This window comes from Methylobacterium radiodurans, from assembly GCF_003173735.1.
In the GTDB taxonomy this organism is placed as follows: domain Bacteria; phylum Pseudomonadota; class Alphaproteobacteria; order Rhizobiales; family Beijerinckiaceae; genus Methylobacterium; species Methylobacterium radiodurans.
The window spans coordinates 1640424-1696049 of the sequence record NZ_CP029551.1 but is presented as its reverse complement, the minus strand read 5'-3'; the positions used below and the strand labels follow the sequence as shown (position 1 = coordinate 1696049).

At 71.1% G+C, this 55626-nt stretch carries 56 protein-coding genes (2 of these 56 running past the window's edge); 39 read left to right on the top strand and 17 right to left on the bottom strand.

Going from position 1 to position 55626, the window contains the following annotated elements; all coding sequences use genetic code 11:
- The 5 genes from DK427_RS07665 to DK427_RS07645 all read right to left on the bottom strand — a co-directional run.
- A protein-coding gene (locus DK427_RS07665; protein WP_109950750.1) for a hybrid sensor histidine kinase/response regulator crosses the window boundary here: on the bottom strand, window positions 1–1239 show its 5' portion. Its footprint begins 384 nt before the window's first position; the window shows 1239 of its 1623 coding nt (coding positions 1–1239); the start codon lies at window positions 1237–1239; the stop codon falls past the left edge of the window.
- Between the two features lie 252 nt (window positions 1240–1491).
- The gene (locus tag DK427_RS07660; protein WP_109950749.1) at window positions 1492–3486 is read right to left on the bottom strand and encodes an AI-2E family transporter; all 1995 of its coding nucleotides are present in this window, start codon (window positions 3484–3486) and stop codon (window positions 1492–1494) included.
- Between the two features lie 80 nt (window positions 3487–3566).
- A complete protein-coding gene (locus tag DK427_RS07655) occupies window positions 3567–3947 on the bottom strand; it encodes a response regulator (RefSeq protein ID WP_109950748.1) in 381 nt (126 codons plus the stop codon).
- 125 nt (window positions 3948–4072) lie between these two features.
- Window positions 4073–6340 carry a glycogen debranching protein GlgX gene (gene glgX / locus DK427_RS07650; protein ID WP_109950747.1) on the bottom strand — a complete coding sequence of 756 codons (2268 nt, stop codon included), beginning with the start codon at window positions 6338–6340 and terminating at the stop codon, window positions 4073–4075.
- A gap of 216 nt (window positions 6341–6556) precedes the next feature.
- On the bottom strand, window positions 6557–7153 hold the full coding sequence (locus DK427_RS07645; protein ID WP_109950746.1) for an LOG family protein: 597 nt from the start codon (window positions 7151–7153) through the stop codon (window positions 6557–6559).
- A gap of 207 nt (window positions 7154–7360) precedes the next feature.
- On the opposite strand from DK427_RS07645, the gene DK427_RS07640 reads away from it, so the two are divergent.
- The 6 genes from DK427_RS07640 (at window position 7361) to mscL (ending at window position 13957) form a co-directional block, all read left to right on the top strand.
- Complete coding sequence (locus DK427_RS07640; RefSeq protein ID WP_109950745.1) at window positions 7361–8680, top strand: LysM peptidoglycan-binding domain-containing protein; 1320 nt, start codon at window positions 7361–7363, stop codon at window positions 8678–8680.
- 150 nt (window positions 8681–8830) lie between these two features.
- Window positions 8831–10738, top strand: a complete 1908-nt coding sequence (locus DK427_RS07635) for an ABCB family ABC transporter ATP-binding protein/permease (protein ID WP_109950744.1) — start codon at window positions 8831–8833, stop codon at window positions 10736–10738.
- Window positions 10739–10883: 145 nt separating this feature from the next.
- Window positions 10884–11726, top strand: coding sequence for a transglutaminase-like domain-containing protein (locus DK427_RS07630; RefSeq protein WP_109950743.1), 843 nt, complete (start codon window positions 10884–10886; stop codon window positions 11724–11726).
- Between the two features lie 130 nt (window positions 11727–11856).
- Window positions 11857–12567, top strand: coding sequence for a phosphatidylserine decarboxylase (locus tag DK427_RS07625; protein ID WP_109950742.1), 711 nt, complete (start codon window positions 11857–11859; stop codon window positions 12565–12567).
- A gap of 19 nt (window positions 12568–12586) precedes the next feature.
- Complete coding sequence (locus DK427_RS07620) at window positions 12587–13420, top strand: CDP-alcohol phosphatidyltransferase family protein (RefSeq protein WP_109950741.1); 834 nt, start codon at window positions 12587–12589, stop codon at window positions 13418–13420.
- Window positions 13421–13528: 108 nt separating this feature from the next.
- The gene (gene mscL / locus DK427_RS07615) at window positions 13529–13957 is read left to right on the top strand and encodes a large conductance mechanosensitive channel protein MscL (protein WP_109950740.1); all 429 of its coding nucleotides are present in this window, start codon (window positions 13529–13531) and stop codon (window positions 13955–13957) included.
- Between the two features lie 33 nt (window positions 13958–13990).
- Here the strand turns inward: mscL and DK427_RS07610 are convergent, their stop codons facing one another.
- From DK427_RS07610 to DK427_RS07590, 5 genes are all read right to left on the bottom strand, one after another.
- Window positions 13991–14266, bottom strand: coding sequence for a hypothetical protein (locus tag DK427_RS07610; protein ID WP_109950739.1), 276 nt, complete (start codon window positions 14264–14266; stop codon window positions 13991–13993).
- 181 nt (window positions 14267–14447) lie between these two features.
- Window positions 14448–14861, bottom strand: a complete 414-nt coding sequence (locus DK427_RS07605) for a DUF1236 domain-containing protein (protein WP_109950738.1) — start codon at window positions 14859–14861, stop codon at window positions 14448–14450.
- 140 nt (window positions 14862–15001) lie between these two features.
- Window positions 15002–15745 carry a sigma-70 family RNA polymerase sigma factor gene (locus DK427_RS07600; RefSeq protein WP_109950737.1) on the bottom strand — a complete coding sequence of 248 codons (744 nt, stop codon included), beginning with the start codon at window positions 15743–15745 and terminating at the stop codon, window positions 15002–15004.
- 169 nt (window positions 15746–15914) lie between these two features.
- A complete protein-coding gene (locus DK427_RS07595) occupies window positions 15915–16733 on the bottom strand; it encodes a class II glutamine amidotransferase (protein ID WP_109950736.1) in 819 nt (272 codons plus the stop codon).
- A 102-nt stretch (window positions 16734–16835) separates the two neighbouring features.
- The gene (locus DK427_RS07590; protein ID WP_109950735.1) at window positions 16836–17210 is read right to left on the bottom strand and encodes a PH domain-containing protein; all 375 of its coding nucleotides are present in this window, start codon (window positions 17208–17210) and stop codon (window positions 16836–16838) included.
- A 106-nt stretch (window positions 17211–17316) separates the two neighbouring features.
- Between DK427_RS07590 and DK427_RS07585 the strand changes: the two genes are divergently transcribed.
- From DK427_RS07585 to tsf, 9 genes are all read left to right on the top strand, one after another.
- Window positions 17317–18093 (top strand): pyridoxine 5'-phosphate synthase, encoded by a 777-nt coding sequence (locus tag DK427_RS07585; protein ID WP_109950734.1) that lies wholly within the window; start codon window positions 17317–17319, stop codon window positions 18091–18093.
- Window positions 18090–18497 (top strand): holo-ACP synthase, encoded by a 408-nt coding sequence (gene acpS / locus DK427_RS07580; RefSeq protein WP_109950733.1) that lies wholly within the window; start codon window positions 18090–18092, stop codon window positions 18495–18497. The genes DK427_RS07585 and acpS overlap by 4 nt, the downstream gene beginning before the upstream one ends.
- A 173-nt stretch (window positions 18498–18670) precedes the next feature.
- Entirely contained in the window at window positions 18671–19471 is an 801-nt protein-coding gene (gene lepB / locus DK427_RS07575; protein WP_109950732.1) for a signal peptidase I, read from the top strand.
- 10 nt (window positions 19472–19481) lie between these two features.
- Window positions 19482–20240 (top strand): ribonuclease III, encoded by a 759-nt coding sequence (gene rnc / locus DK427_RS07570; RefSeq protein ID WP_109950731.1) that lies wholly within the window; start codon window positions 19482–19484, stop codon window positions 20238–20240.
- Window positions 20233–21201: a GTPase Era gene (gene era / locus DK427_RS07565; RefSeq protein WP_109950730.1), complete on the top strand. Its 969-nt coding sequence runs from the start codon at window positions 20233–20235 to the stop codon at window positions 21199–21201. Before rnc ends, era begins: the two co-directional genes overlap by 8 nt.
- Before the next feature lie 316 nt (window positions 21202–21517).
- Window positions 21518–22432, top strand: coding sequence for a class I SAM-dependent methyltransferase (locus DK427_RS07555; RefSeq protein WP_109950729.1), 915 nt, complete (start codon window positions 21518–21520; stop codon window positions 22430–22432).
- Window positions 22429–23160, top strand: a complete 732-nt coding sequence (locus DK427_RS07550; protein WP_109950728.1) for a pseudouridine synthase — start codon at window positions 22429–22431, stop codon at window positions 23158–23160. The genes DK427_RS07555 and DK427_RS07550 overlap by 4 nt, the downstream gene beginning before the upstream one ends.
- A gap of 236 nt (window positions 23161–23396) precedes the next feature.
- Window positions 23397–24458 carry a 30S ribosomal protein S2 gene (locus DK427_RS07545; RefSeq protein WP_109950727.1) on the top strand — a complete coding sequence of 354 codons (1062 nt, stop codon included), beginning with the start codon at window positions 23397–23399 and terminating at the stop codon, window positions 24456–24458.
- A gap of 133 nt (window positions 24459–24591) precedes the next feature.
- A complete protein-coding gene (tsf, locus tag DK427_RS07540; RefSeq protein ID WP_109950726.1) occupies window positions 24592–25518 on the top strand; it encodes a translation elongation factor Ts in 927 nt (308 codons plus the stop codon).
- A gap of 279 nt (window positions 25519–25797) precedes the next feature.
- Here tsf and DK427_RS07535 read toward each other — a convergent pair whose 3' ends face one another.
- Entirely contained in the window at window positions 25798–26991 is a 1194-nt protein-coding gene (locus DK427_RS07535; RefSeq protein ID WP_245930833.1) for a glycosyltransferase family 2 protein, read from the bottom strand.
- Between the two features lie 272 nt (window positions 26992–27263).
- Here DK427_RS07535 and pyrH point away from each other — a divergent pair, with 272 nt between their 5' ends.
- From pyrH to DK427_RS07510, 5 genes are all read left to right on the top strand, one after another.
- Window positions 27264–27983, top strand: a complete 720-nt coding sequence (pyrH, locus tag DK427_RS07530) for a UMP kinase (RefSeq protein WP_109950724.1) — start codon at window positions 27264–27266, stop codon at window positions 27981–27983.
- Between the two features lie 126 nt (window positions 27984–28109).
- Complete coding sequence (gene frr / locus DK427_RS07525; protein WP_109950723.1) at window positions 28110–28673, top strand: ribosome recycling factor; 564 nt, start codon at window positions 28110–28112, stop codon at window positions 28671–28673.
- A gap of 26 nt (window positions 28674–28699) precedes the next feature.
- A complete protein-coding gene (locus DK427_RS07520; protein ID WP_109950722.1) occupies window positions 28700–29551 on the top strand; it encodes a phosphatidate cytidylyltransferase in 852 nt (283 codons plus the stop codon).
- A 14-nt stretch (window positions 29552–29565) separates the two neighbouring features.
- Window positions 29566–30744, top strand: a complete 1179-nt coding sequence (dxr, locus tag DK427_RS07515; protein ID WP_109950721.1) for a 1-deoxy-D-xylulose-5-phosphate reductoisomerase — start codon at window positions 29566–29568, stop codon at window positions 30742–30744.
- 103 nt (window positions 30745–30847) lie between these two features.
- A complete protein-coding gene (locus DK427_RS07510) occupies window positions 30848–31492 on the top strand; it encodes a DUF6766 family protein (RefSeq protein WP_109950720.1) in 645 nt (214 codons plus the stop codon).
- 31 nt (window positions 31493–31523) lie between these two features.
- On the opposite strand, the gene DK427_RS07505 is transcribed toward DK427_RS07510, so the two are convergent.
- Window positions 31524–32168, bottom strand: a complete 645-nt coding sequence (locus DK427_RS07505) for a TetR/AcrR family transcriptional regulator (protein WP_109950719.1) — start codon at window positions 32166–32168, stop codon at window positions 31524–31526.
- 134 nt (window positions 32169–32302) lie between these two features.
- Here DK427_RS07505 and DK427_RS07500 point away from each other — a divergent pair, with 134 nt between their 5' ends.
- Both DK427_RS07500 and DK427_RS07495 read left to right on the top strand, forming a co-directional pair.
- On the top strand, window positions 32303–33499 hold the full coding sequence (locus tag DK427_RS07500) for an HlyD family secretion protein (protein WP_109950718.1): 1197 nt from the start codon (window positions 32303–32305) through the stop codon (window positions 33497–33499).
- Window positions 33500–33509: 10 nt separating this feature from the next.
- Window positions 33510–35084 carry a DHA2 family efflux MFS transporter permease subunit gene (locus tag DK427_RS07495; protein ID WP_109950717.1) on the top strand — a complete coding sequence of 525 codons (1575 nt, stop codon included), beginning with the start codon at window positions 33510–33512 and terminating at the stop codon, window positions 35082–35084.
- A gap of 259 nt (window positions 35085–35343) precedes the next feature.
- On the opposite strand, the gene leuC is transcribed toward DK427_RS07495, so the two are convergent.
- A complete protein-coding gene (gene leuC, locus DK427_RS07490; protein WP_109950716.1) occupies window positions 35344–36756 on the bottom strand; it encodes a 3-isopropylmalate dehydratase large subunit in 1413 nt (470 codons plus the stop codon).
- 256 nt (window positions 36757–37012) lie between these two features.
- Between leuC and DK427_RS07485 the strand changes: the two genes are divergently transcribed.
- Window positions 37013–37981 carry a 2-hydroxyacid dehydrogenase gene (locus DK427_RS07485; protein WP_109954055.1) on the top strand — a complete coding sequence of 323 codons (969 nt, stop codon included), beginning with the start codon at window positions 37013–37015 and terminating at the stop codon, window positions 37979–37981.
- Window positions 37978–38859: an AprI/Inh family metalloprotease inhibitor gene (locus tag DK427_RS07480; RefSeq protein WP_109950715.1), complete on the top strand. Its 882-nt coding sequence runs from the start codon at window positions 37978–37980 to the stop codon at window positions 38857–38859. Before DK427_RS07485 ends, DK427_RS07480 begins: the two co-directional genes overlap by 4 nt.
- 91 nt (window positions 38860–38950) lie before the next feature.
- Here the strand turns inward: DK427_RS07480 and DK427_RS07475 are convergent, their stop codons facing one another.
- On the bottom strand, window positions 38951–39517 hold the full coding sequence (locus DK427_RS07475; protein ID WP_109950714.1) for a cytochrome b: 567 nt from the start codon (window positions 39515–39517) through the stop codon (window positions 38951–38953).
- A gap of 141 nt (window positions 39518–39658) precedes the next feature.
- On the opposite strand from DK427_RS07475, the gene DK427_RS07470 reads away from it, so the two are divergent.
- From DK427_RS07470 to DK427_RS07400, 15 genes are all read left to right on the top strand, one after another.
- Window positions 39659–40210 (top strand): glutathione peroxidase, encoded by a 552-nt coding sequence (locus DK427_RS07470; RefSeq protein WP_109950713.1) that lies wholly within the window; start codon window positions 39659–39661, stop codon window positions 40208–40210.
- 498 nt (window positions 40211–40708) lie between these two features.
- The gene (rpsF, locus tag DK427_RS07465) at window positions 40709–41191 is read left to right on the top strand and encodes a 30S ribosomal protein S6 (protein ID WP_109950712.1); all 483 of its coding nucleotides are present in this window, start codon (window positions 40709–40711) and stop codon (window positions 41189–41191) included.
- A 3-nt stretch (window positions 41192–41194) separates the two neighbouring features.
- On the top strand, window positions 41195–41446 hold the full coding sequence (gene rpsR / locus DK427_RS07460) for a 30S ribosomal protein S18 (protein WP_066921788.1): 252 nt from the start codon (window positions 41195–41197) through the stop codon (window positions 41444–41446).
- A 143-nt stretch (window positions 41447–41589) separates the two neighbouring features.
- A complete protein-coding gene (locus tag DK427_RS07455) occupies window positions 41590–42612 on the top strand; it encodes a DUF2232 domain-containing protein (RefSeq protein WP_109950711.1) in 1023 nt (340 codons plus the stop codon).
- Window positions 42613–42648: 36 nt separating this feature from the next.
- A complete protein-coding gene (rplI, locus tag DK427_RS07450) occupies window positions 42649–43221 on the top strand; it encodes a 50S ribosomal protein L9 (RefSeq protein WP_109950710.1) in 573 nt (190 codons plus the stop codon).
- 227 nt (window positions 43222–43448) lie between these two features.
- On the top strand, window positions 43449–44936 hold the full coding sequence (locus DK427_RS07445; RefSeq protein ID WP_109950709.1) for a replicative DNA helicase: 1488 nt from the start codon (window positions 43449–43451) through the stop codon (window positions 44934–44936).
- 50 nt (window positions 44937–44986) lie between these two features.
- Window positions 44987–45442, top strand: coding sequence for a DnaB-like helicase N-terminal domain-containing protein (locus tag DK427_RS27500; RefSeq protein WP_425452569.1), 456 nt, complete (start codon window positions 44987–44989; stop codon window positions 45440–45442).
- The gene (locus DK427_RS07435; protein ID WP_245930832.1) at window positions 45340–45795 is read left to right on the top strand and encodes a DUF29 domain-containing protein; all 456 of its coding nucleotides are present in this window, start codon (window positions 45340–45342) and stop codon (window positions 45793–45795) included. The genes DK427_RS27500 and DK427_RS07435 overlap by 103 nt, the downstream gene beginning before the upstream one ends.
- Before the next feature lie 2 nt (window positions 45796–45797).
- A complete protein-coding gene (gene alr / locus DK427_RS07430; RefSeq protein WP_109950706.1) occupies window positions 45798–46889 on the top strand; it encodes an alanine racemase in 1092 nt (363 codons plus the stop codon).
- A gap of 47 nt (window positions 46890–46936) precedes the next feature.
- Window positions 46937–48367, top strand: coding sequence for a DNA repair protein RadA (radA, locus tag DK427_RS07425; protein WP_109950705.1), 1431 nt, complete (start codon window positions 46937–46939; stop codon window positions 48365–48367).
- Between the two features lie 143 nt (window positions 48368–48510).
- Complete coding sequence (locus tag DK427_RS07420; RefSeq protein WP_109950704.1) at window positions 48511–49119, top strand: CvpA family protein; 609 nt, start codon at window positions 48511–48513, stop codon at window positions 49117–49119.
- A gap of 160 nt (window positions 49120–49279) precedes the next feature.
- A complete protein-coding gene (gene purF, locus DK427_RS07415) occupies window positions 49280–50761 on the top strand; it encodes an amidophosphoribosyltransferase (protein WP_109950703.1) in 1482 nt (493 codons plus the stop codon).
- 5 nt (window positions 50762–50766) lie between these two features.
- Complete coding sequence (locus DK427_RS07410; RefSeq protein WP_109950702.1) at window positions 50767–51510, top strand: SDR family NAD(P)-dependent oxidoreductase; 744 nt, start codon at window positions 50767–50769, stop codon at window positions 51508–51510.
- Window positions 51511–51579: 69 nt separating this feature from the next.
- Window positions 51580–51990: a dihydrofolate reductase gene (locus tag DK427_RS07405; protein WP_109950701.1), complete on the top strand. Its 411-nt coding sequence runs from the start codon at window positions 51580–51582 to the stop codon at window positions 51988–51990.
- Window positions 51991–52044: 54 nt separating this feature from the next.
- Window positions 52045–53184, top strand: a complete 1140-nt coding sequence (locus tag DK427_RS07400) for a carboxylate-amine ligase (RefSeq protein WP_109950700.1) — start codon at window positions 52045–52047, stop codon at window positions 53182–53184.
- Here DK427_RS07400 and der read toward each other — a convergent pair whose 3' ends face one another.
- The 3 genes from der to DK427_RS07385 form a co-directional block, all read right to left on the bottom strand.
- Window positions 53185–54537 carry a ribosome biogenesis GTPase Der gene (der, locus tag DK427_RS07395; protein ID WP_109950699.1) on the bottom strand — a complete coding sequence of 451 codons (1353 nt, stop codon included), beginning with the start codon at window positions 54535–54537 and terminating at the stop codon, window positions 53185–53187.
- A 153-nt stretch (window positions 54538–54690) separates the two neighbouring features.
- Window positions 54691–55398, bottom strand: a complete 708-nt coding sequence (locus DK427_RS07390; RefSeq protein WP_109950698.1) for a tetratricopeptide repeat protein — start codon at window positions 55396–55398, stop codon at window positions 54691–54693.
- A 101-nt stretch (window positions 55399–55499) separates the two neighbouring features.
- A protein-coding gene (locus DK427_RS07385) for an NnrU family protein (protein ID WP_109950697.1) crosses the window boundary here: on the bottom strand, window positions 55500–55626 show its end. 479 nt of this gene lie beyond the right edge of the window; 127 of the gene's 606 nt are visible here — the last part of the coding sequence; its start codon lies beyond the right edge, outside the window — the gene reads right to left on this strand; its stop codon occupies window positions 55500–55502.

Below are 55626 nucleotides of genomic sequence, written 5' to 3'. Positions count from 1 at the left end.
CTGGCGGTCGACCGCCCGGGGGGCGGCCCGTTGCGCCTCGCGCGCCTCGCCGTCGGTGGCGGGGAAGTACAGCCGCACGGTAGTGCCGCGCCCGAGCGCCGACTCGATCTGCGCCGCCCCGCCCGACTGCTTGGCGAAGCCGTAGACCATCGAGAGGCCGAGCCCCGTGCCCTTGCCCTCCTCCTTCGTGGTGAAGAACGGGTCCATCACCCGCGCGAGCACGTTCGGGGCGATGCCGGAGCCCGTGTCGGTGATCGCCACGCCGACGTAGCGCCCCGGCCTCAGGCCCCCGAACTCGGCCTCGTCGCCCGGCTCGATCGCCCGGTTCTCGGTGGCGACGCGCACCGTGCCGCCCGCCGGCATCGCGTCGCGGGCGTTGATCAGGATGTTCAGGAGGGCCACCTCCGCCTGGGTCGGATCGACCCGGCAGTTCCAGAGATCGGGAGCCAGCGCCAGCTCGATCCGCACCGCCTCGCCGAGCGAGCGGGCGACCATCTCGTCCATGCCCTCGATCAGGGTGTTCAGGTTGACCGCGCGTCCCTCCAGCCGCTGCTTCCGGGCGAATGCCAGGAGCTGCTGGGTCAGCGTGGTGGCCCGCTCGGCCGCCGTCCGGATGTTCTCGGTCGCGCGCGTCAGGCGGCCCGGATCGGCGTCGGGCCTGCCCAGCCCGGAAGCCAGGATGTCGACGTAGCCGACGATGACCTGCAGCAGATTGTTGAAGTCGTGCGCGATGCCGCCGGTGAGCTGGCCGAGCGCCTCCATCTTCTGGGCCTGCCCCAGCGCGTCCTCGGCGTCGCGGCGGCGCGAGACGTCGAGCTGCGAGCCGAAATAGTACACCAGCTCGCCGGCGGCGTTGTAGACCGGGCTGACGAACAGCGCGTTCCAGAAGGTCGAGCCGTTCTTGCGGTAGTTCAGGATCTCGGTGGCGAACTCGCGCCGCTCGGCGATGGCCTGGCGCACCTCGGCGACCGTCTCGCGGTCGGTCTCGGGGCCCTGGAGGAAGCGGCAGTTCCGGCCGATCAGCTCCTCGGGCGTGTAGCCCGTCATCGCCAGGAAGGCGCGGTTGGCGAAGATGATCGGGTTGTCGGGCTGCCGCGGATCGCTGACGATCATCGGCATCCGCGTGGTCTCGACCGCCGCGAAGAAGATGTCGCCGTGGGGATCCTGCACGTCGCCCGGGCGGCCTTCGCCGACGCGGGCTCCCGGACCGGCCGGTGGCGTCTCCGGTGTCTCGGACATCCTGGGGGTGCTCTCTGGGAGACAAGGCCGCACGTCCGCCCCGCTCGAGACAATCTTCGTATGGATCCGATCGTTCTGTCGACCCGACCTGCATACAATCTGGGTTAGCCCGGCCGCCACGGCAATCGGGAGCGGCAGGGCGGAGGACCGGCCGGGGCGCTCGCCGCCGATGTGGAGGCCGGTACGGCGCAAGTGAGCGCGGCAAAGCACGAGCTTGCATCCGTGCCCCATCGCGACGGATCGGACACGGATCTAGGCAGAGACGACCGGGCCGAGATCGCGGCGCTCGTCCGCGCGGGCGTCCGGCTCGCCGAGGCTGCCGGACCCTCGCGCGTTTCGGACGAGAACGGCGTCGGGAGCGCGGGAGGCGGACATCACGGCCGCGAGCGCCTCGTTCAGCGAGGTCACGAGGTAGTCGGCCGAGGTGGCGCGGCGCAGGCGCTCCAGGCTCGCCGGGTCGCGCTCACGCCAGAAGCCGACGAGGACGCGCACCCCCGGCAACGCCGCCCGCGCCTGCCGGACGGTGAAGCGGATCTGCGAAAGGCTGACCGGTTCGAGGTAGGAGAAGCAGATCATGGCGATCTCCTCGACCCGCTTCGGTCGCTCGCCCTCGCGCAGCGCGCTCAGGGGCATGACCTGCGTGTTCAGGCCATGGCGGTCGAGCGTCTGGCTCAGCATCCGGGTGGCCGCCTCGTCGAAGGGCCCGCGACTCGACACGCAGAGCACGGGCGTGCGCCCGCGCCAGTTCGGGGCGAGATCCTCGGGCGCCAGGACGACGCCCGCCACCTGCCGGTCGGGCCCGGCGGCGGCGACCGCTGCGGCGGTCTCGCGGCTCGCGCTCCGGGCCGAGGCGCCGCGGCGCACGCGGGCGCGGCCGAGCCGGTCGATCACTGCCAGGATCGCGGCGCCGACCTCGGCCTGCCGCTCGCGGTCGAGGGTCCCGCGCGAGCGGTCCTCCTGGGCGAGCAGGAGGCCCGCCAGGACCACCTCGTCGTAGTAGGTGACGAGCGCGCGCTCCTTCAGGAACTGCCGGCCCTGGTCGATCGCCTCAGCGGGATCGTTGGCGAGCATGCGCTGATAGAAGATCTCGGGGGGCGCCAGCGCCGGCTGATCGCCGAGCAGCACGTCGAGATACCAGAGCCGCTGGACGTGGCGGCCGAGCACGACGAGGCAGACGGTGAGCGGCGTCGCCAGGATGAGCCCTACGGGCCCCCACAGGAAGGTCCAGATCGTCGCCGCCAGGATCACGGCGATCGGCGAGAGCCCGGTCGAGTGGCCGTAGAGCAGCGGCTCGACCACGTGCCCGGCGATCGGCTCGACCACCACGAACAGGATCGCGGTGGCGATCACCATGCTCCAGCCGGGATCGACGGCCGCGGCGAGGATCAGCGGCAGCACCGCCGAGACGACGGCGCCGATATAGGGCACGAAGCGCAGGATGGCGGCGAGCACGCCGAACAGCGTCGGGCTCGGCACGCCGATGATCCAGAGGCCGAGGCCGATCACCACGCCGAAGCTGATATTGAGCGCGAGCTGCGCCAGGAAAAATCGGGAGAGCCGGCTCGCGGCGTCGTCGATCGCCGCCGTGGTGCGGCGCAGGTCCCTGGCCCCGGCGATGCGGATCGCCCGGTTCCGCAGGTCCTCGCGCTGGAGCAGGATGAAGATCGTGAAGAGCAGGATCAGCCCGGTGGTGGCCAGCGGGTGCAGGATCGGGCCGGCGAAGGTCTGGAAGGTCTCCAGCACGCCGGCCTTCGCCGCCTTGATCTCGACGGTGAGCGGGTGCGTGGCAGAGCCCGGCTCGCCCTTCAGCTCGGCCTGGGCCGGGGGCTGGAGGGCGTTGCCGAGGTCCTGGACCATGTCGACGATGCGCGAGAGCGTGCCGGCATCGGCCGTCGCGCCGCGCAGAGCCGCGATCTTGTCGCGCATGGTCAGAGAGTAGCGCGGCAGATCCGCGGCGAGCTGGGCGCCCTCGCTGGCGATGAGGCTGCCGACCCCGAACAGCACCCCGAAGGTGACGGCGACGACGAGCAGAACCGCCAGCGCCCGCGGCACGAGAAGCCGGCGCAGAGCCCGCACCGCCGGCACGAGGACGAAGCTCAGGAGGATCGCCAGCGTGACCGGCATGAGGATCTCGCGCCCGAGATAGAGCGCGGCCATGACGGCGAGCACGAGCAGCACCGAGGCGAGGGCGACGAAGACCGGCATGCCCTGCCGGATCTGCCGCGCGATGACGGGATCGTCGCTCATCGGTCTCTCGGGGCCTCCCGGCCCGGTTCACGCATCACGTCGCTCTGCCTTACCCTCCTCAAGGAGGGAGACGCCGGACCTCAACCCGCGGCCGCGGTCTCGCCGAGCGCGGCGCTGATCTGGCTCAGCAGCTTCGAGAAATCGATCGGCTTCGGGTGGTAGTCGTCGCAGCCCGCCTGGATCGCCTTGTCGCGGTCGCCCGACATGGCGTGAGCGGTGAGCGCGATGATCGGGATCGCCCGCGTGTCGCCGCCCGCCTTGAGGGCGCGCGCGGCCGACCAGCCGTCGAGGACCGGCAGGTTCATGTCGAGCAGGATCACGTCGGGACGGCCGGCGCGCGCCTGTTGCACGCCCGCTTCCCCGTCATGGGCCAGGATCACCTCGTAGCCGCGGCGCTTGAGCCGGCGGGAGAGAAAGTCCCAGATCTCCTCGTGGTCCTCGACCAGCAATATCTTCGGCATCGACGAACAATATCCTTCGGGCGCGCCCGCCGCGCGCCGCAGTGCTCATGCGCCCATGACAACGCGTGACGCTCGACATCGGACCGGTACCGAGCCGGATTTCTCCGGCCCGGCGGGGCTCGTCCTCAGGCCTCGTCCTCGAGGTGGAAGTGCACGCTCTCGATGTTGGCCCGCTCGAAAGCCTGCATCACGTGCTGGTAGGAGCGCTCCATCTCGGTCGGGGCGTCGCCGGGCGTGTCCTCGGGCTTCAGCACGAACATCAGCATCGAGCGCCCCGTGACGTCGTAGCTGTCGCCCGCCCGGAAGTGCTCGACTGCCTGGCTGTCGGGCAGGTTCGTGTCGAGGAGCCGTGTCCATTCCACACCGCCCACCGTGTCCGGCAGGGTGAAGGTCACGAGATCGTGGTAGGCGTTGTAGAGGATCAGGAGCGTGGCATCGCCGCCGCGGCGGTGGACGCCGGTGGCCTGCGCTCGCCCGTCGAGCAGCACGGCGAGTGCCCGGGCGCCGCCGTCGCCCCAGTTGTCACCCTCCATCTCGGCGCCGTCGGGCCGCAGCCAGGCGACGTCCTTGACGCCGAGGTCTTCGTCGAACCGGCCTGAGAGGAAGCGCCCGCGATTGAGGATCGGCAGGGCGTTGCGCAGGATGATCAGGCGCTGGGTGAACTCGGCGAGGTCGCGCTCCTCCGCCCCGATGGCGTTCCAGTCGAGCCAGGAGATCTCGTTGTCCTGGCAGTAGGCGTTGTTGTTGCCCTGCTGGCTGCGGGCGAACTCGTCGCCCGCGAGCAGCATCGGCGTGCCGCGGGAGAGGAAGAGCGTCGCCAGCATGTTGCGCATCTGGCGCAAGCGCACCGCCCGGATCTCCGGATCCTCGGTCGGGCCCTCGACGCCGTAATTGTACGACAGATTGTGCGAGTGGCCGTCGCGGTTGTTCTCGCCGTTCGCCTCGTTGTGCTTGTCGTTGTAGGCCACCGTGTCGTGCAGGGTGAAGCCGTCATGGGCGGTGAGGAAGTTCACCGAGGCCCAGGGCTTGCGCCCGCGCTTGTTGAACTTGTCGGCCGAGCCGGTGATGCGCGAGGCCAGATCCGGCAGCAGGCCGGCATCGCCCTTCCAGTAGGCGCGGACGTCGTCGCGGAACCGGTCGTTCCACTCGGCCCAGCCCGGCGGGAAGCCGCCGACCTGGTAGCCGCCCGGACCGCAATCCCAGGGCTCGGCAATGAGCTTGACGGAGTTGAGCACCGGGTCCTGCCGGCAGGTGTCGAGGAAGCCGCCGCCCTCGTCGAAGCCGTAGGGCTCGCGGCCGAGGATCGTGGCGAGGTCGAAGCGGAAGCCGTCGACCTGCATCTCCTGCGCCCAGTAGCGCAAGCTGTCGGTGACGAGCTGGAGCACGCGCGGGTGCGAGAGGTTGAAGGTGTTCCCCGTGCCGGTGTCGTTGATGTAGTAGCGCTTCTGGTCCGGCAGCAGGCGGTAGTACGAGGCGTTGTCGACACCCTTGAACGAGAGGGTCGGGCCCTTCTCGTTGCCCTCGGCGGTGTGGTTGTAGACCACGTCGAGGATCACCTCGAGGCCGGCGCCGTGCAGGCGCGAGACCATCTCCTTGAACTCCGAGAAGGCGAAGTCCGGCACCGCGGCGTAGCGCCGGGCGGGAGTGAAGAACGAGATGGTGTTATAGCCCCAGTAGTTCGTCAGCCCCTTCTCCTGCAGGTAGTCGTCCTGCACGAAGGCGTGGACCGGCAGCAGCTCGACCGAGGTCACGCCGAGGCTCTTGATGTAGTCGAGCACGTCCGGCGTGCCGAGGCCCGCATAGGTGCCGCGCAGCTTCTCCGGAACCCGCGGGTGCAGCTTGGTCAGGCCCTTGACGTGGGCCTCGTACACGATCGTCTTCTCCCACGGCACGTGCGGCTTCCGGTGCCGCCCCCAGGTGAAGGCCGGGTCGATCACGCGCGAGCGGCGGGTGTAGGGCGCGCTGTCGCGCTCGTCGAAGGTGGTGTCGTCGCCCGTCTCCATCTGGTAGCCGAAGAGGGCCGGGTTCCAGGTGATCGAGCCGACCAGCGCCTTGGCGTAGGGGTCGATGAGCAGCTTGTTCGGGTTGAAGCGGTGGCCGTTCTCCGGCTCGTAGGGGCCGTGGACGCGGTAGCCGTAGATCGTGCCGGGGCGCGCGTCCGGCAGGTAGCCGTGCCAGATCTCGTCGGTGTACTCGGGCAGCTCGATGCGCTCGATCTCGTTCTCGCCCGCATCGTCGAACAGGCAGAGCTCGACCTTGGTGGCGTAGGCCGAGAAGATCGCGAAGTTGACGCCCAGACCGTCCCAGGTGGCGCCCAGCGGATAGGGCAGCCCTTCCTGGATGCGGGCGCGCGCCGCGCGGGACTGAGGCGCGGATCGGGAATTGTCAGGCATGCTCACTCCGGGAACCGCGGCCGTCCCTCGGCGCGCGGCGGCCGGTGGCCGCCGCGGGGCGCGATCCCAGTCTGAACGTACTGGTGTCGGCGAAGCTCCCGTGCGCCGCGGAAAAATCGTGACGGTTCGGCGCGGGGTGTGAAGAACGGGCATGGACCGCGCCCTGAGCCCCGCGAAACCGGTCCTTCCCCCTCTCTGCGGCTGAGCGTCGATCCGTCAGAGGCGCTCCTCGACGAAGCGCTCGGCCTCCGGATCCTCGCCGCGGCCGGTGCGCTGCAGCATCGGCACGACCGCGTCCGCGTCCTGGGCGACGAGGTAGCTGAGATCGAGGCCCTCGCGGATGAAGCCCTGCTGGCGCATGTGCGCGAACAGCGTCAGGAGCGGGCTCCAGAAATCGTCGACCGAGACCAGCACGATCGGCTTGCGGTGCCGCCCGAGCTGAGCCCAGGTCAGCTGCTCGACCAGTTCCTCCAGGGTGCCGATGCCGCCGGGCAGCGCCACGAAGGCGTCGGAGCGCTCGAACATCAGGCGCTTGCGGGTGTGCATGTCGCCCACCACGATCGTCTCCTGGATGTCCTCCAGCATGTGCTCGCGCGCCTGCAGGAAGTCCGGGATGATGCCGGTGACGTGGCCGCCTCCCTGCATCACCGCGCGGGCGACCGTGCCCATCAGCCCGACATCGCCGCCGCCGTAGACGAGCCCGATGCCGGCCCGCGCCAGGGCGGTTCCGAGCTGTTCGGCCGCATCGCGAAAAGCCGGGTTCCCGCCGAAGCCGGAGCCGCAATAGACACAGACCGTCTTCACCGGAGCCATCCGGCCTCCTCCGTCACTCGTCCGCGTAAGCCGCAAGATCGGCGCCAATCGTTCCGAAGAACGGGCCAAAGTGCTGATGGCGCGCGGGAATCCTCCGCGGATGCGGCGGGGCGGCTTGGTGTCCGGACCGTGTAGAGTATTATGGGCGGGGCAGTCGACGGTTTTCGCACGTGCGGCGTGGCTGTCCCCGGGAGGTCCGAGGCCGAGATGTCCAGCACGGTCGCACGCAGCCTCGCGCTCGCCGCGGGCGGGCTCGTCACCGGCCTCGGGCTGGTGCTGGCCCTGTTCGGCTCCGACCTGCGCCAGCACTGGGCCGGCGGCTCGCCGCAGGCGGCCCTGCCGCTGACGGAACCGGAGGGCCTATCCCAGTCAGCCAGGGATCCAGGCCAAGCCCCGGCCCAAACTCAAGGCCAAGCGCCGCGCCAATCCCCTGCGGCCGGGCCGAACGGTGCCGGCTCGGAGAGCGGCGGGCAGGCGCCCGCCGGACAGGCCGGCGCGCCTGCGGATCGCACCGCCCCCGCCCCGCGCTTCGACGTGGTGCGCGTCGAGCCCAACGGCGAATCCGTCGTGGCGGGGCGCGCGGCACCGAACGCCACGGTCGAGCTCCTGGTCGACGGCAAGCCCGTCGCCCGCACCAGCGCCGACGCGGAGGGACAGTTCGCCCTGGTACCGCCGGCCCTGCCGCAGGGCAGCAGCGAGGTCTCGCTGCGCGCCACCGGACCGGACGGGCGCGCGGTGGTCTCGGGGCAGAGCGTGGCGGTAGCGGTGAGCGGGACCGCCAAGCCCCTCGTCGCCCTCACGGCGCCTGACGCGCCGACCGTGGTGCTGTCGCGGCCCGAGGCGCAGGCTGGGGCCAAGCCCGACACCACGTCAGCCGCCGCGACCGCGGCACCGGCCCGCAGCCTCCGCATCGTCAGCGTGGACGCGCAGGCGGGCGGGCGCCTCGACGTGACGGGTGAGGCGCCGCCGGGCACGGCGGTGCGGCTCTACCTCAACGACACCCTGGTGGCGCCGGCCCAGGCCGGGCCGGACGGGCGGGTCGTCCTCACCATCGGCCGCGGCGTACGGCCGGGCGCCTACCGCCTGCGTCTCGACGCGGTCGATCCGAAGACCGGCGCCGTGCAGCAGCGCGCCGAGGCGTCCTTCGGCGTGCCGGAGGCGACCGCGCGCGCGGCAAGCCGGCCGGCTCCCGCGGAGGCGGCTCGTCCCGGTACGCGCGTCGCCGCCGGCACACCCGAGGCCGCGGTCGCGGCCCCGCCGCCGGCCCTGTCCGCGCTTCCCGCACCGGCGGAGGAGACCAAGACGGCCGCGCCCGGCGTGTTCGTGCCCGAGATCAACACCGCGAAGATCACCCGCGGCAACAGCCTCTGGCAGATCAGCCGGCGGGTCTACGGCCAGGGCAACCGCTACACGGTGATCTACGACGCCAACCAGGAGCAGATCCGCGACCCCAACCGGATCTATCCCGGCCAGATCTTCGTGCTGCCCGAGGACAAGGGCGGGGCGGCCAAGCGCGGGCGGGGCTGAGGCGCGGGGCCGCCCCCCGCCGCCCGCGGGTGCGGAACCGGCCCGATCGGCCTATATGCGCCCTGCCCCCCGCGGGCCGAGACCCGTGCGGGCCGAAGCCTGGGCGGGGCTCCCACGCGCAGAAAACCCATCCCGGCAGAACCGCACCGCATGACCACCGAACCCGCGAGCCCGGCGGCCCCGGAGCGCCCCGGCCTCGTCGCCACCTATCGCCGGCTCTGGCCCTATCTCTGGCCGCATGGCCGGGTCGATCTGCAGCGGCGCGTCTTCCTGGCCTTCGGGCTGCTGCTGGTGGCCAAGCTCACCACGATGGTGATGCCCTTCACCTTCAAATGGGCGACGGACGCGCTCGTCGCGGCGGTCGGCGGCCACGCGGACGGCGTGCCGGCCGGACTGATCGCGGCGCCGATGCTCTTGATCGGCGCCTACGGCCTCGCCCGGATCCTTATGGTGGGCCTGACGCAGGTGCGCGACGGGCTCTTCGCCAAGGTGGCGATGCACGCGGTGCGCCGCCTCGCGCTCCAGACCTTCGAGCACATGCACCGGCTCTCCCTGCGCTTCCACCTGGAGCGCAAGACCGGCGGCCTCACCCGCGTGCTGGAGCGCGGGCGGGGCGGCATCGAGGAATTGTCGCGCCTGATGGTGCTGACGCTGGTGCCGACCATCGTCGAGTTCGTGCTGGTGCTGGGCGTGCTCGCCTACGAGTTCGACTGGCTCTACTCGGCCGTGGTGCTGGTGATGGTGGTCGCGTATCTCGGCTTCACCTACAAGGCCACCGAGTGGCGCATCGGCATCCGGCGCCGCATGAACGCCTCCGACACCGACGCCAACACAAAGGCGGTCGACTCGCTCCTGAACTTCGAGACGGTGAAGTACTTCGGCGCGGAGACCCGCGAGACCGCGCGCTACGACGCCTCGATGGCGCAGTACGAGAAGGCCTCGACGCAGACCTACGTCTCGCTCGCCGTGCTCAACGCCGGGCAGGCGGTGATCTTCACACTCGGCATGACCGCGGTGATGTGGCTTGCCGCGCGCGACATCCTGGCCGGGCGCACCACGATCGGCGGCTTCGTGCTGGCCAACACCATGCTGGTCCAGCTCTCGATGCCGCTCAACTTCATGGGCATGATCTACCGCGAGATCAAACAGGCGCTCATCGACATCGACGACATGTTCCGCATCCTCCACCGCAACCCGGAGATCGCGGACCGCGAGGGCGCGGCACCGCTCGCGGTGAGCGCGGCCGAGGTGCGCTTCGAGGACCTGCACTTCGCTTATCATCCGGACCGGCCGATCCTGCGCGGCGTCTCCTTCACGGTGCCCTCGGGCCAGACGGTGGCGATCGTCGGGCCCTCGGGGGCCGGCAAGTCGACGCTCTCGCGCCTGCTCTTCCGCTTCTACGAGCCGCAGGACGGGCGCATCACGATCGACGGGCAGGACATCGCCGCTGTCCGGCAGGACTCGCTCCGCGCCGCCATCGGCATGGTCCCGCAGGACACGGTGCTGTTCAACGACACGATCGGCTACAACATCCGCTACGGCCGCTGGGAGGCCTCCGACGCGGAGGTGCGCGAGGCCGCGCGCCTCGCCCAGATCGACCGCTTCATCGAGGCCCTGCCGGAGGGCTACGACACGCCGGTGGGCGAGCGCGGCCTGAAGCTGTCGGGCGGCGAGAAGCAGCGGGTCGCCATCGCCCGCACCATCCTGAAGGGACCGCCGATCCTCGTCCTCGACGAGGCGACCTCGGCGCTCGATTCCTTCACCGAGCGCGAGATCCAGCACGCGCTGGACCGGGTCAGCCGAGGCCGCACCACGCTCGTCATCGCCCACCGGCTCTCGACGGTGGTCAACGCGGACGAGATCCTGGTGCTCGACCGCGGCACGATCGTGGAACGGGGCACCCACGGGGCGCTGCTGGCACGCGGCGGCACCTACGCCGCCCTGTGGAACCGCCAGCGCGAGGCCGACGCCGCCCGCGAGGCCCTGAAGCGGGCGGAGGACCGTGAGGACGCGGTCGGCCCGGGCGCGGCGGTACGGGAGCCGGCGGCGGCGGAATAGGGGGCCGTGCCGGCAGGGACGAATATTTGAGCACATCCTGAACGTGAGGCGGACGAGATCTGCGGAACCAGGGCGACCGGACAAGGTTTTAGGCTTCCAGTCACGCCTGGCGATGCTCCGCCCCGCGCAAGATCAGATCTCTCCCATGCACATCCGCACCGGCTTCACCATCGCCCTCGACACGTTCGGCCCGACGCCGATGAACCTGCTGCTCAACATCCGGCCCGAGCGGCAGCCCGATCTCGTCACCCCGGAGGTGGTGCGCTTCGATCCACCGGTGCCCGCGCGCCAGCACATCGACGCCTTCGGCAACGTCTGCACGCGCATCGTCGCGCCGGGCGGCCGCATCACCATGAGCGCCGACTTCGTGGTGGCCGACTCGGGTGAGCCGGACGATCAGGCGCCCGGCGCCCGGCAGATCCCGGTCCAGGACCTGCCGGACGAGGTGATGGTCTTCCTCCTCGGCTCGCGCTACTGCGACACCGACAAGCTGTCGCAGACCGCCTGGAACCTGTTCGGCTCGACGCCCGAGGGCTGGGCCCGCGTCCAGGCCATCGTGGACTACGCCCACAACCGTCTGCGCTTCGACTACCAGATGGCCGACGCGACGCGCTCGGCCCATGACGGGAACAGTCAGCAGGTCGGCGTGTGCCGGGACTTCGCGCATCTGGCGATCACACTCTGCCGCTGCATGAACATCCCGGCCCGCTACGCCACCGGGTATCTCGGCGATATCGGCGTGCCGAAGGATCCGGCGCCGATGGACTTCTCCGCTTGGTTCGAGGTGTTCCTGGAGGGGCCCGAGGGCCCGCGCTGGTACACGTTCGACGCGCGCCACAACACGCCCCGCATCGGCCGCATCGTCATGGCGCGCGGGTGCGACGCCACCGACTGCGCCCTGACGACGAGCTTCGGCACGGCGCTGCTCGCCCGCTTCGAGGTGCACACCGACGAGGTGCCCGCGCCGGCGCTCGCGCAGGCTGCCTGAGCCGGGCGAGCGGGCCCGCCTGTCGCTCCGCGACCCGGCGCACGGTTGACGGACGCGCCGCCGGCTGCCATCCGCGGCGGCCTGACCCCAGAGCGGGTCGGCCGCCGCAGGAAGGACGACCGCCAAGCCCATGACCGATCTCCTTGAGACGATCCGCCGGGTGCTGGTGCCCATCCACAAGGAGGGCTACCCCTTTATCCTGATCGGCATCGTGCTGACGGTGCTGGCCGGCTACTTCTCGCAGTTCTTCGGCTGGATCTTCCTGATCCTGACGCTGTGGGTCTGCTACTTCTTCCGCGATCCCGAGCGCGTCACCCCGGTCGGCGACGGCCTCGTGGTCTCGCCCGCGGACGGACGGGTCAACCTCATCGCCAAGGCCCTGCCGCCGCCGGAACTCGACCTGCCCCAGGTCCCGATGACCCGGATCTCGGTCTTCATGAACGTGTTCGATTGCCACGTGAACCGCACGCCGGTGACGGGCACGATCGGGCAGATCCACTACACCCCGGGCCTGTTCCTCAACGCCGAGCTCGACAAGGCGAGCGAGGACAATGAGCGCAACGGCCTCGTGATCGAGACGACGTTCCGCGAGATGCCGGTACGCGTCGGCGTGGTGCAGATCGCCGGCCTCGTGGCGCGCCGCATCGTCGGCTTCGTGGGCGCGGGCGACCGGCTCCAAGTCGGCGAGCGCTTCGGCCTGATCCGCTTCGGCTCGCGCGTCGACGTCTACCTGCCGGAGGGCACGCGGGTGCTGGTCGGGCTCGGCCAGAAGGCGGTGGCCGGCGAGACCGTGCTCGCCGACCTCGCCGGCGGGCCCGAGCGGCAGTTCCGGCGCATCTGAGGACACGAGGGCGAGCCCGATGGACGACCTCTTCCCGCCCTTCGAGCCGGACGCCAACGAGCCGCGGCCGCGCCGGTTCAAACCGGTGCCGTTCCGGATGATCGCCCCCAACATGATCACCCTGATGGCGCTCTGCCTCGGGCTGACGGCGATCCGGCTTGCCTTCGAGGGCAAGTTCGAGCCGGCCGTGATCGCCATCGTGGTGGCGGGGCTCCTCGACGGCATCGACGGCCGGGTGGCGCGCCTGCTCAAGGGCACCTCGCGCTTCGGGGCCGAGCTCGACTCGCTCGCCGACTTCGTCAATTTCGGCTGCGCCCCGGCGCTGATCCTCTACGGATTCAGCCTGCACAACCTGAAATCGATCGGCTGGATCGTGGCGCTGATCTTCGCCATCGCCATGGGGCTGCGCCTCGCCCGCTTCAACGCGATGCTGGACGATCCCAACCGGCCCGAGTGGAAGAAGGACTTCTTCGTCGGCATGCCGGCCCCGGCCGGCGCGCTCACGGCGATGCTGCCGCTCTATCTCAGCTTCCTTGGGCTCGGCTTCGAGAGCTGGGCGGCGCCCGCGATCCTCGTCTACGTGCTCTGCATCGCGCTGCTCGTGGTCTCCACGGTGCCGACCTTCTCGGGCAAGACCATGGGCAAGCGCGTGCCCCGCGGCTGGGTCCTGCCGATCTTCCTGGCGGGCGTGGCCGTCTTCGGGGTGGTGATCAGCTTCCCGTTCGAGGCGCTGGTCGCGATCAGCGTCGCCTATCTGGCGACCGTGCCGGTGGGCGCGGCCCAGTACCGCCGCCGCCAGAAGCTGGAGGACGCCGCGCGGACCGAGCCCGCGCCGCCGCCCGCGACGGCCTGACGACCGGCACCAGGGCTCGATTGGCGGTGGACGGCGGCGTCGCGCCCTGGTGCGCCGCAGGCCGGCAGGTCACCGTGCAGCGGAGAATCATCCGCTGCGGAGGCCGGAATGGTGGAAGAGTTCAAAAAGTTCGCGTTGCGGGGCAACGTGGTCGATCTCGCGGTCGGCGTGATCATCGGTGCCGCCTTCGGGGCGATCGTAACCTCGGCGGTCCAGGACCTGTTCATGCCGGTGATCGGCGCGATCACGGGCGGTCTCGACTTCTCGAACTACTACATCCCGCTCTCCGGGAAGGTGCAGACCGGTCTCTCCTACGCGGAGGCCAAGAAGCAGGGCGCGGTGCTCGGCTACGGGCAGTTCATCACCGTGGCGCTCAACTTCCTGATCGTCGCCTTCGTGCTGTTCCTCGTCATCCGGGCGATGAACCGGCTGCAGCACGCGGAGGAGAAGAAGCCCGAGCCGGTCGCCGAACTGCCCGCCGACGTGAAGCTGCTGGGCGAGATCCGCGACATCCTGGCGGCCAAGCCGAAGGTGTGAGCCGCCACGGATCCGGAGCGTGGCAACCGGCCGTCAGGATTGCGCTGCCCCGTCCTTCTTCTGCGCCTCCGGGTCGATCCCGAAGGCGTCGAGGATGCGGTCGAGCGCGTGCTCGACCGCGACCGTGCCCTCCTCGTGGGTCTTGAGCCGCGTCTCGAGCTTGGCGATCTGGGGGGCGAATTCTTGGGGCACCGGCTCGTCGCCGAGGAATTCGGGCTTGCCGCCATCGACGGGCAGCGCGCCGCGCAGTTGCTGGCCGAGATGGTCGCGCACCGGCTCGGGAAGCTTCGCCTTGTCGCCGCCGTCCATCAGAGATCTCCTGTCGTCGCGCCCGTCAACGCATCCCAGGGACGCGCGTTGCGGCAATCCCGCGCGAGACCGGCGCTCGCCCCGCACGTGCCGCTTCTACCCAAAGAAAAGGCCCCGGAGCGCGGGGCTCCGGGGCCTGAAGGCCAGTTGCGAGACCGGGCCCGCGTCTTGACCAGGCGTCTTAGTCGATGACCTCGACGATGCGGTGGCTACGATCGACCAGCACCGGACGGTCGTTCACGACCGTGTAGCGGTAGCCCGGACGCACGCGGTACTCGTCCGGCACCTCGTAGTAGGTCACGCCCGAGGCCGGCAGGGTGGTGCCGACGCCGACGCGGCCGTCATAGTCATAGGAGCGCACGTTGCGCTCGCGCACGTAGGAGCGGAAGCGGGGGGCCATGTCGACGCCCAGGATGCCGCCGACCGTGCCGGTCGCCGCGCCCACCGCGCCGCCGACGATGCCGCCGATCGGACCGGCCGCATCGGCACCGGCAGCCGCGCCGCGCTCGGCGCCCGGAATGGTGCCCTGAGCCTGGGCGGCCAGCGGCAGCGAGAGGGCGAGCGCCGAGGCGGCGATGAGGGTCTTGATGCGCATGAAAGTCTCCGTCTTTGGGACGTTCGCCGCACCGTGATGCAGCGAAGTTCGAGGCGGTAACGCGCCAAGTCCCGAAACGGATGCGTCAAAAAATCATCTTGGCCGCCGCGCCATCGCGCGGCGGTCCGTTGAGGGCGCGATCAGCCCTCGCCCGGCATCGCCGACTTGATGAAGCGGTCGGAGCCAAGATCCTCCTCGTCGTAGCCGAGAAGCTCGGCGAGCCGCCCGCGGGCGCGGCTGACGCGGCTCTTCACGGTGCCGACCTTGCAGCCCATGATCGCGGCGGCCTCCTCGTAGGAGACGCCCTCGGCGCCGACGAGCACCAGGGCCTCGCGCTGGTCCGGGGGGAGCTTGGCCAGCGCGCTCTGCAGGTCCTCGACGTCGAGCCGGTCGCCCTGGTGCGGCGCGGTGGCGAGCCGAGCGGCGTAGGAGCCGTCCTGGTCCTCGACCTCGCGCACGCGCTTGCGGTGATCCGAGTAGAAGATGTTGCGCAGGATGGTGAAGAGCCACGCGTTGAGGTTCGTGCCCGGCTGGAAGCGGGCGCGGTGCTGCCAGCCCTTGAGCAGCGTGTCCTGCACGAGGTCGTCCGAGCGGGCCGGATTCGAGGTCAGCGAGAGCGCGAAGGCGCGCAAGGACGGCACCGCCGCCAGGAGGCCGTTGCGGAATTCCGGCTCGATCGCCTCGCCGCGGGCGCGCAGCGCCGCCTCCAGCTGGTCGATCAGCTCGGCGAAGCGGGTCGGCATCTCCTCGGCGCCCAGGCGCTCGTAGGTGTCGCGCAGGTGGTCGCCGAGATGGGCGCGGATCGCGTGGGGGAGGTTCGGCCGGCCGGGTATCTCACCGTCCGGGTCGCGGTAGAGGACGTTGTCGGTCTCGTCGCGGGTCATGGCACGTCGCTTCGTGTTCGGCGGCAGGGCGCGCCAGGCGGTCCGGACCCGGCGCGTGGACCGTGTGGCGGCAGGCTGCCGGCCCGATCCTCTCTTGACATGCGTTGTAGCGCATCGGCCCCTGCCATGCACCTTCGCCGGTCCGTTTGCGGCCGGGCGTGCCCCGCGCTCAACAGGCGGCGACCTCGGTCACCTCCGCGGGCCGCCCCCGCGTGCCGGGCCGGATCAGCCGGATCGCGCCGTCGCGCAGCGACAGCACGTCGCCCCGCGCGAGGTCCGTCCAGCACTCGTCGCGGGTCAGCGCCTGGGTGGCCACCACGGTCACGACGTCGCGCTCGGTGGTCTCCTGGGCGAAGTCGACCCGCCAGTCCTCGTCGACCAGGGTCGCGGTGCCGAAGGGCGCCCGGCGGGTGAGGTAGCAGAGCCGCTTGCCGCAATGGGCGTAGAGGGTGCGGCTGTCGGTGAGCAGCATGTTGAACACGCCGAGCGCGTGCAGCTCGGCGCAGAGCCCGGCCACCGCCCGGTCGAGCACGGCGGGTGCCGGCAGGCTGCGGAAGCGGGCCTGGAGCCGGCCCAGCATCCAGCAGAAGGCGTGCTCGCTGTCGGTGGAGCCGACCGGCGTGAAGGCGCCGAGCGGCAGCCGCTTCACGCCCTTCAGCTGCCCGTTATGCGCGAAGGTCCAGGCCCGGCCCCAGAGCTCGCGGGTGAACGGGTGAGTGTTCTCCAGGCTGACGCGCCCGCGATTGGCCTTGCGCACATGGGCGATCACGATGCGGCTCTTGATCGCCGCGCTGCGCAGGAACTTGGCGAGTTCCGAGCGGGCCGAGGGCTCGGGCTCGTGGAAACTCCGCTGGCCGCGCCCCTCGTAGAAGCTGATGCCCCAGCCGTCCGCGTGCGGGCCGGTCTCGCCGCCGCGGCGCGCCAGGGCCGCGAAGGAGAAGCGGATGTCGGTGGGCACGTTCGCGCTCATGCCCAGCAATTCGCACATGGCCCCGAGATTCCGCCCCTTCGCCCCGCCCGACACGCGGCGGAGGGACCGATTTAGGGGTGTTGCGGGCACGGAACAACCGAGTGCCCGCGCCCCGTCCCCTCACTTCAGCGAGGCGGCGATGGCCTGCTGGATGCCGAGCACGTTCGCCCCCCGCCGGAGCGTTCGCTGAATCGGCTCGGGCCGCCCCGAGACCCAGATCTTCAGCTCCGAATCGAGGTCGAAACTGCCGGCGGTCTCGACCGAGAACGAGGTGATCGCCCGGTACGGCACGGTCAGATACTCGACCTTGCGGCCGGTGAGACCCTGGCGATCGACCAGGATCAGGCGCCGGTCGGTGAAGACGAAGAGGTCGCGGATCACCCGGAAGGCGACGCGCACCGGCTCACCCTCGACCAGGATGCCGGAGATCTGCTCGTCGACCTCGCCGGGCTTCAGGTCGCTGCCGTGGCCGAGCAGGCCGTCGAGAAACCCCATTGCCGCCTCCTGATCGCGACGGGAGCGTCGCCGTACCGCGATGTGGGGCTTGCGGCCGGGCGCGGCAATCGACAGGTGTGGCGCGAAGGATCGGAACCACGGACCCATGAGCGCTCACACGCTTCGCCTCGGCGTCAACATCGACCACGTCGCCACGGTGCGGAACGCCCGAGGCGAGGCCTATCCGGACCCGGTGCGGGCCGCGATCCTGGCCGTCGAGGCGGGCGCCGACGGCATCACCGCGCATCTGCGCGAAGACCGGCGCCACATCCGCGACGCCGACATGCGGGCGCTGAAGGCCAAGTTGTCCGTGCCGCTCAACTTCGAGATGGCGGCAACCGACGAGATGGTGGGGCTCGCCGTGGAGCTGCGCCCCCACGCCGCCTGCCTCGTTCCGGAGAAGCGCGAGGAGCGCACCACCGAGGGCGGGCTCGACATCGTGGGCGGGCGGGACCATCTCGCGCCCCGCATCCGGCACTTGGCGGAGGCCGGCATCCGGGTCTCGCTCTTCGTGGAGCCGGAGCCCGCAGTGATGGAGGCAGCCCACGCCCTGGGCGCCCCGGTGGTCGAGCTGCACACCGGCAGCTACTGCGAGGCGGTGGTGGCGGGCGATCGCACGCGGATCGCCCACGAGCTCGCCCGGATCACCCGCGCGGTGGCGCACGGGGCCGGCCTCGGCCTGGAGATCCACGCGGGCCACGGCCTGACGCTCGACAGCGTCGGCCCGGTCGCAGCGGTCCCTGAGATCCGCGAACTCAATATCGGCCATGCGCTGATCGCCGAGGCGATCTTCGTCGGCCTGCCCCAGGCAGTGCGCGACATGCGGGCCGCGATGGACCGGGCTCGCGAGGACTCTGCACGCGAGGGCGTGGTTCGCGCATGATCATCGGCATCGGCTCCGACCTCTGCGACATCCGGCGCATCGAGCGCTCGCTGGAGCGCTTCGGCGAGCGCTTTACCCACCGGGTCTTCACCGAGGGCGAGCGGGCCAAGTGCGACCGGCGCGCCGCCCGCGCACCCTCCTACGCGCGGCGCTTCGCCGCCAAGGAGGCCTGCGCCAAGGCCCTCGGCACCGGCCTCAGCCACGGCGTGTTCTGGCGCGACATGGAGGTGGTAAACCTGGCGACCGGCGCGCCGACGCTGCGCCTCACGGGGGGCGCCGAGGCGCGGCTCCGCGCCATTGTGCCGGCCGGCCACGAGGCCCGGATCCACGTCACGCTCACCGACGACCCCCCGCTGGCGCAAGCCTTCGTGATCGTGGAGGCGGTGCCCTCCGGCACATCCTGAGCGCTCCAGCGCGGGGCCTGCGTTGCGGGGCGACGGCGCTTGGTCTAGACCGCCGCATTCTGCGGACACGATCGCGGCTTAATCCCGAGGGCTCCGGCTCCGGCAAAGCTGGCCCGGGCGGCCGCGCTCGGCCGGATGTCCCACCGGGCATCGCCGGCCACGGGATCGAGCTGATGGAACACGCGCGCGTGGATCACGACCGAGAGCACCAGGCCGGCGGCGGCGACACCGGGGTCTGGGCCAGCACCCGCGAGACCCTGAAGGTCGGCATCCAGGCACTGCTGATCGCGCTCGTGGTGCGCACGCTGCTGTTCCAGCCCTTCAACATCCCCTCCTCGTCGCTGGTTCCGACGCTCCTGGTGGGCGACTACCTGTTCGTCTCGAAGTACTCCTACGGCTACTCGAAATACTCGCTGCCCCTGAGCGAGTACATCCCGATCAAGGCGAGCGGCCGCATCTGGGGGGCCGAGCCGAAGCGCGGCGACATCGCGGTGTTCAAGCTGCCGAAGGACAACGCGACCGACTACATCAAGCGCGTGATCGGCCTGCCCGGCGACAAGATCCAGGTGATCGAGGGCGTGCTCAACATCAACGGCAAGCCGGTCAAGCGCGAGCGCATCGCCGACTACGAGACGCTCGACGCCTACGGGCAGGTCACCAAGGTCCCCCAGTACAACGAGACGCTGCCCGGCGGCGTCACCCACCGGGTGATCGAGATCAACGGCGACAACGGCTTCTGGGACAAGACCGAACTCTACACCGTCCCGGCCGGCCACTACTTCATGATGGGCGACAACCGCGACAACTCCACCGATTCGCGCGACCTCGCCAACGTGGGCTACGTGCCGTTCGAGAACTTCGTCGGCCGCGCCGAGATGATCTTCTTCTCGATCGACGAGGGCACGCCCGCCTGGCAGATCTGGAACTGGCCGACCAAGACGCGCTGGGGCCGGCTGTTCAGCACCATCAACTGACGGACCGCCCGTGACCGACGACGCCGCGCGTCCCTCCGCCGCCGCGCGGCGCGGGCGCCGCCCCAGGCCGCCGCTGGGCCTGCTGGAGGCCCGCATCGGCCACAGCTTCGCCGACCGCTCCCTGCTGGAGCGGGCGCTGACGCATGTGAGCAAGGCGGGCGGGCGCGGCGGCAGCTACCAGCGCCTCGAATTTCTCGGCGACCGGGTGCTCGGGCTCGCGGTCGCCGACATCCTCTACGCCGCGCTGCCCGATGCCGACGAGGGCGAGCTGTCGCGCCGGCTCGCCGGCCTCGTGCGCCGGGAGACCTGCGCGGCGGTCTCGAACGCCTGGGAGGTCGGCCCGCACCTGATGCTCGGACAGGGCGAGGTCAGCGGGGGCGCGCGGCGCAACCAGACCATCCTGGCCGATGTCTGCGAGGCGATCCTCGGCGCGGTCTATCTCGACGCCGGCTACACGACGGCCCGCGCGATCGTGGAGGCGGCGTTCCGGCCGGCGGAGCTCACCGGCGCCCCGCGCGGGCGCGACGCCAAGTCCGCCCTGCAGGAATGGGCGATGGCGCGCAGCCTGCCCCTCCCCACCTACGCGGTGGCCGAGCGCTCGGGGCCCGACCACGCGCCGCACTACCGCATCGCCGCGCAGGTCGAGGGGCTGGAGCCCGCGATCGGCGAAGGCCCCTCCAAGCGGGTCGCCGAACAGGAGGCCGCCCGCGCGTTGATGGAGCGCGAGGGCATCGCGGGCCCCGCCCCGACGGAACCGAACGATGGCTGACGATACACCCGAGACACCTGAACAGGCCCCGACCCCGCTGCCGAGCACCCTGCCGGGCACGCCGGAGGGCGCGCGGGCGGGCTTCGTCGCGCTGATCGGCGTTCCGAATGCCGGCAAGTCGACGCTGCTCAACAGCCTCGTCGGCACCAAGGTCTCGATCGTCTCGCGCAAGGTCCAGACGACCCGCGCGCTCGTGCGCGGCATCGTGATCGAGGGCACGGCACAGATCGTTCTGGTCGATACGCCCGGCATCTTCGCCCCCAAGCGCCGTCTCGACCGGGCCATGGTGCACTCCGCCTGGAGCGGGGCGGCCGACGCCGACGCGGTCTGCCTGCTGGTCGATGCCCGCAAGGGCGTGGAGGAGGAGGTCGAGGCGGTACTGGCGCGCCTGAAGGACGTGCGCCGCCCGCGCATCCTGATCCTCAACAAGATCGACCTGATCCCGCGCGAGCGCCTGCTCGAACTCGCAGCCCGGCTCAATGGGCTCATCCCCTTCGAGCAGACCTTCATGGTCTCGGCGCTGAACGGCGACGGGGTCGAGACGCTCAAGCGCGCGCTCGCCGCCCTGATGCCCGAGGGGCCCTGGCTCTATCCCGAGGATCAGGTCTCGGACGCGCCGCTGCGCATGCTCGCCGCCGAGATCACCCGCGAGAAGATCTACGACCGCCTGCACGAGGAGCTGCCCTACCGCTCCACCGTCGAGACCGACCAGTGGCAGATCCGGCCCGACGGCTCGGTGCGGATCGAGCAGACGATCTTCGTGGAGCGCGAGAGCCAGCGCTCGATCGTGCTCGGCAAGGGCGGCCAGACCATCAAGGCGATCGGCCAGGCGGCGCGCATCGAGATCGCGGAGGCGGCCGACGCCCGGGTCCACCTCTTCCTGCACGTGAAGGTGCGCGAGAACTGGGCCGACGACCCCGCGCGCTACCGCGAGATGGGGCTGGAATTCCCGCGGGGCTGAGGGGGCCGTATCCGATCCTTGGGTCGGTCGCGCCGGGAAACGCGGCTGCCCCTCTCCCCGCACGCGGGGAGAGGGGCGAGCCCCCCTTGTCGGGGGCGAGCCGAGCGAGCGATCCCGCAGGGATCGACGCGGGGGTGAGGCGGCTTCTCCGGCAGAGCCTCCTCCGTTCAAGCCCCCTCACCCCCGGCTGCCGCCTCGCTTCGGCGACGACACGATCGCCGAAGCCCTCTCCCCGCACGGCCGGGAGAGGGGAAGCCACGGCCTCTGAACCGAAAAGCCGGCAACGGCATGAAGTGAATCTGTCAGTCCGAAGAGCATGACCGTCCCCACCGCCATCCTGTACGGCCTGCCGCCCGCCGAACTCGCCGAGATCCCGGAAGGCGCCGCGCAGGTCTCGCCCCTGATCCCCGGCTCCGCGCGCCTGGAGGACGTGGCGCCCGCGAGCCTGGACGCGGCCGTCCTGCTCGCGCCGCCTGGCACGGTCGAGCGCCGCTACGCAATCGCGCTGGCGCTGCGCGCCCTGAAGCCCGGCGGACGCCTCACGGCGCTCGCCCCGAAGGACCGCGGCGGCTCGCGGCTGGGGAAGGAATTGGCCGGCTTCGGATGCGCCTCGACCGAGGAGGCGCGCCGCCATCACCGCATCTGTACAGCCGCCTGCCCGGAGACGCCCCGGGGCCTAGAGGAGGCGATCGCCGAGGGTGGCCCGCGCCACGTCGACAACCTCGCGCTCTGCACGCAGCCCGGCATCTTCTCCTGGGACCGGCTCGACCCGGGCAGCGCGCTCCTGCTCGCCACCCTGCCCACCTTGCGCGGCCGCGGGGCCGATCTCGGCTGCGGGCTCGGCATCCTCGCCCGCGCGGTGCTGGGCTCGGAGGCCGTGACCGCGCTCGCCTGCATCGACATCGACCGCCGCGCCGTCGAGATGGCCCGGCGCAATCTCAGCGATGCCCGCGTGAGCCTCCGCTGGGCCGATATCCGCGAGACGGATCCGGATTTGGCCAAGCTCGATTTCGTGGTGATGAACCCGCCCTTCCACGACGGCGGCGCCGAGGACCGGGCGCTCGGCCAGAGCTTCATCGCCCGTGCGGCCGGCGCGCTGCGCCACGGGGGTGCGCTCTGGCTCACCGCCAACGCGCACCTGCCCTACGAGCGGGTGCTGGGCGAGGCCTTCGCGGAGGTGACGCTCAAGGCCTCTGCCAACGGCTACAAGGTCTACGAGGCGCGCCGGTGAGCAAGGCCGTCCGCCTCGACAAGCTGCTCGCCAATCTCGGCTACGGCTCGCGCCGGGAGATCCAGGGCCTCGCCCGGGCGGGCGACATCGTACTCGATGGAGCCCCGGTCGATGACGCGGGCGCGCGCATCCCGCTCGACGCGGACCTGCCCGAGCGGATGTGGATCGACGGCGAGCCCCTCGACCCGCTGCCCGGCCTCTGCCTGATGCTGCACAAGCCGCTCGGCGTCACCTGCTCGCACAAGGAGGCAGGCCCGTTGGTCTACGGCCTCTTTCCCGAGCGTTGGCGCCGCCGCGACCCGGCCCTCTCGACGGTCGGACGGCTCGACAAGGAAACCTCGGGCCTCCTCCTGCTCACCGACGACGGCGCGTTGCTGCACCGGATCATCTCCCCGAAGGCGAGCGTGGCCAAGCGCTACCGCGTCACCCTCGATCGGCCGCTCCGGGGCGACGAGGGCGCGGTGCTGGCCTCCGGCACGCTGATGCTGGAGGGCGAGGAGCGCCCGCTCCTGCCGGTCGGATTCGAGGCCGAGGACGCGACGCGCTGCGCCGTGACGCTGACCGAGGGGCGCTACCATCAGGTCCGCCGCATGTTCGCCGCGCTGGGCAACCACGTGACCGCGCTCCACCGCGACCGGGTCGGCGGGCTGGACTTGCCGGCGGATCTGGCCGCGGGCGCGTACCGGGTGATGGAGCCGGAAGCGATCGCGGCGCTGTTCGCGGGCTGATCCGCGGCTGGCGCGGCCTCCGGAACCGCGCCGCACCCCTTCTCCCATAGGGAGAGGGTACCCGCGCCCCGGCACGGCGTTCCCGCACGCGATTGCCTTCCGGGCCGCCCTCTGCTATGGGCCCGCCCATTCCACACGCGGGGCTGGCCTCATGACTGAATGAGGCGTTTCCGGTGGCTGGTCGGATCGGCCGGTCGCTTCCTCCGCGGCGGTATCAACCGGAGAGACAGAGAATCATGGCCGTCGACTTCACCATGCGCCAGCTCCTCGAGGCGGGCGCCCATTTCGGTCACCAGTCGCACCGCTGGAACCCGAAGATGCAGCCCTACATCTTCGGCACCCGCAACAACATCCACATCATCGACCTGGCCCAGACGGTCCCGGCGATGCACCAGGCCCTCCAGGCCGTCAGCGACACCGTCGCCCGCGGCGGCCGCGTGCTGTTCGTCGGCACGAAGCGCCAGGCCGCCGACACGATCGCCGACGCCGCCAAGCGCTCGGCCCAGTACTACGTCAACTCCCGCTGGCTCGGCGGCATGCTGACCAACTGGAAGACCATCTCGGGCTCGATCTCGCGCCTGCGCAAGGTCACCGAGACGCTCGAGACCGGCGGCCCCGGCCTCACCAAGAAGGAGCGCCTGATGCTGTCCCGTGAGAAGGACAAGCTCGAGAAGGCGCTCGGCGGCATCAAGGACATGGGCGGCGTGCCGGACCTGTTGTTCGTGATCGACACCAACAAGGAGCAGCTGGCGATCAAGGAGGCGAACCGCCTCGGCATCCCGGTGGCCGCCATCGTCGACACCAACTGCAACCCGGACGGCATCAGCTACATCGTCCCGGCCAACGACGACGCCGGCCGCGCCATCGCGCTCTACTGCGACCTCATCGCCCGCGCGGCGATCGACGGCATCTCGCGGGCGCAGGGCTCGTCGGGCGTCGATCTCGGCGCCTCCGAGGAGCCGATGGCCGAGGAGCTGCCGGCCAACGACGACGTCGCGGTCTCGTCCGAGGCGCTCGATCCGGCCGACGTGGCGCTGCTCGCCGAGTCGACCGAGCACTTCGAGCTGCTCGCCGCCCCGCGCGGCGCGCCCGACGACCTGACCAAGCTCAACGGCGCCGGCCCGCAGATCGTGCAGAAGCTCAACGACGCCGGCATCTACCATTACTGGCAGATCGCCGCGATGACCGCGGACGACGTCGCCAAGATCGACGGCGACCTCAAGCTCAACGGCCGCATCGCCCGCGACGGCTGGGTCGACCAGGCCCGCGGCTTCGTCGAGGCCGCCGCCGCCGCCTGATTCTTGTCGAAGCTCGGGTCGGCACCCGCCGATCCGGCTTCCTTGAGAACCCCATCTCCGGGCCCGGCGCTCCACAGGGCGTCGGGCCCTCTCATCTGACGGCTCCGGACGGAGCGAGACGAAAGGACCGGCCATGGCCAACATCACCGCCGCGATGGTGAAGGAGCTCCGCGAGAAGACCGGCGCGGGCATGATGGACTGCAAGGGCGCGCTGAACGAGACCCAGGGCGACCTCGAGGCTGCCGTCGACTGGCTGCGCAAGAAGGGCCTCGCCAAGGCCGCCAAGAAGGCCGGCCGCGTCGCCGCCGAGGGTCTGGTCGCCGTCGAGTCCGCCGGCCGTCACGCGGCGGTCGTCGAGGTGAACTCCGAGACCGACTTCGTCGCCCGCAACGACGCCTTCCAGGCCTTCGCCCGCGAGGCAGCCAAGACCGCCCTCAACACCGACGGCACGCTGGAGGGCCTCCAGGCCGCCCACTTCCCGGGCGCCAGCGAGACCGTCGCCGACAAGCTGCAGGGCCTGATCGCAACGATCGGCGAGAACATGACCCTGCGCCGCGTGACCAAGCTCGAAGTCGGCAAGGGCGTGATCGCGAGCTACGTGCACAACCAGATCTCCGAGGGCCTCGGCAAGATCGGCGTGCTGGTCGCGCTCGAGTCCGAGGGCGACGTGGACGCGCTCTCCGCGCTCGGTCGCCAGATCGCCATGCACGTCGCCGCCACCAACCCGGTGGCGCTCGACGCCTCGGGCGTCGATGCCGCGACGGTGGAGCGCGAGTCGAACATCCTGCGCGAGAAGAACGCCGGCAAGCCGGACCACGTCATGGCCAAGATCGTCGAGAGCGGCCTGAAGAGCTACTACAAGGAGGTCACCCTCCTGGAGCAGCCCTTCGTGCACGACGGCTCGAAGACGATCTCGCAGGTGCTCAAGGAGGCCGCCGGCAAGGTCGGCGCGCCGGTCGCCCTCACCGCCTTCGTGCGCTACGCGCTCGGCGAGGGCATCGAGAAGGAAGAAGGTCCGGACTTCGCCACCGAGGTCGCCCAGCAGGCCGGCCGCGCCTGATCATCTGAGAGCTGCACGTCATGGAGAAGCCCCGGCCGAGAGGCCGGGGCTTTTCTCGTTCGGGGAACACCCACGACGCTCCCCATCCCCCTCTGCGGAGGAGGGTGGCCCCTGCGTCAGCGGGGGTCGGTCGGACGAAGTCCCGCAGAGAGGGGAACCCACGAACGGGAGTGGCGCGGCCTTCATGCAGGGCTCGTCCCACCCTGAAGCGTTCACCCCTCTCCCGTCGCCCTTCGGGCGCCACCCTCCCCCGCAGATGGGGGAGGGAGAGCGCGCCTCTTACTGTCCCGGTGCGGTGGCGGAGAGCGGCGGCACGGAAGCGGCGGCATCACCCCGCCGGAGCCGGGCGGCGATCCGGGAAACCGGACGCAGCATCACCAGCGCCGCCCGCGCCGCACGGATCTGGCCGGGCAGGTGCCGCGGGCCGACCGGCCGGAAGACGAGGCGGGGGCTCGCCCGCTCGGCCGCCGCGACCGCCTCGCCGACGCGGGGCATCGCGGCGATCCGGCGGGCCTCCTCGGCCGATACGCCGAGCAGGCGTGCCCAGGCAAGATCGCGCGCCATCCGGCCGGAGCGGTGCAGCCGGCGCAGGCGGTGGCGCAGCCAGCAGCGCAGCATCAGCCGGGGCACCCGCTCCATCCGGGCGTCGCAGAGGGCGTCGGGCTCCTCGCAGCGGGCGCGGATCGTGTCGGCGACGCCGCCCGGCGCCCGGCCGGAGAGCCGGGCCGAGATCGTCACCACCACGTCGCGCGGGTGGCGCACGCGAAAACCCTGCTGCAGCAGGGCCGCCACGAAGGCGCCGTCCTCGCCGAGCGGGATCTCCGGCATGCCGCCGACCTGGCGGTAGGCACCCGAGCGCACGGCGAGCGAGGCGCCGATCGTGGTGCGGTGGCAGGGCCAGGGATCGTGCGGGTCCGGGTCGAGGCAGGTCTCGATCTCGGTGATCAGCGCGTCGTAGGTATCTTCCAGTTTCCCCCGGGCCGGCAGCGAGGGCGGCAGCAGGGCGGCCTCCTCGGGCGCGAGCTCGACCCGGCCCGCCACCGCGTCGGCGCCGGCCTCCAGGGCCGCGAGGTTGCGGGCGACCCAGTCCGGCGGCACCCGGCTGTCGGCGTCCGAGGTCAGGATCGTGCCGGTGCCGGGCCCCGCCTCGATCCAGGCGGCGGCCGCATCCATCGCGGCGCGGCGCGCCCAGCCCGCATGGGCCCGCTCGTAGGTCGCGGTGATCACCCGCACGGGCATCGGCAGGCTGGCGCGCAGCCCGGCGACGATCGACTCTGTGCCGTCCGTGCAATTGTTGAGGAACAGCACCAGCCCGAGCCGGCCCGGTGCGAGCCCGGTCTGCTCTCCGAGCGCCCGCAGGCAGGCGGCGATCCGCTCGGCCTCGTTGCGCACGGGGATCGCGACGACGACGTCCGGGCCGGAGGGCGGGACGAGGCCCGGCGAGTCGGTGGACGGAAGAGTGGTGGGCGACAAGGAGCGGCTCCAATCCAGCAGGGCCGCGGACCGCCCATCGCTGGCGCGGTCCGATCGGTCCGTCACGGCACCGGAATCGAGGCCCGGTTCGCCCCCGTATCCCAGCAACATTACGTCCTTAGCCGGGCTCGGCTGTACGTTTGCCGAACGCATCGGGCGGAGAGCCGGCGCCGCACCGTTCACGGTTCGCGCCCTCGACGCCGCCGGGCCGCTTCGCGTAGAAGCCCCTCGGTTCGAGAGCAGGCCGGCCGCGCTCCGGCGGAGGAGTCCATATGCCGGAAACGCCCTATCGCCGCGTCCTGGTGAAGCTCTCCGGCGAGGCACTCGCCGCCCCGGACGGCTACTGGTTGCACCCGCCGACGCTGGCCGGCCTCGCCGAGGACATCGCCCGCACGATCGCGACGGGCATCCAGGTCGCGCTCGTGGTCGGCGGCGGCAACATGATCCGCGGCGCGCGCATCTCGCAGGCGGGCTTCATCGACCGGGCGACCGGCGACTCGCTCGGTATGATGGCGACCGTGATGAACTCGCTGGCCCTGGAGACCGCGCTGAACGCGGCGGGCGTCCAGGCGCGCACCATGTCGGCGGTCTCGATGCCGACGATCTGCGAGACCTTCGCAAGGCAGCCCGCACTCCACCACCTCGACAAGGGGCAGGTGGTGGTGCTGGCCGGCGGTACCGGCAACCCGTACTTCACCACCGACACGGCGGCCGTGCTGCGCGCCGCGGAGCTGCGCTGCGAGGCCGTCCTCAAGGCGACCCAGGTGGACGGCGTCTACTCGGCCGACCCCAAGAAGGATCCGGCCGCCACCCGCTACGACCGGATCACGCACGACGAGGCGATCGCCCGCGACCTCAAGGTAATGGACACCGCCGCCTTCGCGCTGGCGCGGGAGAGCCGGCTCTCGATCGTAGTCGGCTCGGTCCACGCGCCGAGCTCGATCACCGCGATCCTCACCGGGGATGCCCCGTGCACGCGGGTGGTGCCGTAAGGCAGGGCGAAATCCGCCCGATCCGTTTGCGGGCGCTCCGGTTTTCGTTCATTGAGGCGCCGAGCGTCCGGACCCGCGCGGCCCGGGCCCTTCCCTTTTTTTGCGAACGCGTCGGGATTTGACGAGATGGCCACACCGGACTTCGACCTCAACGACATCAAGCGCCGCATGCAGGGCGCGGTGGCCTCGCTCTCGAAGGACCTGGGTTCGCTGCGCACCGGCCGCGCCACCCCGAGCCTGCTCGACCCGATCCAGGTCGACGCCTACGGCTCGATGATGCCGATGGCGCAGGTTGCCACCGTGAGCGTGCCGGAGCCGCGCCTGCTCTCGATCTCGGTCTGGGACCGCAGCATGGTCACCGCCGTCGAGAAGGCGATCCGCGAGTCCGACCTCGGCCTAAACCCGCAGACCGAGGGGCAGACCATTCGCCTGCGCATCCCCGAGATGAACGAGCAGCGCCGCAAGGAGATGGTGAAGGTCGCCCACAAATACGCCGAGGAGTCGCGCGTCGCCGTGCGCCACGTGCGCCGCGACGGGCTCGACCACCTCAAGAAGCTCCTGAAGGACAGCGCCATCTCGGAGGACGACGAGAAGCGCCAGGCCGGCGACGTGCAGAAGGCGACCGACCAGTTCATCGCCGAGATCGACGGCGTGCTGGCCTCCAAGGAGAAGGAGATCATGCAGGTCTGACGCGGCAAGCGTCGGGACCGCGCGCGATGGCGGGAGAGGCGGCACCGCCGCGAAAGGCCTTCGGCAGCCGGGAACTCGGTCTGCGCGTCCTCTCAGGATGCGTGCTGGCCGCGCTCGTCGTCTCAGGGTTGGTGCTCGGCGGCTGGGCCTTCGCGGGAATCTGGCTCGCGGCGGCGATCGTCGGCGCTGGCGAGTGGATCGGCATGAGCCGCACCCTGCCGCGCCGGGCGCTCCTCGCCACCGTCGCGGTCACACTGGCCGCGCTCACGATCTGCCTGGAGCGGGAAGTTCCGTTCTGGGTCGGCCTCGCGATCCTCGCCGGCGGCTCGGCCCTCTGCCTCGCGCTGCCCCACGACAATCCGGGGCGCCTGCGGGCGCTCGGCGCCCTCACCGGCGGTGCCGTCGTCGCCCTGGTGCCACCGGCGCTGCGCGACGCGCCCGAGATCGGCATCCTCGGCCCGGCCTGGATGTTCGCGGTCGTCTGGGCCACCGACATCGTCGCCTATTTCACCGGCCGCACCTTCGGTGGGCCGAAGCTGATGCCCGCCGTCTCGCCGAAGAAGACGTGGTCGGGCGCGCTTGGCGGCCTCGCGGGCGCGGTGGTGGCTGGAACGGCCCTCGTGGCGCTCGCACGCCAGCAGGGCTGGAGCCCGCTCGCCGACACCAACCTCGCCCTGGTGGCGCTCGTCAGCGCCGTCTCGTCGGTGCTCAGCCAGGCAGGCGATCTCCTCGAATCCGCCCTGAAGCGGCATTACGGGGTCAAGGATTCCGGCCGGTCGATCCCCGGCCACGGCGGCGTGATGGACCGCCTCGACGGATTTTTCGCGGTGGCGCTGCTCGCCGGCCTGTACCTCGCCGCGCGGCACCTCGCCGCCTGAAGGAGTTCTCTTCCGTGGCTTTCACCGTCTCCGTGCTGGGCGCGACCGGCTCGATCGGCCGCTCGACCACCGACCTCCTCGCCCAGCACGCCGACCGCTTCCGGGTCGGCGCGGTGGTGGGCGGGCGCGACGCGCAGGCGCTTGCCAAGCTCGCCCGCGAGATGAAGGCCGAATTCGCCGCACTCGCCGACGAGTCGGCCGGCCCGGCGCTCGCCGAGGCGCTCGCCGGCTCCGGCATCCCGAACGGAGCTGGCGAGAGCGCGGTGCTGGAGGCCGTGGCGCGGGACGCCGACATCGTGGTGGCGGCGGTGAGCGGAGCGGCCGGCCTCAAGCCGACCCACGCGGCGCTCCGCCTCGGCCGCACCGTGGCGCTCGCCAACAAGGAGAGCCTCGTCTGCGCGGGCGAGGCCTTCATGCGCGACGCCAAGCGCTACGGCGCGACGCTGCTGCCGGTCGATTCCGAGCACAACGCGCTCGCCCAGGCGCTCGGCCACGGACCGGTCTCGGACGTCGCCAAGATGACGATCACGGCCTCGGGCGGCCCGTTCCGCACCTGGACGCGCGAGCGCATCGCGGCGGCCACCGCCGCGGAGGCCGCCGCCCACCCGACTTGGTCGATGGGCATGAAGATCAACATCGATTCGGCCTCCCTGATGAACAAGGGGCTGGAGTTGATCGAGGCGCACCACCTGTTCGGACTCGGCCACGACCGGCTCGACGCCATCGTCCACCCGCAATCGATCGTGCACGGGCTCGTCTACTGGCTCGACGGCGCGGTGACGGCCGGCCTCGCCATGCCGGACATGCGCGTGCCGATCGCCCACTGCCTGGGGCTCGGCGAGCGCCTGACCATCGCGCGCGGCCGGCCCCTCGACCTGGCGGCCGCGGGCAGCCTCACCTTCGAGCCGGTGGACGAGGACCGCTTTCCCTGTCTGCGGATCGCCCGGGCGGCGCTCCACGACGGCGGCGCGGCCCCGACCGTGATGAACGCGGCCAACGAGATCGCGGTAGCGGCCTTCATCCGCGGCGAGATCGCGTTCTACGGCATCGCGGATCTGGTCGAGCGCACCTGCGAGCATTTCTCGGGCATCCACCGCACCGCGCCGGAGGACGTCGACGCGGCGCTCGCCATCGACGCCGAGGCGCGCGCCTGGTCGGCGCAGGCCCTGCCGCGGCTGCGCGCGGCGGGCTGAAGCCCGATCGAGGCCCCGGAGGGGCTGGCCGAGAACGCATCCGCGTCCGCGCGGTTGGTCCTGGGCCGCCCCGCGGGAGGGCGGCGCAGCGGTCGACGGGACGATGGCGCGGTTCCTGAAGGACAACGGCCTCACACTGGCCTTCTTCGGCCTGTTCCTCATCTGCATCGGCGGGCAGGCGATCAGCGGATACGCCCTCCAGACCGAGGATCCTGCCGGCCAGTCCCGGAGTTCCGGCCTGATCGCCTATCTGGCCGATCCGGGCTTCCTGAAAGGTGTGTTCAGCAACTGGCAGGCGGCCCTGCTTCAGCTTCTGGTGCTGATCGTCTTCAGCGTGTTCCTGCGCCAGCGGGGTGCCTCGCACTCGCGCAAACCCGATGACGAGGCGGCCGCGCAGGGCCCGAGACCGGGCGCGCCCGACCGGGTGGGCCGCCCGTACTCCTGGACCTACGCCAACGGGCTGTCGCTCGCCTTCCTGGGCCTGTTCCTGCTCGCCTTCGCGGCCTTCTTCTTCGCGAACGCGGCGAGCTACAACGCCGACAGGAGCCGGCGCGGAGAGGCCGCCCTCGACCTCGCGCAATCCCTCGTCTCCGCCGATCTCTGGTTCCAGACCTTCCAGACTTGGCAGGCGGAGTTCTTCGCGATGGGCATGTTCCTGCTCCTGAGCATCTATCTCAGGCAGGACGGCTCCGCGGAGTCGAAGCGGCTCACGGCCCGGGACGACGAGACGGGCGCGGTCAACGAGTGAGCCGCGGCCGGACATGGCGCGGCGGTGCCCGCTACGCCGCCGGCCCGTAGCCAGCGTAGAACACCCGCACCGCCTCCGTGACCCGGTGGCGGATCTCGTCCTCGCTCGGCGACGCGCCGGCGTTGAACAGGAGCCGCGTCAGCATTCCGGCCTGGCAGAGCTGCAGGAAGTGCTTGGCGGCGAGTTCCGTGTCGGCGGGCCGCAGCCGCCCGGCCACGACCTGCGCGTCGAGATAGGCCTTCAGCCGCTCGACCCCGCAGGCGGGCCCCGCCTCGTAGAAGGCCTGCCCGAAGCGGGGAAACTTCTCGCAGGCGCCGATCACCATGCGGATGATCGAGACGTGCTCGGGCCGCGCCATCATGGCGAGGTAGCTGGCGCCCAGGCGCGTCAGCACCGCGCGGACGTCCGGATCGGCCTCGTCCAGACGGAACAGGTTCTCGGCGAGCCCGGCCTTCTCCTCGACCGTCAGGGCCTCGAACAGGGCCTCCTTGCTGTCGAAGTAGACGTAGAGGGTGCCCTTCGAGACCCCGGCCGCCCGGGCGATCTCGCCCATGCTGGCGCCGTCGAAGCCCGAGGCCATGAAGACCCGGCGCGCGCCCTCCAGGATCTGGCGGCGCTTCTCGCCCTCGGCCGGGAGAGGCCCTGCCCCCCGCTCCAGTGTCGCTGCGTCCGCCATCTCGTCGCCGGATCCACCGCTCAGATTGACCGAACCGTTCGGTCAGTGCTAACTACCGCTTCTTGCTGACGGCCGTCAACTCGGTCCGTCGAATGACCGAACGGTTCGGTCAACGATGTTGAGGACCAGAGCCCATGTCGCTTCGTGAGGATGCCGATCGCCAGGGCAGCTTCGTCGAGGCCGCGGAGGAGGCGCGTGACGCGGCCGCGCCGCGCCGGCCCGCGCCCGCCTCGGCGCCTGCGGCCGCCCCGGTCGCGAAGCCCCGGCGCCCGCTGCGCCGGGTCGTCCTGCTCCTCCTGCTCTGCGCCGCCCTCGGTGGGGGTGGCTATGCGGGTTGGCAGTGGTGGACGGTCGGGCGCTTCTTCGTGAGCACGGACGACGCCTACGTGCAGGCCGACATCTCGGTGCTGGCCGCCAAGGTTCCGGGCTACCTCGCCGCCGTGCCGGTGGTGAACGGACAGGCCGTGAAGGCCGGCAACGTGATCGCCCGGCTCGACGACGGCGACTACCGCCTCGCCCTGAAGGCCGCTGAGGACAAGCTCGCCACGCAGGAGAGCACGATCCAACGCGTCGCCCGGCAGGCCGAGGCAGCGCAGGCGCAGGTGCTGCAGAGCGCCGCCCAGATCGACGCCGCCAAGGCCGACGCCGTGCGGGCGGGTGCCGACTACACCCGCGCCACGCAGATGCAGGCGGATTACGTCGCCAAATCCCGCCTCGACCAGGCCAAGGCCGACCGCGACCGCACGGAGGCCGCCGTGAAGTCGGCGGAGGCGGCGCTGGTGGCCGCGCGCGCCAACGTCGCGGTGCTGCAGGCCCAGACCCGCGAGGCCGAGAGCCTCGCGGCGGAGCTGCGCACGGCGGTCGATCGGGCACGGCGCGACCTCGACTTCGCGGTGATCCGCGCGCCCTTCGACGGCGTCGTCGGCAACAAGGCCGTCGAGGCCGGCGCCTACGTGGCGCCGGGCTCGCGGGTCGCCGCGCTCGTGCCGCTGCAGAGCGTGCGGATCGACGCGAACTTCAAGGAGACGCAGCTCGCCCGGGTCCGCCCGGGGCAGGAGGTGCACATCCACGTGGACGCCTACCCGGACCGCGACATCGTCGGCACGGTGGAATCGCTCTCGCCGGCCTCCGGCTCGGTCTTCAGCCTGCTGCCGCCCGACAACGCGACGGGCAACTTCACCAAGATCGTGCAGCGCCTGCCGGTGCGAGTCCACGTGCCCGAGGATGTCGCCCGCGAGGGCGTGCTGCGCCCCGGCCTCTCGGTGGTGGTGCGGGTCGATACCCGCGACGGCGCCGACGCGCCCGTGCAGAAGCTCGCCGCCCGGCACTGAGGCTCGCGCCATGGCCGCCAACGCCGCCACCGGCCCCGTCCCGGCCGACCCGCCGATCGACCGCCGCCGTATGGTGGCGTTCGTCTGCATGGTCTTCGGCATGTTCATGGCGATCCTGGACATCCAGATCGTCTCGGCCTCGCTGAACGAGATCCAGGCCGGCCTCTCGGCGTCGGGCGACGAGATCCCCTGGGTGCAGACGAGCTACCTCATCGCCGAGGTCATCTCGATCCCGCTCTCGGGCACGCTCTCGCGGGTGCTCTCGACGCGCTGGATGTTCTCGATCTCGGCCGGCGGCTTCACGCTGATGAGCCTGATGTGCGCCACCTCCTCGTCGATCGGCGAGATGATCGTGTGGCGCGCCGCGCAAGGGTTCATCGGCGGCGGCATGATCCCGACTGTGTTCGCCTCCGCCTTCACGATATTCCCGCCCTCCAAGCGCACCATCGTCTCGCCGATGATCGGCCTCGTGGCGACGCTGGCGCCGACCATCGGCCCGACGGTCGGCGGCTACCTCACCGACCTGTTCTCCTGGCACTGGCTGTTCCTGATCAACATCGTGCCGGGCATCTTCGTCACGGTCTCGACCTGGTTCCTGGTCGATTTCGACCGGCCGAACCTCGACCTCCTGAAGAGCTTCGACTGGGCCGGCCTCGCCTTCATGGCGGGCTTCCTCGGCTGCCTCGAATACGTGCTGGAGGAGGGCCCGAACCACGACTGGCTGCAGGACGAGGCGGTCTTCGTCTGCGCGCTCGTCTGCTCCGTGTCGGCGCTGCTGTTCTTCTGGCGGGTCTTCACGGCGCGCCAGCCGATCGTAGACCTGCGCGCCTTCTCGGACCGCAACTTCGCGGGCGGCTGCGTCTTCAGCTTCGTGATGGGCATCGGCCTCTATGGGCTGACCTACCTGTACCCGGTCTACCTCGCCCGGGTGCGCGGCTACTCGGCGCTGCAGATCGGCGAGACGATGTTCGTCTCAGGACTCTGCATGTTCGCGACCGCCCCGATCGCCGGCAAGCTGTCGGCGAAGCTCGATCCGCGGGTGATGATGGCGTTGGGGTTCTCCGGCTTCGCGCTCGGCACCTGGATCGTCACAGGGCTGACCAAGGACTGGGACTTCTGGGAGCTGCTGCTGCCGCAGGTACTGCGCGGCTGCTCCTTGATGCTCTGCATGATCCCGATCAACAACATCGCGCTCGGCACCCTGCCGCCGGAGCGGATGAAGAACGCCTCGGGCCTGTTCAACCTCACGCGCAACCTCGGCGGCGCGGTGGGGCTGGCGCTGATCAACACGGTGCTGAACGCCCGCTGGGACCTCCACCTCGCGCGGCTGCACGAGCGCTTCACCTGGGCCAACACCGCCGCGCTGGAGCGCCTCGACGCGATGCGCCGCCAGTTCGAGGTGCTGGGCGGCGACGCCAGCGGCATGGCGCTGAAGGCCATGACCAACACGGTGCGGATCCAGGGGCTGGTGATGAGCTTCGAGGACGTGTTCCTCGTGCTCACCGTGCTGTTCCTGGGCATGGCCTGCGGCACGCCGCTGATCCGCCGCCCGCGGGGCGCCGCGCCGGCCGGGGCCGGGCACTGAGCCCAAAGGAAAGTTCGCCCCGGCATCCGGGACGGGCTCGATCATTCTTCTGAGACGCAACGCTCTCCCTCCCCCCTCTGCGGGGGAGGGTGGCCCCTGCGTCAGCAGGGGGCGGGTGAGGGGAACCCGGTTTCAGGACAGCGCTCGGCATCGACGCGGCGCGGAACCTGAAGCGTCGTCCCCTCTCTGCGGGACTTCGTCCCGACCGCCTCGCATGCGCGAGGCACCCTCCCCCCGCAGAGGGGGAGGGTTGGTTCCATCAGCCCTGCGGCCACTCGCGGATGTCGACGAAGCGGCCAGCCACCGCCGCGGCGGCCGCCATCGCCGGGGAGACGAGGTGCGTGCGCCCGCGAGGGCCCTGGCGGCCCTCGAAGTTGCGGTTCGAGGTCGAGGCGCAGCGCTCGCCCGGCCGCAGCTTGTCCGGGTTCATACCGAGACACATCGAGCAGCCCGGCTCGCGCCAGTCGAAGCCCGCCGCCTTCAGGATCTTGTCGAGCCCTTCCGCCTCGGCCTGCGCCTTCACGAGGCCGGAGCCCGGCACGATCATCGCCGAGACGTTCTGGTGCACCTTGCGATCGCCGACGACCCGGGCGACCTCGCGCAGGTCCTCGATGCGCCCGTTGGTGCAGGAGCCGATGAAGACCCGGTCCAGGGTGATGTCGGTGATCCGCGTGCCCGGCGTCAGGCCCATATAGGCCAGCGCCTTCTCCTTCGACTGCCGCTTGTTCTCGTCGGCGATCACGGCCGGGTCCGGCACGAGGCCTTGGACCGAGATCACGTCCTCGGGGCTGGTGCCCCAGCTGACGATCGGGGGGAGGTTCGCCGCATCCAGCCGAACCTCGCGGTCGAAATGGGCGCCCTCGTCGCTGACGAGGCTCTCCCAGTAGCGGCGCGCCGCGTCGAAGGCCGCGCCCTGCGGCGCCTTCGGCCGGCCCTTCACGTACGCGAAGGTCGTCTCGTCGGGCGCGACCATGCCGGCGCGCGCGCCGCCCTCGACCGACATGTTGCAGATCGTCATGCGGCCCTCCATCGAGAGCCCGCGGATGGCTTCGCCCGCGTATTCCAGCACGTGGCCGGTGCCGCCGGCCGTGCCGATCTCGCCGATGATCGCCAGGATGATGTCCTTCGCGGTCACGCCGGCCGGCAGCCTGCCGTCCACGGTGACGCGCATGTTCTTGGCCTTCTTCTGCACCAGCGTCTGGGTGGCGAGCACGTGCTCGACTTCCGAGGTGCCGATGCCGTGCGCCAGCGCCCCGAAGGCGCCGTGCGTCGAGGTGTGCGAGTCGCCGCACACGATCGTCTGGCCGGGCAGCGTGAAGCCCTGCTCCGGCCCGATGATGTGGACGATGCCCTGGCGGCGATCCAGCGCGTCGTAGAACTCGATGCCGAAATCGCGCACGTTCTCGGCCAGAGCCTCGAGCTGGGTGCGGCTCTCAGGATCCTCGATGCCGGCGCTCCGGTCCGAGGTCTGGACGTTGTGGTCCACGACCGCGAGCGTCTTCTCGGGATGGCGCACCTTCCGGCCGGCCACGCGTAGGCCCTCGAACGCCTGGGGGCTCGTCACCTCGTGCACGAGGTGGCGGTCGATGTAGAGGAGGCTGGTGCCGTCCGGCTGAACATCGACGACGTGGTCGTCCCAGATCTTGTCGTAGAGCGTGCGCGGGCTTGCCATGGCTTGAGTATTCGCTGTGGGGACCATCCGGGGCACCCGATGCACCCGGCTTGGAACCACTCTTAGTAGGGGTGTGAGGCGAGAATCGGAAGAGGCGTCGCGCCGCCGCCGCGGGATGGCTGGCCGGCTTCTGTCGCACGGGTCTCGCCCGCGGGCGGCGACAACCGGGCCGGATGCGGTATGTGGGGGGATAGGCGTGCCCCGCGCGCCGGCCGGAGTCCCAACCGTGAGCGAGCCCGCCCCGCCCGAGATCCTGATGCTACGGCCGATGCACCCGGTCGTGGCGGAGGCCCTTGGCGCCCGCCTCACCCTGCACCGGGTCGACGGCGCCGCCGACCCGGAGGCGCTGCTGAGGGAGGTCGCGCCCCGCATCCGCGGCCTCGCGGTCGGCGCGCAGACGCCGGTCGACGCCGCCCTGATGGACCGGCTGCCGAAGCTGGAAATCGTCGCGAATTTCGGCGTCGGCTACGACACGGTGGATGCGCGGGCCGCCGCCGCCCGGGGCATCGTCGTCACCAACACGCCGGACGTGCTCACCGACGAGGTGGCCGACCTCACGCTCGGCCTCCTGCTCGCCACGCTCCGCCGCATCCCGCAGGCGGACCGCTACCTCAGGGCCGGGCGCTGGCGGGAGGCGCCGTTCCCGCTCTCGCCGTCGCTGCGCGGGCGCCGGGTCGGCATCCTCGGCCTTGGCCGGATCGGGCGCGCCATCGCGCGGCGGCTCGAAGGCTTCGGGGTCGAGATCGCCTATCACGGCCGCTCGCGGCAGGCGGACGTGCCCTACGCCTACCACCCGACGCTGCTGGGCCTCGCCGAGGCCGTGCACGTGCTGATCGTGGTGGCGCCGGGCGGCGCTGGGACCGCGGGGCTGATCGATGCCGCGGTGCTGCGGGCACTCGGGCCCGAGGGCGTGCTGGTCAACGTCGCCCGTGGCAGCCTCGTGGACGAGGCGGCGCTCACAGTTGCGCTCGCGGACGGCACCATCCAGGCCGCCGGCCTCGACGTGTTCGCCGACGAGCCGCACGTGCCGGCCGACCTGGTCGCCCGCGACAACGCGGTGCTGCTGCCGCATGTCGGCTCGGCCTCGCACCACACCCGGGCGGCGATGGGCCGGCTCGTGGCCGACAACCTGCTCTCGTGGTTCGCGGGGCGCGGGCCGCTGACTCCCGTCGCCGAGACGCCGCGGCGGGCCGACGCCGGGACATCCGGGACAGCCGGGGCGTGAGACGGATCCTCCTCACGGCCCTCGCGGCCGCTCTGGCCTCATCCACCGCCGCGGCCCAGGAGGCGATCCCCGCGCAGCCGCCGCAGCTCCCGCCCCTGCTGCCGTCCGCGCCGCCGGACGCGACCCCGACCGCCCCGGAGGCGGCGCTGGCCCCGCCGGTCGATCGCCTGCCCGACCGGTTCACCGGCGTGCCGGGCACCTGGGACCTTTCCCGCGACGGGACCAACCGGCGCTGCGTGATGACGCTCGGCCTCGACAACGGACCAGTGGGCCGCAAGCTCGCCTTCCCGGCGGGCTGCCGTCGGGCGCTGCCGATCACCACCACCATGGTCGGCTGGCTCTACACCGAGGGCGGCGTGCGCCTCGTCGACAAGGACGTGCGGCCGCTCCTGATCTTCACGCCCCGGCCCGACCGGGGCAGCTACGGCGCGAAATCCGAGGCGGGCGAGGTCTACAGCTTCGTGCCCCTCGACATCGCGGCGATGCGCCCGCCCGAGCCGGACCGGCCCGTCGCGTCGCCCCAGATCGCGACGGCCGGCCCCGAGACCTCCGCGCCGGACCGGCCGGCCGTGCAGGCCGCCCTCCCCGCCCCGGCTGCGGGCGAGTCGGCCCCCGGCCTCTACGCGCTCGACCGCTACCGCGACCGGGACGTCTGCCGGCTCGAACTCGCCGGCGACGGGGGCGTCACCCTGATGCCGGGCTGCCGCGACAGCGGGATCGAGGTGTTCGGCCCCGCCACCTGGAGCTTCGCCGCCGGCCGCCTCACCCTGAAGGCCCGCCGCGGCCACACGGTCGGCCTGGTGCCGAACGGCGAGGGTGCCTGGCGGCGCGATCCGGAGACCGGGACTACCTTCATCCTGCGCCGCGTCGAGCCCTAGAAGCGGATCCCGGCGCGGCCTCGCCAACCGGGGCTCCCCCCCTAGGCCCGTGAAAGGTCCCGGCCCTTTCGAGAACTCGACGGGAGGCGGCTTACCCGACCTGATCCTGCACCGGCATCATCCGCTCGTGCAGGCCGTCGCGGCGGATCGCCACATGCCAGACGGTCGCCAGGATGTGCAGGCCGACCAAGAGGTAGACGGCCCACTGGCCGACGAGGTGGACGGACTGGAAGATCTTCTGCAGCCCCTCGTCCTTCGGCAGGCCCGGCACGGTGAACAGCCAGAAATACGGGGTCGAGCGCCCCGCGAAGGCGCTGAGCAGGTAGCCGCTCACCGGCATGACGAGGAAGATCGCGTAGAGCAGCCAGTGGTTGATCCGCCCGAGCACAGCGAGTGCCGCGGGCATCCGAGGCTCGGGCGGCGCCGGGTGGAGGATGCGCCAGACGATCCGCAGGACCACGAGGGCGAACAGCGTCAGCCCGACCGATTTGTGCAGCACGAACATGTCGCCCTTGCTCGGCGCGTCCCGGGCGAGGTTGGTGGCGACCCAGGCGAGCGGCAGCACGGCGGCGACGAGGAGCGCGGTCAGCCAGTGCAGGGCCTGGGCCACCCCGTTGTAGCGGGGCATGCCGGAGGCGGTGACGTAGGTGGGCGGCATCGTTTCCTCCGGGCGCGGGTTTAACAGGATCCAAGCTAGATCCGCAGGCCGCGAAGGACATCCCTCCGGTGGACGGAGCGGCGGTCCGCGCTAGAATCGGGTCTCGAAAATTCGTTGGGGCAACTCGTGGGGGAAGACGTCATGACCCTGCTGCGTCGCGAAGCCCTCGTTCTGATCGGCGCCGCGCTCGCCCTGCCTGCCCGCGCCGCCGACGGCCGGGCGACCGATTTCACCTTTGAGAAGCCGGAGGGCGGCACTCTGCCGCTGGACGGCTTCAAGGGCCGGCCGATCCTCGTGGCCAACACCGCGACCGCCTGCGGGTATGCCGGGCAGCTCTCGGGCCTCCAGACCCTGTGGACCCGCTTCCAGGACCGCGGGCTCGCGGTGATCGGCGTCCCCTCGCCCGATTTCGGCAACCAGGAGCCGCTCGACGGGGCGGCGATCGCCGAGGCCGCGCGGAAGAACCACGGCGTCACCTTCCCGCTCACCGCCAAGACCCGGGTGAAAATGCCGAACGCCCACCCGTTCTACGCCTGGGCGGCGGCCGAGCGGCCGGGCGAGACCCCGCGCTGGAACTTCCACAAGTACCTGATCGCCCGCGACGGCACCCTGGCGGGCGCCTTCGCCACCCAGGTCGAGCCGACCGACCCGCGGGTGATCTCGGCCATCGCGGCGGAGCTGGACAAGGCCTGAAACCGCCGTGGATCCCCTCTCCCCGCCGTGCGGGAGAGGGCTTCATGCCCCCTCGTCGGGGCATGAAGCGAGACGGCAGGCGATGGTGAGGGAGCTTCGACGGAAGAGGCTTAGCCGGACAAGCCCCCTCACCGCCGCTCCGGCTTTCGCCTCCGCTTCCCGCCGGCACGACAAGGTGCCTGCGTGCCTCTCCCCGCGCGCAGGGATAGGGGGGTGCCTCATCCGGACAGCGCCCGGAGCGTGGCCCCAGCCCTTGCCAAAGCCGAAAAAAACCCCTATGCGCCGCCCCTCGCGTTCGCTCCGGCCGGGGGCTGAACGGACGGTGCCGCCTGTCGGCACAGGGTCTTCGGATCCGTCGTCCCGTGTCTCCGCCTTCGATCAACCGCTCGGGCCCTCATCACGGCTCGAAGGGCTTGGCGCCGGGCAAGCGTGAACGAACCGGCCCGGCTCCGCTCGATTGCGCGCGTCCCGGGCCTCATCCACGATGAAAGGCCCGAAATGCCTCTCTATGAGCACGTGCTCCTCGCCCGCCAGGACGTGACGTCCCAGCAGGTCGAGACCATGATCGACACCTACAAGGGTGTGATCGAGCAGAACGGCGGCCGTCTCGAGAAGATCGAGATGTGGGGCGTCAAGTCCCTCGCCTACCGCATCAAGAAGAACCGCAAGGCGCACTTCGCGCTCCTCAACATCGACGCTCCCCCGGCCGCGATCGCCGAGATGGAGCGCCAGATGCAGATCTCGGAAGACATCCTGCGCTTCATGACGATCCGCGTCGAGGAGCTGGAGCAGGAGCCCTCCGCGATGATGCAGAAGCGCGACCGCGACGACCGTCGCGACCGCGAGCGCGGCCGTCGCCGCGACGACGAGGGCTTCGGCGGTGGCGGCTTCGGCGGCGACCGTGGGGATCGCGGCGACCGCGGCGGGGACCGTCCCGAGCGGGGCGAGCGTCCCGAGCGCAACTTCGGCGGGGAGAACTAAGTCATGGCCTTCGGTGCTGGTGGCGGCGGTGGCCGTCGTCCTTTCTTCCGTCGTCGCAAGACCTGCCCCTTCTCCGGCGCGAACGCTCCGAAGATCGACTACAAGGACGTGAAGCTGCTGTCGCGCTACGTCTCGGAGCGCGGCAAGATCGTGCCGAGCCGCATCACCGCGGTCTCCGCCAAGAAGCAGCGCGAGCTGGCCCAGGCCATCAAGCGCTCCCGCTTCCTCGGCCTGCTGCCCTACGTCATCAAGTAGGTCTTCACAGATCAGGCCGGTCCGGGCTTCCCGGGCCGGCCTCCACATCGCTTGAAGACGGCGGCTTTTCCCGGCCGCCGTCATCGTTGGGGCGCACGACGCCTCTAACCCCGGCCACACGGACCGGCGGGACAGCGGAACCCATGACCCAGTATCTCGGCATCGGCATCGGCGCGGGCCTCGTCTCGGCCCTCCTGTTCGGCGTTCTCCTCAAAGGGACGCTGCTCGCCTTCGTGCTGAACCTCGTCTCGCCGCTCCCCATCCTGATCGTCGGTCTCGGCTGGAGCCACCGCGCCGCGCTCGCCGCCGCCGTCACCGGCAGCCTCGCGCTGGCCCTCGCCGTCTCGCCCTCGCTGGGCCTCGGCTTTGCCGCCTATCTCGCCCTGCCCGCTTGGTGGCTCGCCTATCTCACGCTCCTCGGCCGGCAGAATTCGGACGGCACCACGGAGTGGTACCCGACCGGGCGCCTGCTCGGCTGGGTCGGCACCACGGCGGGCGCCGCGGTGGTGGCCATCGCGCTCCTGTCCTCGTCGAGCTACGAGGCCTACGAGACGCAGATGCGCCAGCTCGCCGGCAACCTGATCCGCGTGCAGATGCGCGACGGCAGCGCGCCCGCGCCGCGCACGGAGAAGAGCGAAGCTTCCGAGCAAGGCGCCGAGACGCCGTCCGCGTCCCCCGCCGAGCCCGCCGACGCGAAGGCGAAGGCCGAGCTGCACGCGGAACTCGCCGAGGCGATGGGCCGCCTGCTGCCCGGCATCGCCGCCACGGGCCTCGCCCTCCTCCTCGTCTTCTATCTCTGGGCCTCGGCCCGCATCGTTCGCCTCTCCGGCCGCCTGCTGCGCCCCTGGCCGGACATCCCCTCGACCGCGATGCCGCGGGGGATGCTCGGGCTGCTGGCGCTCGCCGTCGGGCTCACGCTGGCGCCGGGCTATCTCGGCGTGTTCGGCACGGCGCTGGTCGGCGCGCTCTGCGCGGTCTTCGCGCTGCAAGGGCTCGCCGCCTTCCACGACCGCAGCCGCGGCCGGCCGGGGCGCGGGGCGCTGCTCTTCGGCCTCTACCTCATCCTCTTCGTGACGCAAGGCATCGCCCTCGTCGCGCTGACCCTGTTCGGCCTCGCCGATACCGCCCTCGACCGCCGCCGCCCCCGTGGCGGCCCGGCGACCTGAGACCCGTTCAAAGCACTCTCTGAAAGGAACAGAACCATGGAAGTCATCCTCCTCGAGCGCGTGGCCAAGCTCGGCCAGATGGGCGAGACCGTGAACGTCCGCCCGGGCTTCGCCCGCAATTTCCTCCTCGCCCGCGGCAAGGCTCTCCGCGCCACCGAGGCCAACAAGAAGCGCTTCGAGGACCAGCGCGCCCAGCTCGAGGCGCGCAACCTCGACCGCAAGAAGGACGCGGAAGCCGTCGCCGAGAAGCTCGATGGCCAGAGCTTCATCCTGATCCGCCAGTCGGGCGAGACCGGCGTGCTCTACGGCTCGGTCTCCACCCGCGACCTCGCCGAGGTCGTCTCGAAGGAGGGCTTCACGGTCGAGCGCGGCCAGTTCACCCTGAACCAGCCGATCAAGACGCTCGGCCTGCACACCGTGCCGGTCGTCCTGCACCCCGAGGTCGAGGTGAAGGTCACCGTCAACATCGCCCGCAGCCCCGAGGAGGCCGAGCGTCAGGCCCGCGGCGAGTCGGTCACCGAGCGCGAGGCGTTCAACCTCGACGACCTCGGCCTCGAGGTCGGCGCGGCGCTCGCCGAGGCCGGTGAGGGCGCCGACGACCGCGGCTGATCTAGGAGATCCGGTGGACAACGGGGACTGTTCGCCCCGAGGGTTGACCGGTTCCACATTTGTTCCAAACATGGACGCCCGCCTCTCCCTCGAGAGGCGGGCGTTCTTCGTGTCGCACCCCCGGCGCGCGGATGGCGCGGCAAGCATCGGTCAACCATACCGGTGCATGGTCCGCGCGAAGGTGAAGTCGCGCGGCCCGCTTGGGGACGCGCCGGAGGAGCTAGCCGATGGCCCTGCCCAACGCCCTGACGGCCCGGCTCGAGGCGGTGCCGACCGAGTACCGGGTCCAGCCCCACAACATAGACGCGGAGCAGGCGCTGCTCGGCGCGATGCTGGTCAACAACGACGCCTACTACCGCGTCTCGGACTTCCTGCTGCCCGAGCACTTCATGGAGGAGGCGCACCAGCAGATCTTCACGGTCGCGGTGTCGCTGATCAAGGCGGGCAAGCTCGCAACCCCCATCACCATGAAGACGTATCTCGGCGACGCCGATTTCGGCGGCCAGACGGTGATGCAGTACCTCGCCCGTCTGGCGGCCGACGCCACCACGGTCATCAACGCGGGCGAGTACGGCCGCACCATCTACGACCTCGCCATCCGGCGCCGGCTCATCAACATCGGCGAGGATCTGGTCAACGGCGCCTACGAGGCCCCCGTCGAGCAGGCGCCGCGCGAGCAGATCGAGCTGACCGAGCGCCGGCTCTACGAACTCGCCGAGGCCGGCAAGTACGACGGCGGCTTCCAGAAGTTCTCGGACGCTCTGACCGCCGCCATCGACATGGCGGCCAAGGCCTACCAGCGCGAGGGCAAGCTCTCAGGGATAGCCACCGGCCTGTCCGACCTCGACGCCAAGATGGGCGGCCTGCAGCCCTCCGACCTGATCATCCTCGCGGGGCGCCCGGCCATGGGCAAGACCTCGCTGGTGACCAATATCGCCTTCAACATCGCCAAGGCCTACCAGGGCGAGAAGGGACAGGACGGCGTCACCAAGACCGTCAACGGCGGCATCGTCGGCTTCTTCTCGCTCGAGATGTCGGCCGAGCAATTGGCGACCCGCATCATCGCCGAGCAGTCGGGCGTGCCCTCCTACAAGATCCGCCGCGGCGACATCCGGCCGGAGGATTTCTACAAGATCACCGACGCCGCCCGGGACATGCAGACGATCCCGTTCTACATCGACCAGACCGGCGGCATCTCGATCGCCCAGCTTGCCGCCCGTGCCCGCCGCCTCAAGCGCCAGAAGGGCCTCGACCTGCTGATCGTGGACTACCTGCAGCTGCTCTCTGGCTCGTCCAAGAAGGGCGAGAACCGCGTGCAGGAGATGACCGAGATCACCACCGGCATGAAGGCGCTGGCCAAGGAGCTCTCGGTGCCGATCATCGCGCTCTCGCAGCTCTCCCGCCAAGTTGAGAACCGCGACGACAAGCGCCCGCAGCTCTCGGACCTGCGCGAATCGGGCTCGATCGAGCAGGACGCCGACGTGGTGATGTTCGTGTTCCGCGAGGAGTACTACGTCGGCAACAAGAAGCCGCGCGAGGGCACCGAGGAGTTCTTCGCCTGGGAGGCCGAGATGCAGCGCGTCCACGGCAAGGCCGAGGTGATCATCGGCAAGCAGCGCCACGGCCCCACCGGCACGGTCGAGCTGCAGTTCGACGCCAACATCACCCGCTTCTCGAACCTCGCCCAGAGCGACCGCCTGCCCGAGCCGATGTGACGCGCTGATGTGATAGGATTGGCCGGCAGCCCACCGGCCGGAGACGCGACGTGGCCCTTGCGACGACGAGGCGGACACCCGAGCCGCCAAGCTTGAACGACGTCTACGAGGGCGAGCGGCAGCTCGTCGGGATCATCCTCCCCCATCCGGAGGTGTATCCGGCGGTCGCGTGGATCCTGCGCGGCGAGGACTGGACGCAGAGCCTGCACCGGGGGGTGTTCGAGGTCGCTGGCGAACTCGCCGCGGCCGGGCAGACGATCGCGCCCGATTCCGTGCTGCCCCGCGTCAGCGACGTGGGGCCGGATGGGACCCCTGCGGAGACCTATCTGGCGGGCTGGTCGAGACGGCTTCCGCACCCCACCACGCCTAAGGGATCGCCCACCTCCTCGCGGAGGCCGCGCGGGTGCAGCACCGCCCGAGCATCTACGATCTCGATTTCTACGATTGGGCCTTCGAGCAGGCCCAGCGTCTCCGGCGCGCGCAGTTCTCGGCCCTCGACGCCCTGAACCTCGCCGAGGAGATCGAGGATTTGGGCAACGAGATCTACACCAAGCTGGAGAGTGCGCTGCGCATCACGCCGATGCATCTGCTGAAGTGGGATCATCAGCCGGGCAAGCGCACACGCAGCTGGATGCTGTCGATTCGGAACGGTCGCCTGGACGCCGCGAAGGTCTTGGAAAGGAGCCCGAGCCTGAAAGCCCGTCTTCCCTTCGCGATCGATAAAGCCTATCGCCGCGCCCGGATCGACGCCGCGGGCGAGCCAGGCCTGGACGAGGACACCTTCCCGGCTGCCTGCCCCTACGACTTCGAGACGATCATGAACCGGCCGATCCCCTGGCCGCCGAGCGAGGACGCCTGATCATCACCCCCGACACCCCAGCGCCCGTCGGACACGGCGCCCGCCTCACCGTCGACCTCGCCGCCATCGCCGAGAACTGGCGGCGCCTCGGCGCCCAGGGGCCCGGCACGCCCTGCGCCGCCGTGGTCAAGGCGGACGCCTACGGCTGCGGTCTCGCGCCCGTGGCCTCCGCCCTGTGGCGGGCGGGCTGCCGCACCTTCTTCGTGGCCCATCTCACGGAGGGCGCGGCGGTGCGGCGCGCACTGTCGGAGGCTGCGATCTACGTGCTGAACGGGCTGCCGCCGGGCGGTGCCGACGCCTTCCTGCGCGACAACCTGCGGCCCGTCCTCGGCTCGCACGACGAACTCGACGCCTGGGCCGCGGCGAGCCAGGGCGCGCACGGAGCGGCCCTCCACGTCGATACCGGCATGAACCGGCTCGGCTTCTCGGTGCCGGAAGCGCTGGCGCTGCGCGCCGATCCCCGCATTCGGGCGGCCGGCATCGATCTGGTGATGAGCCACCTCGTCAGCGCCGAGCTGCCCGAGGATCCGGTCAACACCCGGCAGATCCGCGACTTCGCGGCCGCCCGCGCCGCCTTCCCGGAGATCCCCGCCTCGCTCGCCAACTCCTCGGGCATCTTCCTGGGGACGGCCGCGCACCACGACCTGCTGCGGCCGGGCTACGCCCTGTTCGGCGGCAACCCGACGCCGGGCCGGCCGAACCCGATGCGGCCGGTGGTGCGGCTGGAGGCCGAGATCGTGCAGGTACGCGCCGTCGAAGCCGGCGCGGGCGCGGGCTACAACCACCGCTGGGTCGCCCCCGGGCCGCGCCGTCTCGCCACGCTCTCGCTCGGCTACGCGGACGGCTACCCGCGCGCGGCGAGCGGGCGCGGCCACGCGCTCGTCGGCGAAGTCCTCTGCCCGATCCTCGGCCTGATCTCGATGGACCTGATTATCCTCGACGTCACCGAGGCGCCCGACGCCCGGCGCGGCGCAACCGCCGTGCTGATCGGAGACGCGCTCGACGTGGATACGGTGGGCCGCGCGGCCGGCACGATCGGCTACGAGATCCTGACCGGGCTGGGTTCCCGGTATGTTCGCACCTATATAGAGTAAGGCGGGATCGGCGCAGCCGGTTCGACCGCCCGACGCGCGCGAGATCCATGGCCAAGCTGCAACAGACCTTCGTGTGCCAGTCCTGCGGGGCGGTCTACAACCGCTGGCGCGGGCGCTGCGAGGCCTGCAACGGCTGGAACACGATCGTCGAGGAGACGCCGGGCGGCGGCGTGCAGGCGGGCCCCGCCGCGACCCGGCCGTCGCGGGCGCGGGGGCGCGTCTTCCCGCTCGAAGGGCTGACCGGCGAGGCCAAGCAGGCGCCGCGCATCCCCTCGGGGATCGCGGAACTCGACCGCGTCACCGGCGGCGGCTTCGTGCGCGGCTCGGTGATCCTGCTGGGCGGTGATCCCGGCATCGGCAAGTCCACTCTCCTGATGCAGGCCTCGGCCGCCATGGCCGGCACGGGCCAGCGCGTCGCCTACATCTCGGGCGAGGAGGCGGTAGGGCAGGTGCGCCTGCGGGCCGAGCGCCTCGGGCTCGCCGACCGGCCGGTGGAGCTCGCGGCCGAGACCAACGTCGAGGACATCGTCGAGACGCTCTCGCAGGGGCGCCCGCCCGCGCTCGCCATCATCGACTCGATCCAGACCATGTGGACCGAGACGGTCGATTCGGCGCCCGGCACCGTCACGCAGGTGCGCTCCTCGGCCCAGAGCCTGATCCGCTTCGCCAAGACCACCGGCACGGCGGTGATCCTGGTGGGTCACGTCACGAAGGACGGGCAGATCGCGGGGCCGCGCGTCGTCGAGCACATGGTCGACGCGGTCGCCTCCTTCGAGGGCGACCAGGGCCACCATTTCCGCATCCTACGCGCGGTGAAGAACCGTTTCGGCCCGACCGACGAGATCGGCGTGTTCGAGATGACGGACGGCGGGCTCGCCGAGGTGCCGAACCCCTCCGCCCTGTTCCTGGCGGGCCGCGATCATCAGGCCGCGGGCACCGCGGTCTTCGCCGGCATGGAGGGCACGCGCCCGCTCCTCGTCGAGATCCAGGCGCTGGTCGCGCCCTCCGCGCTCGGCATGCCGCGCCGCGCGGTCGTCGGCTGGGATCCGAACCGGCTCTCGATGGTGCTGGCGGTGCTGGAGGCCCATGGCGGCATCCGGCTCTCCGGCCACGACGTCTATCTCAACGTCGCGGGGGGCCTGCGCATCTCCGAGCCCGCGGCCGACCTCGCGGTGGCCGCCGCCCTGGTCTCCTCGTTGTCGGGCGCGGCGCTGCCGGCCGAGACCGTCTATTTCGGCGAGATCGGCCTGTCGGGCGCGATCCGGCCCGTCGCGCAGGCGAGCGCCAGGCTGAAGGAGGCGCAGAAGCTCGGATTCGCCAAGGCGCTGATGCCGCAGGGCCGCGAGACCGCCGACCGGGCGCTCGCGACGGAATCGCTGCGCCACATCGCCGACATGGTCGCGGGGATCGCGGCGAACGGCCCGAAGCGCGGCGGGCGTGGGCGGAACCACAACCCGCGCTACGAGGAGGCGGATTAGGTCGCTCGCCCGCGGGTTGCGGCGCAATCCCCGCACAAGGGTGACGGCCGAGGTTCGGCGGGATATACAGGCGCCGCGGTTCCCGGGGGAGCCGCGCGACCGCCCGTTCCGATGGCCGCCCCCCGCACGATCCCGATGCGCTGATGCCGTTCTCCATCCTCGATCTCGTCGTGCTCGGCATCGTGGTGATCTCCGCGCTGCTCGCGGCCGTGCGCGGCGTGACCCGCGAGGTGCTCGCGATCATCGCCTGGGTCGCCGCCGCCGCCGTGGCCTGGAAGTTCCATCCCGCGCTGCTGCCTACCGTGAAGCAGCACGTGAACAGCGATACGGTCGCGCTCGTCGCCTCGATCGCCGCGATCTTCCTTGCGACGCTGATCATCGTCTCGATCATCACCGTGAAGATCTCCGACGTGGTGCTCGACTCGCGCATCGGCGCGGTCGACCGCTCGCTCGGCTTCCTGTTCGGGGCTGCCCGCGGCTTCCTGATCTGCGTGATCGGCTGGGTGTTCCTGTCCTGGCTCGTCCAGGGCAAAGTGCCGGACTGGGCCTCGCAGGCGCGCTCGCGCCCGATGCTGGAGAAATCCGGCGACGCGCTCGTCGCGCAATTGCCCGAGAACCCGGAAGGCTTCCTCAAGCAGTTCAAGAAGCCGAAGGTCGATACGCCGCCGAACGAGCCGGTCGACGCGCCCGCGGACGAGGCTCCGGCCCAGCGCCGCACCGACGGCGGAGCCACGTCGGCGCCGCGACGCTGACCTGCGCGCGCCGGCGCTTGGTTGGCCGGCGGAAAACCCCTAGATAACCGCCGTTGACGCGGCCGGGTGGAATGATTCTACGCGCGGGGCCTCGGGCCCGTGCGATCATATCCGGCGCGCGCCGCCGGACATCGGCGGCCACCAGGGACCGACCTCGATCATGCCCGACCGCGCCGTTGCTTCCTTCTCAGAAGATCTCGATCTCGATCTCGACGGCGATACGCTGCGCGAGGAGTGCGGCGTCTTCGGCATCTTCGATCATCCGGACGCCTCGGCCATCGTGGCTCTGGGGCTGCACGCCCTGCAGCACCGCGGCCAGGAGGCGGCCGGCATCGTCTCCTTCGACGGAGCGGTGTTCCACTCCGAGCGCCGCCCGGGCCTCGTCGGCGACTCGTTCTCGGACGGCGAGACCATCGCCCGCCTGAAGGGCCGCGCCGCGATCGGCCACGTGCGCTACTCGACAACGGGCGGCACCATCCTGCGCAACGTCCAGCCGCTCTTCGCGGAACTCGCCAGCGGCGGCTTGGCTGTCGCCCACAACGGCAACCTGACGAACGCGCTCTCCATCCGCCGCGACCTCGTGCGCGACGGCGCGATCACGCAGTCGACCTCGGACACGGAGGTGATCCTTCACCTCGCGGCGCGCTCGCGCAAACCCCGGATCATCGAGCGCTTCATCGACGCGCTCCAGGCGATCGAGGGCGCCTACGCCATCGTGGCGCTGACCAACAAGAAGCTCATCGGCGCCCGCGACCCACAGGGCATCCGCCCGCTGGTGCTGGGCGAACTCGACGGCCGCTACATGCTGGCCTCGGAGACCTGCGCGCTCGACATCATCGGCGCGAAGTTCGTGCGCGACATCGAGAACGGCGAGATCGTGGTGATCTCGGAAGAGGGCGTCGAGTCGATCCGCTTCGCGGAGAAGCGGCCGATGCGGCCCTGCATCTTCGAGTACATCTACTTCGCGCGCCCCGACTCGGTGGTGAACGGCAAGAGCGTCTACGCGGTTCGCAAGAACATCGGCCATGAGCTCGCGCGCGAGACGCGGGTGGAGGCGGACGTGGTCGTGCCGGTGCCGGATTCCGGCGTGCCGGCCGCGCTCGGCTTCGCGCAGGAGACCGGCCTGCCCTTCGAGATGGGCATCATCCGCAACCACTATGTCGGCCGCACCTTTATCCAGCCGACCCAGTCGGTGCGCGAGCTCGGCGTGCGCATGAAGCACTCGGCCAACCGCGCGGCGATCGAGGGCAAGCGCATCGTGCTCGTCGACGACAGCCTGGTGCGCGGCACCACCTCGGTGAAGATCGTGCGGATGATGCGCGAGGCCGGCGCTCGCGAGGTGCATTTCCGCATCGCCAGCCCGCCGATCATGCACCCGGACTTCTACGGCATCGACACGCCGGAGCGCGAGAAGCTCTTGGCCGCGACCCACGATCTCGAGGGCATGCGCCAGTATATCGGCGCCGACTCGCTGGCCTTCCTGTCGATCCCCGGCCTCTACCGGGCGATGGGCGAGGAGGCACGCGACAGCGCCTGCCCGCAATACACCGACCACTGCTTCACCGGCGAGTACCCGACCGCGCTCACGGATCTCGCCATCGCGGGCCCGAAGCGCTTCGCGATGCTGGCCGAGGCGGACTGAAGACCATGGCGGAGAAGAGCCTCGACGGCCGCGTCGCCGTCGTCACCGGCGCCTCGCGCGGCATCGGCCGGGCGGCGGCCCTGGCGCTGGCGGAAGCCGGCGCGCACGTCATCGCCGTCGCCCGCACCCAGGGCGCGCTGGAAGAACTCGACGACGCGATCCGGCAGCGGGGCGCCAGCGCGACCCTCGTGCCGCTCGACCTCACCGATTACGACGGGATCGACCGGCTGGGCGCGGCGATCAACGAGCGCTGGAAGCGCCTCGACATCGTGGTCGGCAATGCCGGCATCCTCGGCAACCTGATGCCGGTCGGGCACGTCACCCCGAAGGTCTGGGACCAGGTGATGGCGATCAACGTCACGGCGAACTGGCGCCTGATCCGCTCCTTCGATCCGCTGCTGCAGATGTCGGATGCCGGCCGGGCACTCTTCGTCTCGTCGGGCGCCGCCTCGAAGTGCCGGGCCTACTGGGGCCCCTACTCGGTCTCGAAGGCCGCTTTGGAGGCACTGGTGCGCACCTACGCGGCCGAGACCGCCAACACCAAGATCCGGGCCATGCTGCTCAATCCAGGCCCGCTGCGCACCAGCATGCGCGCCGCCGCGATGCCGGGCGAGGATCCCGAGACGCTGAAGACCCCGGAGGACCTCGCTCCGCACATCGTGCGTCTGGCGAGCCCCGCCTCCGACGAAACCGGCAAACTCTACGATTTCCCGACCGACCGGGTTCTCGAATTCCAAGTCCCCAGGTAACGGGGTCCGGGGCCTTAGGCCCCAGCGGGTTCGGGCAGAGCCCGCCCCTCGCTCACGGGTTCGCGTGCCATGATCGACGTCCGCTGCATCTGCGCCATCGGCCAGCGAGGCCAGCTCGGCCTCAACGGGCACCTTCCCTGGGAGGGCAACACCGATCCGCTCTTCGTCGAGGACGTGACGCGCTTCTTCGCGCTCACCATGGGCCACGTGCTGATCGCGGGCCCGAAGACGGTGGCCTCGGTGCCCGAATTCGCCTTCCGGGACCGCACCATCGACGTGATCCGCTCGCACGAGGATCCGGAGGCGGTGCTGAAGCGCTATCCCGGCCGGCGCATCTTCGTGGGCGGCGGCATCGCGGTCTGGAACGTCTACGCGCAGTACATCCAGCACTGGGACATCACGCGCCTGCCCTACGACGGCGAGGCCGACCGCTGGTTCGACCCGGCCTGGCTGGTGGGCGGGGCGCTGCGGGCCCCTTAGCGGCACCTTTGCGGGTCCTCGGGAGTTGATGCGCACGCGTCCCCGAGGGTCCCCATGCGTTCAGCCTCCTTCCGCTTCGGCATCGAGGAAGAGTATTTTCTGGCCGATGCCGAGACCCGGGGCACGCCCCGTCGGTCGGTGAAGCCGTTCCACACGGAGGTGGCCGAGCGCCTGCCCGAGACCGGGCGCGAGTTGCTGCAGTGCCAAGTCGAGGTCTGCACGCCGCCGGTGACGGAGTTCGGCGCCGCGCGGGAGAGCCTCGCCCAGCAGCGCGCGGCGCTCGCCGATCTTGCGGCCCGGCACGAACTCCTCGTCTTCGCCGCCGGCACGCATCCGGTCGCCGACTGGGCCCGGCAATTGCCGACCAAGGGCGACCGCTACCGCGGCATCCTGCGCGACGTCGGCCTCGCGGGACGGCGCAGCCTGATCTGCGGCATGCACGTCCATGTCGAGGTACCGGACCCGGATGCGCGCATCGACCTGATGAACCGGCTGCTGCCGTTCCAGCCCCTGCTCTTCGCGCTCTCGACCTCCTCGCCGTTCTGGCAAGGCAAGCCCACGGGGCTCACCGCCTACCGGCTCAGCGCTTTCGGGGAGTTGCCCCGCACCGGCCTGCCGGAGCTGTTCCCGGGGCCCGAGGCCTATGCCCGCTACGTCCGCATCATGGAGCGGGCGGGCTCGATCCAGGATCCGAGCTTCCTGTGGTGGTCGCTTCGGCCCTCGATCAAGTTCCCGACGCTGGAGCTGCGCATCGCCGATTCCTGCACGCGGCTGGAGGACGCGCTCTCCATCGCCGCCCTGTTCCGCTGCCTCGTGCGCCTTGTGGTGCGCCGCCCCGACCTCAATGCCGGGCTCGACGGGGTCTCGCGGGCGCTCGCCGAGGAGAACCTGTGGCGCGCTCAGCGCAGCGGCATCGGGGCCGAGCTGATCGACGAGGCGCGGGAGGAGGCGCTGCCCTATGCGGACGCCCTCGACGCGCTCCTCGACCTGGTCGCCGAGGACGCCGCCGCGCTCGGCTGCGCCGAGGAGGCAGCCCACGCCCGAACGATCCTCGCCGAGGGCACCAGCGCCGACAAGCAGATCGCCGCCTTCGAGGCCGCCCGCGAGCAGGGGCTGACCAACCGACAGGCGCTGGACGCGGTGGTGGACTGGCTGGCCGCGACGAGCCGCGGCCAGATCCCGGGACGCCCCTGATCAGCGCTTGTCGAACGGGTTCTCGGAGGTGCGGAGCGACAGCCGGATCGGCGTGCCCGGCAGGTCGAAGGCCTCGCGCAAGCCGTTGACGAGGTAGCGGGTGTAGGATTTCGGCAGGGCGTTGAGCTGGTTGCCGAACAGCGCGAAGTGCGGCGGGCGGCTCTTCACCTGTGTTGCGTAGCGGATCTTGATGCGCCGACCCGAGACCGCAGGCGGCGGGTTGCGGCTCGTCGCCTCGGAGAGCCAGTCGTTGATCCGCGAGGTCGAGACGCGGCGGTCCCAGACCTCGGAGGCCTGCACCACTGCCTCCATGAGCTTGTCGATGCCGTTGCCGGCGAGGCCTGAGAGCGGCACCACCGAGACGCCGCGTACCTGCGGCAGCAGGCGGGTGCAATCCTCGCGCAGGGTCTTCAGCAGGCCCGGCTGGTCGGCGACGAGGTCCCACTTGTTGAGACCGATGACGAGCGCCCTACCCTCACTCTCGACGAGATCGACGATGGTCAGGTCCTGCTTCTCGAACGGGATGGTCGCGTCGAGGAGCACCACCACCACCTCGGCGAAGCGCACCGCGCGCAACCCGTCCGAGACGGCGAGCTTCTCCAGCTTGTCGTCGATGCGGGCGCGGCGGCGCATCCCGGCGGTGTCGTGCAGCTTGATCCGGCGCCCGCGCCATTCCCAGTCGAGCGAGATCGAGTCGCGGGTGATGCCGGCCTCAGGGCCGACGAGCAGGCGGTCCTCGCCGAGCATCCGGTTGATCAGGGTGGACTTGCCGGCATTCGGGCGACCGACGATCGCGACGCGCAAGGGGCGCCCGCCGGGGGCGTCCGCGTCGTCGTCCTCCAGGTCGGGGTCGGGCTTCGGCAAGGCGGTCTTCAGCGCCTCGTGCAATTCGCCCACGCCCTCGCCGTGCTCGGCCGAGAACGGGATCGGGTCGCCGAGGCCGAGGCGGAAGGCGTCGTAGGCGCCTGCGAGCCCCCCGCCGCCCTCCGCCTTGTTGGCGATGAGGATGACCTGCACGCCGGAGCGGCGCACCAGCTCGGCGAAGGGCTGGTCGGCCGGCAGCACGCCCGCGCGCGCGTCGATGACGAACAGCACCACGTCGGCGGCGAGGATCGCCGCCTCGGTCTGCATCCGCATGCGGCCGGTGAGCGTGGCCTCGTCGGCCTCTTCCAGACCGGCCGTGTCGATGATGCGGAACTCCAGGCCGCCGAACTGGACGTCGGCCTCGCGCCGGTCGCGGGTGACGCCCGGCCGGTCGTCCACCAGGGCGAGCTTTCGGCCGACCAGGCGGTTGAACAGGGTCGACTTGCCGACATTCGGCCGGCCGACGATCGCGACGGTCGGCAAATCCATGGTGTCTCTCGTATCGTTCGTGTCCCGCGGGGACGTTCACGCCCGCGAGGGTTCCAATGAAGGCGCCGCCGTCCCGGGCCTCGAAGAGCCCAGGACGGCGGCGCGTCTGAGTCGATCCTTACACCAAGTCGCCCGGGCGCTTGGTGAAAAAACTCAGCGCGTCGGTGGGGGCGGCGCGGCGGGCTCGGCCTTGGCCTCGGTCACCGTCACAGGGCCGCCGGCCACCAGCGCCACGTAGACCTCGATGCGCTGGCGCAGGCCCTGCGGCGTTTCCGGATCGGCGCTGAGCTGGTCGAACCAGCGCCCTGCCTCCTCGTACTGGCCGCGCCGGAGCGCGGAGAGGCCCAGCATCTCGCGGGCGGTGTGGCGGAAGGGCGAGCCGGCGGCGAGGCTCTGCAGGCTGGCGAGCGCGGGCGCCGGATCGGGCAGGTCGATGCGCAGCAGCGCGGCGCGCAGGCGGGCGAGGTCGCGCAGGCCCTCGCCGACCGCGGAATCCGCCGCGATCGTGTCGAACTCCGCGGCGCCCTTCGCCGGGTCTGTCTTACCGGCCTCGGTGGCGGCGCGGATGCGGGCGAGCAGGCGGTAGCCCGCCGGGCCCTGCGCCTCCAGATCGTCGAAGATCTTGTCGGCCTCCTGCACCTTACCGTCGCGGGCGAGGCGGTTGGCCCGGTCGAACTGCTCGGAGGCGGCTTCCGCGGCGGAGCGCTGCGCGCTCTGCCAGTAGCGCCAGCCGCCGACGCCGGCCACGACGAGGATGGCCAGCGCGATGATCACGCCGCTGTAGCGCCGCCAGATTTTGGCGACCTGATCCCGGCGATAGTCGTCGTTGACCTCGCGGAAGAACTCGTTGTTCTCAGCCATTCGTCCCCGGCCCGCGGCGCATCGCGGACCACCTCGCTTCCGTCAGGGCCCCGCGCCTAGCACGTTGTTCGGGGATTGGCGACCGCTCGCGCAGACCGCGCTCAGGCCTGCCCCGGCCAGACCGCGACGCCGATGAGCCAGGGATGCAGCCAGCGGGCGAAGACGAACCACGCGGCGACGCCGATCACGACGGCGAGCCCGTCGTTGCGCCAGCCGGCCGGCGCGGCC

Coding starts and splice junctions, on each gene's coding strand:
- DK427_RS07470 (WP_109950713.1), top strand. CDS start 39,659: ATGACCCTGCTGCGTCGCGAAGCCCTCGTTCTGATCGGCGCCGCGCTC.
- DK427_RS07640 (WP_109950745.1), top strand. CDS start 7,361: ATGTCCAGCACGGTCGCACGCAGCCTCGCGCTCGCCGCGGGCGGGCTC.
- glgX (WP_109950747.1), bottom strand. CDS start 6,340: ATGCCTGACAATTCCCGATCCGCGCCTCAGTCCCGCGCGGCGCGCGCC.
- radA (WP_109950705.1), top strand. CDS start 46,937: ATGGCCAAGCTGCAACAGACCTTCGTGTGCCAGTCCTGCGGGGCGGTC.
- DK427_RS07475 (WP_109950714.1), bottom strand. CDS start 39,517: ATGCCGCCCACCTACGTCACCGCCTCCGGCATGCCCCGCTACAACGGG.
- rplI (WP_109950710.1), top strand. CDS start 42,649: ATGGAAGTCATCCTCCTCGAGCGCGTGGCCAAGCTCGGCCAGATGGGC.
- DK427_RS07625 (WP_109950742.1), top strand. CDS start 11,857: ATGACCGATCTCCTTGAGACGATCCGCCGGGTGCTGGTGCCCATCCAC.
- tsf (WP_109950726.1), top strand. CDS start 24,592: ATGGCCAACATCACCGCCGCGATGGTGAAGGAGCTCCGCGAGAAGACC.
- DK427_RS07390 (WP_109950698.1), bottom strand. CDS start 55,398: ATGGCTGAGAACAACGAGTTCTTCCGCGAGGTCAACGACGACTATCGC.
- DK427_RS07620 (WP_109950741.1), top strand. CDS start 12,587: ATGGACGACCTCTTCCCGCCCTTCGAGCCGGACGCCAACGAGCCGCGG.
- pyrH (WP_109950724.1), top strand. CDS start 27,264: ATGCCGGAAACGCCCTATCGCCGCGTCCTGGTGAAGCTCTCCGGCGAG.
- DK427_RS07500 (WP_109950718.1), top strand. CDS start 32,303: ATGTCGCTTCGTGAGGATGCCGATCGCCAGGGCAGCTTCGTCGAGGCC.
- DK427_RS07520 (WP_109950722.1), top strand. CDS start 28,700: ATGGCGGGAGAGGCGGCACCGCCGCGAAAGGCCTTCGGCAGCCGGGAA.
- DK427_RS07455 (WP_109950711.1), top strand. CDS start 41,590: ATGACCCAGTATCTCGGCATCGGCATCGGCGCGGGCCTCGTCTCGGCC.
- DK427_RS07655 (WP_109950748.1), bottom strand. CDS start 3,947: ATGCCGAAGATATTGCTGGTCGAGGACCACGAGGAGATCTGGGACTTT.
- DK427_RS07405 (WP_109950701.1), top strand. CDS start 51,580: ATGATCGACGTCCGCTGCATCTGCGCCATCGGCCAGCGAGGCCAGCTC.
- DK427_RS07545 (WP_109950727.1), top strand. CDS start 23,397: ATGGCCGTCGACTTCACCATGCGCCAGCTCCTCGAGGCGGGCGCCCAT.
- DK427_RS07590 (WP_109950735.1), bottom strand. CDS start 17,210: ATGGGGTTTCTCGACGGCCTGCTCGGCCACGGCAGCGACCTGAAGCCC.
- acpS (WP_109950733.1), top strand. CDS start 18,090: ATGATCATCGGCATCGGCTCCGACCTCTGCGACATCCGGCGCATCGAG.
- frr (WP_109950723.1), top strand. CDS start 28,110: ATGGCCACACCGGACTTCGACCTCAACGACATCAAGCGCCGCATGCAG.
- DK427_RS07495 (WP_109950717.1), top strand. CDS start 33,510: ATGGCCGCCAACGCCGCCACCGGCCCCGTCCCGGCCGACCCGCCGATC.
- mscL (WP_109950740.1), top strand. CDS start 13,529: ATGGTGGAAGAGTTCAAAAAGTTCGCGTTGCGGGGCAACGTGGTCGAT.
- DK427_RS07445 (WP_109950709.1), top strand. CDS start 43,449: ATGGCCCTGCCCAACGCCCTGACGGCCCGGCTCGAGGCGGTGCCGACC.
- DK427_RS07645 (WP_109950746.1), bottom strand. CDS start 7,153: ATGGCTCCGGTGAAGACGGTCTGTGTCTATTGCGGCTCCGGCTTCGGC.
- DK427_RS07555 (WP_109950729.1), top strand. CDS start 21,518: ATGACCGTCCCCACCGCCATCCTGTACGGCCTGCCGCCCGCCGAACTC.
- DK427_RS07630 (WP_109950743.1), top strand. CDS start 10,884: ATGCACATCCGCACCGGCTTCACCATCGCCCTCGACACGTTCGGCCCG.
- DK427_RS07505 (WP_109950719.1), bottom strand. CDS start 32,168: ATGGCGGACGCAGCGACACTGGAGCGGGGGGCAGGGCCTCTCCCGGCC.
- purF (WP_109950703.1), top strand. CDS start 49,280: ATGCCCGACCGCGCCGTTGCTTCCTTCTCAGAAGATCTCGATCTCGAT.
- DK427_RS07585 (WP_109950734.1), top strand. CDS start 17,317: ATGAGCGCTCACACGCTTCGCCTCGGCGTCAACATCGACCACGTCGCC.
- leuC (WP_109950716.1), bottom strand. CDS start 36,756: ATGGCAAGCCCGCGCACGCTCTACGACAAGATCTGGGACGACCACGTC.
- DK427_RS07595 (WP_109950736.1), bottom strand. CDS start 16,733: ATGTGCGAATTGCTGGGCATGAGCGCGAACGTGCCCACCGACATCCGC.
- DK427_RS07600 (WP_109950737.1), bottom strand. CDS start 15,745: ATGACCCGCGACGAGACCGACAACGTCCTCTACCGCGACCCGGACGGT.
- DK427_RS07660 (WP_109950749.1), bottom strand. CDS start 3,486: ATGAGCGACGATCCCGTCATCGCGCGGCAGATCCGGCAGGGCATGCCG.
- rpsF (WP_109950712.1), top strand. CDS start 40,709: ATGCCTCTCTATGAGCACGTGCTCCTCGCCCGCCAGGACGTGACGTCC.
- DK427_RS07610 (WP_109950739.1), bottom strand. CDS start 14,266: ATGGACGGCGGCGACAAGGCGAAGCTTCCCGAGCCGGTGCGCGACCAT.
- DK427_RS07635 (WP_109950744.1), top strand. CDS start 8,831: ATGACCACCGAACCCGCGAGCCCGGCGGCCCCGGAGCGCCCCGGCCTC.
- DK427_RS07485 (WP_109954055.1), top strand. CDS start 37,013: ATGCTACGGCCGATGCACCCGGTCGTGGCGGAGGCCCTTGGCGCCCGC.
- lepB (WP_109950732.1), top strand. CDS start 18,671: ATGGAACACGCGCGCGTGGATCACGACCGAGAGCACCAGGCCGGCGGC.
- DK427_RS07410 (WP_109950702.1), top strand. CDS start 50,767: ATGGCGGAGAAGAGCCTCGACGGCCGCGTCGCCGTCGTCACCGGCGCC.
- DK427_RS07400 (WP_109950700.1), top strand. CDS start 52,045: ATGCGTTCAGCCTCCTTCCGCTTCGGCATCGAGGAAGAGTATTTTCTG.
- DK427_RS07510 (WP_109950720.1), top strand. CDS start 30,848: ATGGCGCGGTTCCTGAAGGACAACGGCCTCACACTGGCCTTCTTCGGC.
- DK427_RS07605 (WP_109950738.1), bottom strand. CDS start 14,861: ATGCGCATCAAGACCCTCATCGCCGCCTCGGCGCTCGCCCTCTCGCTG.
- DK427_RS07420 (WP_109950704.1), top strand. CDS start 48,511: ATGCCGTTCTCCATCCTCGATCTCGTCGTGCTCGGCATCGTGGTGATC.
- rpsR (WP_066921788.1), top strand. CDS start 41,195: ATGGCCTTCGGTGCTGGTGGCGGCGGTGGCCGTCGTCCTTTCTTCCGT.
- der (WP_109950699.1), bottom strand. CDS start 54,537: ATGGATTTGCCGACCGTCGCGATCGTCGGCCGGCCGAATGTCGGCAAG.
- era (WP_109950730.1), top strand. CDS start 20,233: ATGGCTGACGATACACCCGAGACACCTGAACAGGCCCCGACCCCGCTG.